We start from the raw sequence: 56181 nt of genomic DNA on the forward strand, positions 1-56181 counted from the left end.
CGCTCGAAGCGGCGGGACGCCTCCGAGGACAGCCTGTGCCGACGGGCCGTACGCGCGACGGAGACGGCGTTGAAGTGGGCCGCCTCCACCACGACGTCCGAGGTGGAGCGCTCGGTGTCGTCGTGGTCGGCGATCTCCGTGTCGGCGCCGCCCATGACACCGGCCAGGCCGATGGGTCCGCGCTCGTCGGTGATGACGAGGTCCTCGGCGTGCAGCGTGCGCTCGACCCCGTCGAGGGTGCGCAGCTTCTCGCCCTCCTCGGCACGGCGGACCCCGATGGCGCCCTGGACCGAGGTGCGGTCGTAGGCGTGCAGGGGCTGGCCCAGCTCCATCATCACGTAGTTGGTGACGTCCACGGCCAGCGAGACCGGGCGCATGCCGACCTTCTGCAGGCGGCGGCGCAGCCAGATCGGGGACCGCGCCTCGGGGCTCAGACCGGTGACGGTGCGGGCGGTGAAGCGGTCGCAGCCCATCGGGTCGGAGACCTTCACCGGGTAGCCGTAGGCGTTCGGCGCCGGCACGTCGATGAGCGCCGGGTCGCGCAGCGGCAGGCCGTAGGCGATGGCGGTCTCGCGGGCCACGCCGCGGATGGACAGGCAGTCGCCGCGGTTGGCGGTGACGGCGATGTCCAGGACCTCGTCGACCAGCTCCAGCAGCTCGATGGCGTCCTTGCCGGTCTCGGTCTCCGGCGGCAGCACGATGATGCCGTGCGTGCCGTCGTCGCCCATGCCCAGCTCGTCGGTGGAGCAGATCATGCCGTGCGAGGTCTTGCCGTACGTCTTGCGGGCGGCGATGGCGAAGTCGCCGGGCAGCACCGCGCCGGGCAGGACCACGACGACCTTGTCGCCGACCGCGAAGTTGCGGGCGCCGCAGACGATCTCCTGCGGCTCACCGGTGCCGTTGGCGGTGCCGACGTCGACCGTGCAGAAGCGGATCGGCTTCTTGAAGCCCTCCAGCTCCTCGATGGTCAGCACCTGGCCGACGACGAGGGGACCCTTCAGGCCGGCGCCGAGCTGCTCGACGGTCTCGACCTCGAGGCCGGAGTCGATGAGCTTGGCCTGTACGTCACGGCCGGTCTCGGACTCCGGCAGGTCGACGTACTCCCGCAGCCAGGAAAGCGGGACACGCATCAGATCTCCATCCCGAACGGCCGGGTGAACCGGACGTCACCCTCGACCATGTCTCGCATGTCTTCGACGTTGTGGCGGAACATCAGCATCCGCTCGATGCCGAATCCGAAGGCGAACCCGCTGTACTTCTCCGGGTCGACGCCGCAGGCGGCCAGCACCTTGGGGTTGACCATGCCGCAGCCGCCCAGCTCGATCCAGCCCTCGCTGGAGCAGGTGCGGCAGGGCCGGTCGGGGTTGCCGACGGAGGCGCCGCGGCAGACGTAGCACTCCATGTCCATCTCGGCGGACGGCTCGGTGAACGGGAAGAAGTTCGGCCGCAGCCGGGTCTTCACGCCCTCGCCGAACAGCGCCTGGACCATGTGGTCCAGGGTGCCCTTGAGGTCGGCCATGGTCAGGCCCTCGTCCACGGCGAGCAGCTCGACCTGGTGGAAGACCGGGGTGTGCGTGGCGTCCAGCTCGTCGGTGCGGTAGACGCGGCCGGGGCAGATCACGTAGACCGGCGGCTCGCGGTCCAGCAGGGAGCGGATCTGCACGGGCGAGGTGTGGGTGCGCAGCACGACGCCGGAGTCGGTGCCGCCCTTCGCACCGCGCACGAAGAAGGTGTCGGCCTCGCCGCGCGCCGGGTGGTCGGGGCCGATGTTGAGGGCGTCGAAGTTGAACCACTCGGCCTCGGCCTCGGGGCCCTCGGCGACCTCGTAGCCCATGGCCACGAAGACGTCCTCGATGCGCTCGGAGAGCGTGGTCAGCGGGTGCCGGGCACCGGCGGCGACGCGGTCGTACGGCAGGGTGACGTCGACGTCCTCCTCGACCAGCACCCGCGCGTCACGCTCGGCCTCCAGCTCCGCCTGCCGGGCCGCCAGCGCCTTGTTGACCGCGCCGCGGGCCATGCCGACCCGCTTGCCGGCCTCGGCCTTGGCGTGCGGGGGCAGGGCGCCGATCTCGCGGTTGGCGAGGGACAGCGGGGAGGCCGGGCCGGTGTGGGCGACCTTGGCCTCGTGGAGCGCGTCGAGGGAGTCCGCGGCACCGAAGGCGGCGAGCGCCTCGTCCCGCATACGCTCGATCTGTTCCGGTTTCAACGTCTCGACCTCGACAGGGTCGTACGACTTATTCGGTGCCGACATCTCTTCCCGTGCTTCCGATTGGGTGGCTGGTGGTCCCGTCACCGCCCGAGGGGGTCCCGGCGGGCCGCGTGCGGACACAAAGGTGCCAGGGGCCGAGTCTAACGGGGACGGGCTGGGCGAATGGCCCGCGGGCGCTTCAGGCCAGGTAGGCCGGGGCGCTCACGGGCAACGTAAATCGGAACTGCGCGCCGCCGCCGGGGGCGCGGCCGACCGTGATGGTGCCGCCGTGGGCCTCGACGATGCCCTTGACGATGTACAGCCCGAGGCCGGTGCCGCCGCGCTTGCTGCCCCGCCAGAAGCGGGTGAAGACGCGGTTCATGGACTCCTCCGGGATGCCGGGCCCCTCGTCGCTCACCGTGACCGACGTGGCTGTCTCCTCGCCCTCGCGCGGGGACGGGGCGGGCGTGACGTCGATTGTGACGGTTCCGGCGCCGTGGCGCACCGCGTTTTCCAGCAGGTTGCTGAGCACCTGGTCGACCTTGTCGGGGTCGGCCCACAGGGCGGGCAGCGGGTGCTCGACGCGGAGCAGGAAGCGGTCGGCGGGCTGGCCGGCGGCGACATGGGCCTGGATGTGACGGCCGACGGCGGCCGCGGTGTCGACCGGCTGGCGGCGCACCTCAAGGCGGCCGCTGTCGATGCGGGAGATGTCGAGGAGTTCGGCGATGAGCCGGGTGACCCGGTCGGCGTCGGCGTCGACGGTCTCCAGCATCAGCCGTTTCTGCTCGTCGGTGAACCGCTCCCACTTGGCCAGCAGGGTCGCGGTGAAGCCCTTGACGGAGGTCAGCGGGGAGCGCAGCTCGTGGGCGACGGTGGCGATCAGCTCGGCGTGGCTGCGCTCGGTACGGCGCCGGGCGTCGGTGTCCCGCAGGGTGACGACCAGGCGGCGCAGCGGGCCGAGGGGCTCGTCGCGTACGTAACGGGCGGCGACCAGGACCTCGCGGCCGCCGGGCAGCAGCAGGTTCCGCTCGGGCTGGCGGACCCGGATGGCGAGACCGCCGTAGGGGTCGGTGAGCTGCCACCAGCGACGGCCTTCGAGGTCCTCCAGCGGCAGCGCCGTCTCCAGCGGCCGGCCGAGGGCGTCGGCGGGGCTGACGGCGGTGATCCGGGCGGCGGCGGCGTTGAACCGTACGACCCGGCCGTGCTCGTCGGCGACGACGAGCCCGTCGGGGAGCTGGTCGGGGTCGATCGGGTCGGCGGGAAACGCGCGCACGTCCCGCCCGTCCGGCGCCGCACTCGTGCCGACCACACTCATCCCCGTACCCCACCTCTCAGCCTGCGCAGGGCCCCCGAGTGCGTCACCCTACTAGTTCGGCGCGGCGGAACGGCAGCCTCCGGGAGCGCGCTGGGCGCGCGCCGACGCGTAGAGGCATACGGCCGCGGCGGTGGCGAGGTTCAGGCTCTCGGCCTTGCCGTGGATGGGGACGCTGACGACGGCGTCGGCGAGGGCGCGGGTCTCCTCGGGCAGGCCCCACGCCTCGTTGCCGAACACCCAGGCGGTGGGGTCGCCCATGGCGCCCTTGTCCAGCTCCTCATCGAGGTCCCGGTCACCGGCGCCGTCGGCGGCGAGGATACGCACCCCCGCGTCCTTCAGCCCCTGTACGGCCTGCTCGACGGGGACGCCCATGGCGACGGGCAGGTGGAACAGGGAGCCGACGGAGGCGCGTACGGCCTTGGGGTTGTACAGGTCCACGGAGGCGTCGGTGAGGATCACCGCGTCGGCACCGGCGGCGTCCGCGCAGCGCAGTACGGTGCCCGCGTTGCCGGGGTCGCGGACGTGCGCGAGGACGGCGACCAGCTTCGGGCGGGCGGCGAGGATGTCCTCGAACGGGGTGTCCAGGAACCGGCAGACGCCGACGACGCCCTGCGGGGTGACGGTGGTGGAGATGTCGGCGATGACGTCCTCGTCGGCGAGGTGCACCCGGGCGCCCGCGGCGCGTGCCTCGGCGATGATCCCGGCGTACCGCTCCGCGGCCTCGACGGTGGCGAACAGCTCCACCAGCGTGGACTCGCCGCCCACCCGGTGCTCTGCGGCCTCCCGCACGGCCTGCGGCCCCTCCGCGAGGAACAGCCGCTCCTTCCCCCGGAAATTCCGCCTCCCCAACCGCCGCGCGGCACTCACCCGCGCGGAACGAGGAGAGATCAACTCGGAGTTACCGGAGCCCATGTTCCTCATCACCTTCAACCGAGATCCCAACGAGAACAAACAGCAGGACCCGCAAGCTCAGTAGCCTGCGGGTCCTACATTCAACCGGCTCAAGGCCAGCGCAGCGTCACGCAGCCTTGGGCGCGTTCACGTCCGCCGGGAGCGCCTTCTGGGCGACCTCGACGAGCGCCGCGAAGGCGGTGCCGTCGTTGACGGCCAGCTCGGCCAGGATCTTGCGGTCGACCTCGATGTTCGCGGCCTTCAGACCCTGGATGAAGCGGTTGTAGGTGATGCCGTTGGCGCGGGCAGCGGCGTTGATCCGCTGGATCCAGAGCTGACGGAAGTCACCCTTGCGCTTCTTGCGGTCGTTGTAGTTGTAGACCAGCGAGTGGGTGACCTGCTCCTTGGCCTTGCGGTACAGGCGCGAGCGCTGACCACGGTAGCCGGAAGCCTGCTCGAGGATCGCCCGGCGCTTCTTGTGGGCGTTGACTGCCCGCTTGACGCGTGCCACTTGTTAACTCCTTGTAGCGGGGCCGGTGAGTGGACTCGGACTCACACGACCCGAAAACGATTGGGTCCCGGTGTCGACGTACGGCGCGCTAGGGGCGCCGCGACGTCACTTGCCGAGAAGCTTCTTGATCTTCGCGGCGTCGCCCGGAGCCATCTCGGCGGTGCCGGTGAGGCGGCGCGTCACGCGGGACGACTTGTGCTCGAGCAGGTGGCGCTTGCCGGCGCGCTCACGGAGCACCTTGCCGGAGCCGGTGACCTTGAAGCGCTTGCTGGCACCGCTGTGCGACTTGTTCTTCGGCATAGCGCCGTTATCTCCTCGTCGGTGGCGCTCCGGTGCCCGGTCGTGAAACCGGGCACGGTGGAGCGTCGCTCTCTTATCGGTTGGTTCCGTCGGGACCTCTCGGTCCCTCGGGATCACGCCTCGGCGGGAGCCTCGGCAGGGGCCTCGACGTCCACGTCCTCGACGCCGTCGGCGTCCGCGGCGTTCTGCGACTTGCCGGGGTTGGCCTTCGCGTCGGCCTTGCGGGCCTCCTGCGCCTGGCGGGCCTCGGCCATCGCCTCGGTCTTCTTCTTGTGCGGACCGAGAACCATGATCATGTTTCGGCCGTCCTGCTTCGGGTTCGACTCGACGAACCCGAGGTCCTGGACGTCCTCCGCGAGGCGCTGCAGCAGTCGGTAGCCCAGCTCGGGGCGGGACTGCTCACGGCCACGGAACATGATCGTGATCTTGACCTTGTCGCCCTGCTTGAGGAACCGGACGACGTGACCCTTCTTGGTGTCGTAGTCGTGCGGGTCGATCTTCGGCCGGAGCTTCATCTCCTTGATGACCGTGTGCGCCTGGTTCTTGCGCGCCTCACGGGCCTTCATGGCCGACTCGTACTTGAACTTCCCGTAGTCCATGAGCTTGCACACGGGCGGACGGGCGTTCGCCGCGACCTCGACCAGGTCCAGGTCGTACTCCTGCGCAAGCTCCAGTGCCTTGGCCAGGGGGACGATGCCCACCTGCTCGCCACTGGGACCGACAAGTCGCACCTCGGGAACGCGAATCCGGTCGTTGATGCGGGGCTCGGCGCTGATGGATCCTCCTCGGTAGCACCACACGGCGGTCTGGCGGACAGCCGCGTAACGTCTGTATCAGTAAGACCTAACCGCGCCGAAGCACAAAAAATGCCCCGGACGATCACATGCGGGGCTCCTCGAACTACCGGAACACCGCCGCGATGGCCGCGGGGCGCGCTCTCGGACGGTGTCCGCCGCCTGGGCGACGAATCCGTCTGACCGGTGACCCGCCGCCCGTGAGGGTGGTCGGGTGGGAGCTCGAAGCCTCCACTTGTGGGCCGGAGTGCTCGCCGCAAGGCGTACTCGTCCGGCCGGTCGTCACACAAGGTTAGCAGCTCCGGCCGGGAAGGGCTAACCAGGGCCGCCGGGCGCCCGGCCGGTGACCGGCGCCTATCGTGTGGGGTATGAGTGAGACCTCCCCTGAGACGCCCGACTTCGACGCCATGACCCGCGACATCGCCGAGGTCCCCGCCGTCGAGGTGATCGTGACGGTCGCCGTCAACCTGATGAGCGCGGCCGCCGTGAAGCTCGGGCTGAGCGAGGAGGGCGAGAAGTACAAGGACCTGGACGAGGCCCGCAAGCTGATCAGCGCCCTCGCCGGCCTGCTGGACGCGAGCACGACCGAGATCAGCTCCTTCCACGCCGCCCCGCTGCGCGACGGCCTGAAGTCGCTCCAGCTCGCCTTCCGCGAGGCGTCCCTCGTCCCGGACGAGCCGGGCCAGGGCCCCGGTGAGAAGTACACCGGGGCGGTCTACGGCTAGTCGTCGGTCACGTAGTCGTCAGTCACGCACGTACAGGGGCTCGCCCGGAGGGGTGGTTCCGGCCGGCAGGAGTGCCAGGTCGAGGCCGCGCACCAGGCGGGCCCTCAGCGTTTCGTCGGCGGCCAGCCGCTCGGCGACCGCGCGGGCAGCCTGTGCGGGCGGCACGGCCGGGTCCAGGACGAGCGCCAGGGTGCCGTCGGCCTCGCCGGGGCCCAGGTGCGCGGAGCGCACGGCGGGCTCGGCGGCGACGGCCGCGCGGACGGCGGCCACCACGGCCGGGTCGGTCAGCGGGTCCACGCTGGTACGGCCCTCGGCCAGCGCGAGCAGCGCGGGTCCGGTCAGCTCGAACGGCACCGGACCGGCGAGGTCCAGTACGACCGTGTCGGCCTTCTCGTGCGCGGCGGCCTGGAGCGCCTGGTGCAGCGGTACGGCGACCGGCCGGGCGGCGGGGTCCCAGCGGGCCAGCGAGGCGGTGGAGGTGAAGGCGGGCAGCGCGGTGCGCCCGGCGGCCTTCAGCGTGGGAACGGCCATGTCGCTGGTCTTCTCCCGCCGCAGCCCGTTCTCGTCCACCTCGGCCTCCCCGAGCACGGCGACGACGGGCACGAGCAGCCGGGCGCCCTTGAGCGCCTCCAGCACGGGTCCGAGCGCCGTACGGTCCTCGGCCCAGGCCGCGAGCGCGGCGGTCAGCCGGGGATCGGCGGAGCCGTCGTCGTCGGAGAACCCGGAGTCGGGAATGTTCTTGTTCACCACGCTCCCGACCCTATCGGGGGCGCCGGCGGGAGGAATCGGCCGGGTTTGCGCGGACCGGCAACGTGTCCGTCATCCGGTTCACAGGAATCCGGGGATTTGCTGATGTATCTCTAACCTCCGGCTAACCACACGCACAGCCCGCCCCCGCAGCATCGCGGCATGGAGTCCTCCACGGGCGGCCCGGACCGCCGTCGCCGCCGTGCCCGCCGCCGTCCGCTGCTGTCCGCCGCGCTGGTGGCCGTCGTGATCGGCGGGGTCACGGCCGGGGGCACGGTCTATGTGAAGGCGCGGGCGCACGACGGCGGCCGGACCGTATCCTCGCGGGTCCAGGCGGTCCAGAAGGAGGCATCGGTGGAACCCGTGACGCGGCCGGCGGTGGACCGTACGGCGCTGCTCGGCACCGCCATGAAGGCGGTGGACGTGCCCTCGGGCGCTGCCGTGTCGGCGGCGGTGCTCGACCTGGACTCCGGGGAGAGCGCGGTGTACGGGCAGGGCGCCTTCGACACCGCGAGCATCGTCAAGGCCGACATCCTCGCCGCGCTGCTGCTCCGGGCACAGGACGAGGGGCGGCACCTGACGGCGACGGAGAAGGCGTACGCCGTGAAGATGATCGAGTCGAGCGACAACGCCTCCGCGACCGCCCTGTGGAACACCGTGGGCGGCGCCGAGGGGCTGGACGCCGCGAACGCGCGCTTCGGCCTCACCGGCACCTCGGCCGGGGCGAACGGCCTGTGGGGCCTGACCCGGACCACTGCGAAGGACCAACTGACGCTGCTCCGCCAGGTGTTCGGGACCGACTCGAAGCTGACGTCCGCCTCGCGCGCGTACTTGCGGGAGTTGATGGAGTCGGTGGACGCCGGGCAGCGCTGGGGGGTGTCGGCGGCTGCCGGGAGTGGGGTGACGGCGCTCAAGAACGGCTGGCTGCCGCGCAGTACGACCGGGTTGTGGGTCGTGAACAGCATCGGGCGGGTCGAGGCGGCCGACGGGTCCGTGTACCTGGTCGCGGTGCTGTCCAGAGGTACGGCGACCCAGGCGGCCGGGATCTCCCTGGTGGAGTCGGCGGCGCGGGCGGCGGTGGGGGCGTTCGCCGACCCGGCGTGATCAGCCGCCGGTGCCCGGCCTGCGGTTGCGCCAGATCACGGCGGCGGCCGCGATCAGCAGCGCGGTGCCGGTCCCGCCCGCCAGCCACGCCGCCCAGCCGGTGCCGGACGAGGCGGAGTCGGGGGTGTCCGGCCCGGGGCCGAAGTACTTCTTGGCGTAGGTGGCGGGGCGGGGGTTCTCCGGCTTGAGGTTCGTGGCGGCCTTGAGGGCGGCGGCCGGGTCGATCATGCCGAAGCCCCGGGAGTCGTCACGGCCCCCCGTGGGGGCGTCCCGCGCGGTGTCCTCCAGCACTTTCTTGATCTGGGCCGGGGTCAGCTTCGGGCGGTCGGCCTTGAGCAGGGCCGCCGCGCCGGAGACGAAGGCGGAGGCGGCCGAGGTGCCCCAGCCCTCGTAGTAGCGGTGGTCGGGGTCGGCGATGACGACGTCCACGCCGGGCGCGCTGACGGCGGCGTACCAGCGGCGGGTGGAGAAGGAGGCGCGGGTGCCGTAGCGGTCGACGGCGGTGACGGCGATGACGCCGGGGTAGGCGGCCGGGTAGGAGACGTGGTCGCCCTTGTCGCCGCCGTTGCCCGCCGAGGCGACCACGACGACGCCCTTGCCGAGGGCGTACTGCACGGCCTCGTCCTCGCCGGCCTCGGGGTGCGCGGAGTCGGAGTCGTCGCCGAGGGAGAGGTTGATGACGTCGGCGCCGTGGTCGGCGGCCCAGCGGATGCCGTCCGCGAGGGCGTTGCCGCGGGTGACGCGGGCCTTGGAGCGGGCGGGGTCCTTGTCCTCCAGGATGACCCGTACGGGGAGGATCTTCGCCTTGGGCGCCACGCCCATGATCCCGGCGCCGTCGCCCGGCCCGTGCCCGTGACCGGCGATGATCCCGGCCATGGCGGTGCCGTGCCGGGCCCAGGCGCGGTCCCCCGGACCGGCGCCGAAGCCGACCATGTCCTTGCCGGGCAGCACGTTGCCCGCGAGGTCGGGGTGGTCGTCCTCCACGCCGGTGTCGAGCACGGCGACGGTGACGCCCTGCCCCTGGGTGGTGCGCCACGCCTCGTCCAGGTGGAGCGCGGACAGCCCCCACTGCTGGGCGCGGATGGAGTCGGCGTGGGCGGCGGTGGCGGGGAGCAGGGCGAGGCCGGCCGCGAGCAGCAGACTGGACGCGGTGCGGGTACGGCGCCTCATGACGGTTTCTCCGTGGCCGGGCTGACGGTCTGGCGGAGCTTGCGCTGGATGCGGTCGGCGAGCCCCTGCGCCTCGTTGCCGAGCCCGGCCTGCGCGGGCGCGGAGGTGGCGCCGGAGCGCACGGCGTCCGGGGCGGGCTCGGGGGTGTCGACGGTGCGGCCGTCGGCCCAGCCGGAGACGGCGAAGGCGACGATCGGGGCGTCGGTGAGGACGCTGACCGTCCAGCTCGCCCGCTGCTTGGCGCCGAACCCGGCGGCGGGGGTGCCCTTGGCCGCGTACGGCAGGGGCAGCAGGTCGGTGCGCCGGTCCAGGCGCTCGGTGCGGAAGCGGGCGGCGAGCCCGGCCATTGCGGCGGGGTCGGCCTTGGTGAACAGCAGTCCCACGGTGGTGACATGGGTCTGGGTGGCGTCGGTGTAGGTGGCGCGCAGCAGGCGGGCGCAGCCGACGGGGGCGAGGGCGCGCGCCAGCAGCGGGTCGAAGGCTCCCGTGCAGCCGGTGTCGGGGGCCACCGCGATCCGGGTCCAGCTCCGGTCGGCCCCGCCGGGTCCGGCGCCGGTGCCCTTGACGGTGGGCGGGAAGAGCTGGTCGACGGGCACGTTGTGCCAGAGCGACCCGGCGGCGGCGAAGCCGCTGTCGGCGGTGCGGTCGCCGTCCTCCCCGGTGAGCCAACTCCCGGCCAGCGCACCGCCGATGAGCCCGAGCCCGAGGACGACGCAGATGGCGGCGACCCCGGTGCGGCTGCGCAGCCGGGCCAGCGGGCCGAGTCCGCGCACGGGTTCCTCGTACGGCTCGGGCTGTCCGAAGGCGCCGACCGGCCAGGGGGCGTTCCAGGAGAGCGCGGGGTCGGGCGCGGGCGCGGGGCTCCAGGCGGGCGGGGGCGGCACCGGTAGGGCGGGCTCGGGCCCGGCCGGTACGGGGCGCAGCCGGGTGGTGGTCTCGGCCGGGGTGGGCGCGGGCGGGGCGTCGGGGAAGCGCGCGGAGGCCGGCGGGGGCGGCGGAGGGGTGGTGATCCGGGCCTCGGGGACCGGCGGCCGGGTCTCACGGGGGCGTTCGAGCGGGCGGCGTGGGACGAACACCGAGGGCTCGTCCTCGACTTGGGGTTCCGGCTCGGTGGGCGCGGGGTCGTCGGCGGGGCGCGGAGGGAACGGGGCGCGGCGCGCTTCCGTGCTCATGCACCCCCCGTTTCCTGGCGACCGGGCCGACTGCTCGTACGCGGGCCGCCCAGGTGGAGGCGGCCGCGGCCCGTCGGACGAGTTCCGTCCGGGCACGCATACCCGTACGGCTGTACCGGCATCCCGGTTCAGCGCTGCGGCCGGGTGTTTTCCGCCGTACGTGCGCGTCACTTTACGGGTTCCGGGCGGCCGGGACGGAACGGGCCGACGCCCTCGGGGCATCTGCCCGGAACATCCCCCTACCCTCGGGTAATCGCGTCTGGCAGGCTGCCGTCATGACTGCGCGTGCCGCCGACCGGGCCCGGTACGACCGGGCCACCGCCGCCTACGAAGCCCCGCTCGCCCTCGTGGACCTGGCCGCCTTCGACGCCAACGCGGCGGACCTCGTGCGCCGGGCGAACGGCAAACCGATCCGGGTCGCCTCCAAGTCGGTCCGCTGCCGGGCCCTGCTGGAACGGGTGCTGGCGCGGGAGGGCTTCGCCGGGATCATGTCCTTCACGCTGGCCGAGTCGCTGTGGCTGGCCCGCTCGGGCTTCGACGACGTACTGCTGGCCTACCCGTCCGCCGACCGCGCCGGGTACGCCGAGCTGGCCGGCGATCCCAAGCTGGCCGCCTCGGTCACGGTGATGGTGGACGACGTGGCCCAGCTCGACCTGATCGACGCCGCCCGCGCGGGTGGGCGTGAAGTGGTGCGGGTCTGCCTGGAGTTGGACACCTCGCTGCGGCTGTTCGGCGGCCGGGTGCGGGTGGGCGCCCGCCGCTCCCCGCTGCACTCTCCCGCCCAACTGGCCGAGCTGGCCCGGTCGGTGGCCCGGCGTCCGGGATTCAAGCTGGTGGGAATCATGGGGTACGAGGGGCACGTGGCCGGGGTCGGGGACGCGGTGGCCGGGCATCCGGTGCGCTCGCGGGCGGTCCGGCTGATGCAGGCGGCGGCCCGGAAGGAGCTGGCGGAGCGGCGCGGGGCGGCCGTACGGGCGGTGCGGGCGGTGGCGCCGGAGCTGGAGTTCGTCAACGGCGGCGGCACGGGCAGTGTGCAGCACACGGCGGCCGAGGACGCGGTGACGGAGATCGCGGCCGGGTCGGGGCTGTACGTGCCCCGGCTGTTCGACAACTACACGTCGTTCACGGGCCGTCCGGCCGCCCTGTTCGCGCTGCCCGTGGTCCGGCGGCCGGGTGTGGGCGCGGTGACGGTGCTGGGCGGCGGCTATCCGGCGTCGGGTGCGGCGGGCCCGGACCGGCTGCCGGTGCCGTATCTGCCGGAGGGGTTGCGCTTCGACCCGCAGGAGGGTGCCGGGGAGGTGCAGACCCCGCTGCTGGGCTCGCCCGCCGACGATCTGCTGATCGGTGACAAGGTGTGGTTCCGGCACGCCAAGGCGGGCGAGCTGTGCGAGCGGTTCGACGTGCTGCACCTGGTGGAGGGGGACACGGTCACGGCGACCGTGCCCACCTACCGGGGCGAGGGGCACACGTTCCTGTAAGGGCCCCCGTAGAAAAGGATCAGTACACCGTGTCCGCCTGGTCCGGCACCACCGAGCCGTCCGGGCGGAGCACCGGCGTGTGGCCGCCGTCCGGGGCGTTGTAGGCGGTGGTGGAGCAGGGGTACGGGTCGGTCCTGCGGGGCAGCGGCTCGATGAACATCGGGTTGATCACCCAGCGGCCGTCCGCGTCGTCGTAGGCCCGGCACATCAGCTCGGCCTTGTTGCGGTTGAGGACCAGGTGGGCGCCGGTGGCGTCGGAGACGAAGGTGACGTCGGTGTCCGCGTCGCCGCCGCCGACGGCGATCCGCTGCTTCCAGGGCTGCTTCTGCCAGGCGGCGGGGCCCTTGATTCCGTAGATGTCCTGGTTGATCCAGCACCGCTTGCCGTCGATGTACGGGATGACGTCGCCCTTGTTCACGCCGATGCCGCCGCAGCCCTCGTTGCGGGTGGTGATGCGGCCGCGGTGGTCGAGGACGGAGCGGATGGCGATGGTGTGCGCGGCGTCGATCCCGACCCCGCGCGACCAGACCTCGGTGACCGGTTCGGAGCCGGCGGAGACGATGTACACCCGGAATCCGGCCCGCTGGAGGGTGCGGATGAGGTCGCGCTGCTGGTCGTAGTAGCGGACATAGGCCGGGACGGTGTGGGTGCCCAGGGTGCGGGTGGCGCCGATGGGCGCGGCCAGCGCCTCGGTGCGGGCGGCGGCCGCGTACGAGGAGAGCTGGGCCGGGGTGCGGCCCGCGAAGAGCTGGGGCACCCAGGCGTACTGCGGGACGGTGCGCCGGTGGTTCCAGGTGCCGGCGAAGGCGGCGGCGCCGCTCATCGTGGTGCCCTTCTCCCGGATCTCCACGATCTCGTCGGTGCACTTGGGCCGGTCGGAGGTGCGCAGGGAGCCGCCCGCGCCGGTGCCGCAGGCGGCGGTGAGCGCGCGGTCCCCGGCGTCGGTCATCCAGGCGCTGGTGTCCTTCCAGCGGGCGGGCCGGGGCAGTGCGTTGTGGCGCAGGGCCCAGGAGAGGGTGGCGTCGGTGACGTCGTTCTTGGTGACCGTGTTGTCCCAGTCGAAGGCGGCGACCGCGCCGCGGTGTCCGGAACAGGTGCCGTAGGCGTCGATGACCTGTTGCAGATGGGCGCGGTTGTTGCCGTACCAACTGGTGCCCAACTTCGGGCACTTGGCGTCTGCGGCCGCCGCGGTGGGGGCGAGGGCGGGGGCGGCCGCGAGGGCGGCGGCCGCGGCGAGGGACCAGGCGAGTAGCTGTCGCATGGGACGGGGACCGTACACCTTTCGTGGGGAGAGGGGTGACGTACGCGCCGACTACAGCGGGGTGACGTAGGCGCCGGAGATGCCGCCGTCGACCAGGAAGTCGGTGGCGTTGACGAAGGAGGCGTCGTCGCTGGCGAGGAAGGCGACGGCGGCGGCGATCTCGTCGGCCCGTGCGAACCGGCCGAGCGGGATGTGCACCAGGCGGCGGGCGGCCCGCTCGGGGTCGGTGGCGAACAGCTCCTGGAGCAGCGGGGTGTCGACCGGGCCGGGGCACAGGGCGTTGACCCGGATGCCCTCGCGGGCGAACTGCACCCCGAGTTCGCGGGACATGGCGAGCACCCCGCCCTTGGAGGCGGTGTAGGAGATCTGGGAGGTGGCCGCGCCCATCCGGGCCACGAAGGACGCGGTGTTGATGATGGAACCCCGGCCCTGGCGCCGCATGTAGGGCAGCGCGGCCTTGCAACAGAGGTACACGGAGGTCAGGTTGACCTCCTGCACCCGCTTCCACGCCTCCAGGCCGGTGTCCAGGATGGAGTCGTCGTCGGGCGGGGAGATACCGGCGTTGTTGAAGGCGATGTCGACGCTGCCGTAGGTGTCGTGGGCGGCCTTGAACAGCGCCTCGACCTGCGCGGGGTCGGTGACGTCGGTCTTCACGAACAGCCCGTCGACCTCCTCGGCGGCGGCCTTGCCGCTGGTCTCGTCGATGTCGGCGCAGACCAAGCGGGCGCCCTCGGCGGCGAGCCTGCGGACGGTGGCCAGCCCGATGCCGCTGCCGGCTCCGGTGACGACGGCGGTACGGCCGACCAGGCGGCGGCAGACGGGAGCTTCGGTCTCGGTCACTTAAGCGGGCCCCTCTGTGCTGAGGAAGACGTTCTTGGTCTCGGTGAAGGCGGTCAGGGCGTCCGGGCCGAGTTCACGGCCGAGTCCGGACTGCTTGAAGCCGCCGAACGGGGTCCAGTAGCGGACGCTGGAGTGGGAGTTGACGGACAGGTTGCCCGCGCGGACGGCCCCGGAGACGCGCAGGGCGCGGCCGAGGTCGCGGGTCCAGATGGAGCCGGAGAGTCCGTAGGGGGTGTCGTTGGCGAGCCGGATCGCGTCCCGCTCGTCGTCGAAGGGCAGCAGGACGGCGACGGGGCCGAAGATCTCCTCGCGGGCGGCCGGGCTGTCGGGGGCCGCGTCGGTGAGCACGGTCGGCGGGAACCAGAAGCCGGGGCCGTCGGGGGCGGTGCCGCGCAGGGCGGGGGCGTCGTCGGGGACGCAGGAGCGGACGCGGTCGCGCTGGGCGCGGGAGATCAGCGGGCCCATCTGCGTCTTCTCGTCGGCCGGGTCGCCGACGACCACGGCGGCTAGGGCGTCCGCGAGGAAGGCGCGGGCCTCGTCGTAGATCTCGCGCTGGACCAGGACGCGGGTGCGGGCGCAGCAGTCCTGGCCGGCGTTGTCGAGGAAGGAGAAGGGGTCGAGGGCGGACTTCAGGTCGGCGTCGGCGAAGACGATGTTGGGGCTCTTGCCGCCGAGTTCGAGGGTCACCGGCTTGAGCAGGCGGGCGCAGCGCTCCGCGACCTCGTGTCCGGTGCGGGTGGAGCCGGTGAACACGATCTTGGCGATGTCCGGGTGGTCCACCAGGGCGCGTCCGGCGGTGTGGCCGTGGCCGGGCAGCACCTGGAAGAGGTGCTCGGGCAGGCCCGCCTCCAGGGCGAGTGCGGCGAGGCGGAGCGCGGTGAGCGGGGTGGTCTCGGCGGGCTTGAGGACGACGGCGTTGCCCGCGGCGAGCGCCGGGAAGGAGCCCCAGGCGGCGATGGGCATCGGGAAGTTCCAGGGGGCGATGACGCCGACCACGCCGAGGGGCTCGTGGAAGGTGACGTTCCAGCCGCCGGGTGCCGGGATCTGGCTGCCGGTCAGCCGTTCGGCGCCGCCCGCCGCGTAGAGCAGCAGGTCGCGGGCGTTGCCGGCCTCCCAGCGGGCGTTGCCGAGGGTGTGGCCGGCCTCGCGGACCTCCAGCAGGGCGAGTTCCTCGGTGTGCGCGTCGACGGTGTCGGCGAAGCGGCGCAGCAGCCGGGCGCGGTCGGCGGGGGCGAGGGCGGCCCAGGCGCGCTGGGCGGGGACGGCGCGGGCGACGGCGGTGTTCACGTCCTCGGCGCTCGCGGCGGGGACGGTGGCGAGGGTCTCCTCGGTGGCGGGGTTGACCACCTGGAGTTCGTGCGGGTCCGTCAAGGAGGTGTCACCTTTCACGGGCGTTCACAGGTGTTCGCGGGTTCACGGGTGTTCACAGCCGGCGGCCTGTTCACAGGCGTTCGAAGGACCGGCGCAGTTCCCAATCGGTGACGGCGGCGTCGAAGGCGGCCAGCTCGACGCGGGCCATGTTGGCGTAGTGGGCGACCACGTCCTCGCCGAACGCGGCCTTGGCGATCGGGCTGGTCTCCCAGAGCTGGGCGGCCTCCCGCAGCGTGGTGGGCACGTGCTCGTACTCGGCGGTGTAGGCGTTGCCCGCGCAGGGCTCGGGCAGTTCGAGCCGCTGCTCCACCCCGTACAGCCCGGCCGCGACGAGTCCGGCGACGGCGAGGTACGGGTTGACGTCACCGCCGGGCAGCCGGTTCTCGAAGCGCAGCGAGGGGCCATGGCCGACGACACGCAGGGCGCAGGTGCGGTTGTCGTGGCCCCAGGCGACGGCGGTGGGGGCGAAGGAGCCGGGCTGGAAGCGCTTGTAGGAGTTGATGTTCGGCGCGTACAGCAGCGAGAAGTCGCGCAGCGCGGCGAGCTGTCCGGCCAGGAAGTACCGCATCACCTCGGACATGCCGGCGCCGTCGGCCATCACGCTGCGGCCGTCCTCGTCGGCGAGCGAGAGATGGATGTGGCAGGAGTTGCCCTCCTTCTCGTTGAACTTCGCCATGAAGGTGAGCGCCATCCCCTCCTGGCTGGCGATCTCCTTGGCGCCCGTCTTGTAGACCGCGTGCTGGTCGCAGGTGCGCAGGGCCTCGGTGTACCGGAAGGCGATCTCGTGCTGGCCGGGGTTGCACTCCCCCTTGGCGGACTCGACGGTGAGGCCCGCGCCCGCCATCTCGTTGCGCAGCCGGCGCAGCAGGGGCTCGACGCGGCCGGTGCCGAGGATGGAGTAGTCGATGTTGTACTGGTTGGCCGGGGTCAGCCCCCGGTACCCGGTGTCCCAGGCGTGCTCGTAGCTGTCCTTGAAGACGATGAACTCCAGCTCGGTACCGGCCTGGGCGGTGTACCCCAGCCCGGCGAGCCGCTCCAGTTGGCGGCGCAGGATCTGGCGCGGGGCCGCGGTGACCGGGGTGCCGTCCTCCCAGGCGAGGTCGGCCATGAGCAGCGCGCTGCCGGGGTGCCAGGGCAGGCGGCGCAGGGTGGCCGGGTCGGGGCGCATGGCGAAGTCGCCGTAGCCCCGGTCCCAGGAGGACATCTCGTAGCCGTCGACGGTGTTCATCTCGGTGTCGACCGCGAGGAGGTAGTTGCAGCCCTCGGTGCCGTGGTCGAGTACCTCGTCGAGGAAGAAGCGGGCGGCGAACCGCTTGCCCTGGAGTCGCCCCTGCATGTCGGGGAAGGCCAGCACGACGGTGTCGATCTCACCGCCGGCGACCAGCGCCCGCAGTTCCTCGATGCTCAGCGGGGGTGTGCGGTCTGCCACGGGAGAGCCTCCTGGGACGTGCTGCGCGCGGTCCGGCGGGGAGCCATAAGGTATGGCGGGGAACCATTGCTTGGGAAGGGGGCGCGACCGGATGGCGGGGAATGCGGGGGCGCGGGAGCCGAGAGAGGGGGCCGACCGGCTGGGCGCGGTGCTGCGGCCGGTGCGGGCGGGCAACGGCTTCGAGGAGGCGCTGGAGCAGATCCTCCAGGTGGTCCGGCTGGGTCTGGTCCCCGACGGTGAACGGCTGCCCGCCGAGCGGGAGTTGGCCGAGAGGCTGGGCATCAGCCGGGTGACGCTGCGCGAGGTGCTGCGGGTGCTGCACGACCAGGGGCTGGTGGAGTCGCGGCGCGGGCGGTACGGCGGCACGTTCGTGCTGCGCCGCGCGGACGGGGTCGGCGAGGACGAGCTGCGGCGCCGCACGGCCGAGGTCGACATCGAGGACGTGCTCCGCTTCCGCGAGGTGCTGGAGGTGGGCGCGGCCGGGCTGTGCGCGGCGCACGGGCTGACCGGGGAGGGCGTCGTACGGCTGCGGCGGGCGCTGGACCACACCCGCGACGCGCCGCTCGCGGACTACCGGCGCCGGGACACCCTGCTGCACCTGACGCTGGCCGGGCTGTGCGGCTCGCCGTCGCTGGCGGCGCAGTACGCGGGGGTACGGGCGGGCGTGAACGGCCTGCTGGACTGTATCCCGTTGCTGGTACGGAACTTGGAGCACTCCCAGCGGCAGCACGCCGCGCTGGTGGAGGCGGTGCTGGAGCGGGACGCGGACGCGGCGCGGGAGATCGCGCGGGAGCACTGCGCGGGCACGGCGGCACTCCTGCGGGGCTTCCTGGCGTGACCCCGGCTCTGCAAAGGTATGCGTGAGCACCTTTGGAGGGCACATGGGCGGACGGCCGCTGATCGGCGTGAGTACGTATCTGGAGGCGGGCGCCCGCTGGGGCGTCTGGGAGCTGGAGGCGGCGCTCCTCCCCGCCGCCTACCCCCGCTTGGTGAGCCGCTCCGGCGGCCTCCCCGCCCTGCTGCCCCCGGACGACCCGGCGCTGGCCCCGGAGGTGGTGGCCCGCCTGGACGGCGTGGTCGTCGCGGGCGGCCCCGACGTCGACCCCGCCCGCTACGGCGCCGAACGCAGCCCCCGCTGCGGTCCGCCCGCCCCGGAGCGCGACGCCTGGGAACTCGCCCTGATCGAGGCCGCGTTGGCCGCCCACGTCCCCCTCCTCGGCATCTGCCGGGGCATGCAGCTCCTCAACGTCGCCCTCGGCGGCACCCTCGTCCAGCACCTGGAGGGCCACACGGAGGCGGTAGGCGTCTTCGGCGCCCACCCCGTCCACCCGGTACCGGGCACCCGCTACGCCGCCATCCAGCCCGACGGCACCAGCGTCCCCACCTACCACCACCAGGCCATCGCCCACCTAGCCCCCACCCTCACCCCCGCCGCCCACGCCTCCGACGGCACGATCGAGGCCGTAGAACTCCCCTCCGCCGAGGGCTGGGTCCTGGGCGTCCAGTGGCACCCGGAGATGGGCACGGACGACCGGGTGATGCGGGCGCTGGTCGCCGCGGCGGGCGGAACCGGGTCCTAGCTCCGCGTCAGCGACAGCAACTCCCGCGCCGGCCCCGTAGGCCGGTGTCCCGTAGGCCATACCGCGCGCAGGTCCCGGCGTAGCGCGACCCCCTCCACCGGGATGCCGATCAGGCGGCGGGTGGTGAGTTCCTCGCCGACGGCGAGTTCGCTGAGGACGGCGGGGCCCGCGCCGCTGATGACGGCGGCCTTCACCGCTGTGGTGGAGGAGAGTTCGATGAGGGGGCGGGCGGGGGCGCCGAGGGCGGCGTCGAGGACCTGGCGGGTGCCGGAGCCGCGTTCGCGGAGGATGAGGGGGGTGGCGGCGAGTTCCGCCGTCGTCAGGGGGCGGGAGCGGCGGGCCCAGGGGTGGGCTGGGGCGGTGACGACGGTGAGCCGGTCGTGGGCGATGACGGCCGAGTCCAGGCCGGAGGGAACCGTCAGTCCCTCCACGAAGCCGAGGTCGGCCTCGCCCGCGAGCAGGAGTTCGGCGACCTTGGCCGAGTTGCCCGCGAGCAGCGACACCGCCGTGTCCGGCCGCCCGGCGCGCAGCGCGAGCAGCCAGCCGGGCAGCAGGTACTCGGCGATGGTCATGCTGGCCGCGACCCGCAGCCGGGAGTCCCTCGTCGCCCGGAGCGCCTGCGCGCCCGCGTCGAACACCTCGGCCGCCGCCACGACCTGCCGGGCCCAGTCGGTGACGAGCGCGCCCGCGTCGGTGAGCCGGGAGCCGCGCGGCGAGCGGTCGACCAGGGCCACCCCGAGCTGCCGTTCCATGGAACGCAGCCGGCTGCTGGCGGCGGGCTGGGTGATGCCCAACTCGCGCGCGGCCGCGCCCAGGCTGCCCAGCCGGGCCACGGCCAGCAGCAGCTCCAGCGCGCCCAGCTCGGGCACCCGGTGCGCCAGCGAACCGCTCCTCGCCTGCTCTTCGCTCATAAGACCACCTTATGCCCCCATAGAAACGAACTCCCTGGTCAGCGCCGACCGAGGCCGGGAAGCTGATCCCATGGTCACCGCAGCCCGCCTCCGCCACCTCGGCCCGAACTGGTACGCCGCCGTCATGGGCACGGCGATCGTCGGCTCGGCGGGCGCCGCCCTCCCCTCCCCCGTCCGCCGGCTCTGCGCCGTCCTGTGGGCCCTCTCCCTGCTCCTGCTGCTCGCCCTCCTCGCGGCCCGCGCCCTGCACTGGACCCACCACCGGGACCAGGCCCGCGCGCACCTCCTCGACCCGGCGACCGCCCCCTTCTACGGCTGTACCGCCATGGCCCTCCTCGCGGTCGGCGGCGGCGCCCTCTCGGCCGGCCGGTACTGGATCGGCACGCAGGCGGCCGTCGCCCTGGACGCCGTCCTCTTCACCGCCGGTACGGCCCTGGGCCTGGCGGCCGCCGTGGCGGTCCCGTACCTGATGGTGACCCGGCACCGGCCCACCCTCGCCGACGCCACCCCCGTCTGGCTGCTGCCGCTGGTCGCGCCGATGGTGTCGGCCGCGCTGGGCCCCGCCCTGGTGCCGTATCTGCCGCCCGGCCAGCCCCGCGAGACCCTGCTGCTGGGCTGCCTGGCGCTGTTCGGGCTGAGCCTGCTGGCCACGCTGCTGATGCTCCCGCTGCTCCTCGCCCGCCTGCTCCTGCACGGCCCGCTGCCGCTGGCGCTGACCCCGGCCCTGTTCCTGGTCCTCGGCCCGCTGGGCCAGTCCACCACCGCCACCGGCGCGCTCGCGGACCTGGCGCCGGGCGTGGTCCCGGCGCCGTACGACCGGGGGCTCGCGGTGTTCGCCGTACTGTACGGGGTGCCGGTCATGGGCTTCGCGCTGCTGTGGCTGGCGTTCGCCGCCGCGCAGGTCGTGCGCGCGCGGCGCCGGGGCATGCGGTTCGCGCTGACCTGGTGGGGGCTCACCTTCCCGGTCGGCACCTGCGTCACCGGCGCGGCCTCCCTGGCCCGGCACACCGGCCTGGCGGTGTACGCGGGGCTCGCGGTCGGCCTGTACGCCCTGCTGCTCATCGCCTGGGCCGCCGCGGCCACCGGTACCGTGCGCGGCCTGCTCAGCGGCGCGCTGCTGCCAGCGCCCGGGCCAGCACCCGGGGCGCTTCGAGCAGCGAGGGTCCGTACCAGGTCAGGTGCCGTCCGCTGACCAGGGCGCAGGGCAGGCCGGGGAACGCCTCGGGGCCGTCGTCGGCGGTGAAGCGGTACGGCTCGTCGGGCAGCACGACCAGCTCGGGGGCCGCCGCGTTCAGCTCGTCCAGCGGGATACGGGGGTAGCGCTCGGCGTGGCCGCCGTACAGGTGCCGTACGCCGAGGCGGGCCAGCACGTCGCCCGCGAAGGTGTCCCGGCCGAGCACCATCCAGGGCCGGCGCCAGACCGGCACCACGGCACTGACCGGCCGCTGCGACTCGGGCAGCGCGGCCCAGGCCGCCTCGGCGCGGTCCAGCCAGCCGGGCCGGCCCGTGGCGCCGCACGCCGACAGCACCCGCGCCAGCTCGGTGAACGCCTGCGGCACGGTGCGTACCTCGGTGACCAGCACCGGGACGCCCGCCGCGCGCAGGGTGTCGAGGTCGGGGGCGCGGTTCTCCTCCTCGTTGGCGATCACGAGGTCGGGTTCCAGGGCGGTGATCCGCGCGGTGTCGGGGTTCTTGGTGCCGCCGATCCGCTCGACGTCGAGGTCCGCCGGGCGTTCGCACCAGTCGGTGGCCCCGACGAGCACACCGGGCAGCGTCACGGCGACCGCCTCGGTCAGAGACGGCACCAGGGAGACGACCCGCACTACCGGGACCGGTCCTGGACCGCCTCGATGTGCTCGGCGACGGCCACCACGATCACCCGGGTGTCCGGCACGGTGGCCCGCCAGCGGTGGCGGACGCCGCCGGTCAGATACAGGGTGTCGCCCCGGCCGAGCCGGTACGCGCGGCCCTCGGCCTCGATCTCCACCGCGCCGTCGGCGACGTACATCAGCTCGTCGTTGCGGTGCTGGAACTCGCGGCCCGCGTCGTGGTCGCCGGTGAACTCGGAGGCGTGCAACTGGTGGTGGCCGCGCACCAGGGCGCGGGTCCGGGCGGCGAAATCGCCGTCGGCGACCGCCTCACCGCGTACGACGTCCACGCTGCACGCGGGGTCGGCGGCGGCGAGGAGTTCCACCGCCGTGGTGCGCAGCGCGTCGGCCAGCTTCTCCAGGGAGGTGCGGCTCGGGCGGGCCCGGTCGTTCTCCACCTGGCTGAGGAAGGGCACCGAGAGGCCGCTGCGCTCGGCCACGACCGCGAGGGTGAGTTCGAGCGTGCGGCGGCGCCGCCGGACGGCCGCGCCGACCCGCACGGGCTGTCGCTCCTTGTGGTCGCCCATGGCTGCGGCTCCCTCCTTCACGCGTGGCGCGGCTGCCCGGACGCCCTGTGCCGGGCGTCCCTGTCCTTAAGTTGTCTGCACCCTACGCACGTTCGGCAAACCGTTTCACGCGCCTCTCACATCCCGCGCCGCCGCCGGGCCGGTACCCCACGGTTCGCGCCAGTGCCGCGGTCCGCCGGACGCCTGGTGCTGCCCCGGCTTTCCGCGGCGTTCACCTGCTTCAAGGCTCGGGCATCCCCAGGTGTTCCCGCGAGGCGGGGTCCATGGCGCTCCGTGGTTGGCCGGATCTCTACGGTGGTGAAACCGGCCGCGGGGGGCGGACGCGTGCGCCGCGTCCGCCCCCTCACCTCATCCGGCGGCTTCCTGCTTGGCCTTGCCGGCCGGTGCCCAGGCGTCGGCCAGCTTGGGGTTCTCCTTGAGCCAGGTGCGCACGGCGTCCTGCTCCTTGCCCTTGCCGGCCTTCTGGATACGCGCCTCCAGGCCGGTGAGCTGCTTCTCGGTCATCGAGAAGTCCCTCAGCCACTTGGCGACCTCGGGGTTGTCGTCGCTGAACCCCTTGCGGGCGAGGGTGTGCACCTTGTCGCCCTTGCCCCAGGCGCCCGCCGGGTCCTTGAGCTTCTTCAGCTTGTAGTCGCTGTAGGCCCAGTGCGGGGACCACAGGGTGACGACCACGGGCTGCTTCTTGGCGTAGGCCCGCTTCAGCTCGGTCAGCATGGCCGGGGTGGAGCCGTCGACGACCTGGTACGTGCCCTTGAGGCCGTACTGGTCGAGCACCTTGTCCTTGAGCAGGCCCATCATGCCCGCGCTGGGCTCGATGCCGATGATCCGGCCGTCGAACTCGGCGGCGTGGTCCTTCAGGTCGGCCAGGGTGTTCACGTCCTTCACATAGGACGGGACGGTCAGCTCCAGGGAGGTGGAGCCGTACCAGTTGCCCAGGTCCTCCATCTTGTCGCCGTACTTCTTCCAGTACTCGGCGTGCGTGGTGGGCAGCCAGGAGTCGGTCTCGAAGTCCAGGCGGCCGGTGGCGAGGCCGGTGTAGAGTGGGCCGGCCGCGTACTGGGTGACGCTGACCTTGAAGCCGCGCCGCTCCAGCAGCTCCTTCCAGAGGAAAGTGGAGGCGATGCCCTCGTCCCACGGGATGTAGCCGAGCTTGATCTCCTTGCCCTGGCCGATGTCCGTACCGGACGCGGTGGACTTGGTGGCGCCGGGTCCGAAGACCCCGAGCCCGCCCGCGACCAGCGCGAGCACGACCACCGCGACGACGGCGACGGCCGGGCGCGGCCGGTACGACCAGGCGGTGGGCCGGGCCTTGGCGGCGGCGCGGCGGCCGAGCGGGGAGAGCTGGGTGCCGAGCGCGCCGGTGACCCGGTCGAGGTAGATGGCGAGGACGACGATGCCGACGCCCGCCTCGAAGCCGTAGCCGATGTCGAGCTGGCCGATGGCCTCGTTGACGGCGCCGCCGAGGCCGCCGGTGCCGACCATGCCCGCGATGACGACCATGGACAGGCCGAGCATGATGACCTGGTTGACGCCCGCCATGATGGTGGGCAGGGCGAGCGGGAGCTGCACCCGCCACAGGGTGTCGCGCGGGGTGGTGCCGAACGCCTCGGCGGCCTCGACCAGTTCGGCGTCGACCTGGCGGATGCCCAGCTCGGTCATGCGGACACCGGGGGCGAGCGCGAAGATCAGCGTGGCGACCACACCGGCCGCGGTGCCGAGCCCGAAGAAGAGCATGGCCGGGATCAGCAGCACCATCGACGGCATGGTCTGGAGCAGGTCCAGCGCCGGGCGCAGGGTGGCGCTCACCGCGCGGGAACGGGCGGCCCAGATGCCCAGCGGGATCGAGATGACCAGCGCGATGATGGTGGCGACCAACACCAGTGAGAGCGTGGACATGGCCCGTTCCCACAGGTCCAGGGAGTCCACCAGGGCGAATCCGGCGAAGGCGAGGACACCGGCGAGCAGTCCGCGCAGCCACCAGGCGAGGACGGCGAGGATGCCGGCGAGCAGCAGGGGCTGCGGGGCGGTGAGGACGGCGTCGATGCCGTCGTACATGCCCTCCAGGACGGCGCGGATGGCGTCGAAGAGCCAGGAGAGATGGCCGACCAGCCAGTCGACCCCGGAGTCGACCCAATCGCCGAGCGGAAGCCTAGGCACGGGCGGTCACCTTCCTCTCGTTACCGCCGTGGTCGCAGACGATCGGGTCTCCCTGCTCGTCGCCGAGGAAGCCGACCAGGCGGCTCTCGGGGACGACGCCGACCACGGTGCGGTCGGCGTCGAGGACGGCGACCGGGTGGCTCAGGCGGGCGCTGAGCGCGCACAGTTCGGTGAAGGGGGTGCCGGGCGCGGCGGTCTCGCAGGCGCAGTCGGCCTCGTCGCCGCGCACGTCGGTGTCCATGACGGCGGACGCGGTGAGCACGCGGGAGCGGTCGACGTCCTGGATGAAGGAGGCGACGTAGTCGTCCGCGGGGCGCAGCAGGATGTCCTCGGCGGTGCCGGTCTGCACGATGCGGCCGTCGCGCATGACGGCGATGCGGTCGCCCAGGCGCATGGCCTCGTTGAGGTCGTGGGTGATGAAGACGATGGTCTTGTGCAGCGTCTTCTGCAGTTCGAGGAGCTGGTCCTGCATGTCGCGGCGGATCAGCGGGTCCAGCGCGCTGAAGGACTCGTCCATCAGCAGCAGGTCGGCGTCGGTGGCGAGCGCGCGGGCGAGGCCGACGCGCTGCTGCATGCCGCCGGAGAGTTCGTCCGGCCAGGAGTCCTCCCAGCCGGCCAGCCCGCACAGGGCGAGCGCCTCGTCGGCGCGGCGTTCGCGCTCGGCGCGGGGCACGCCCTGCACGGCCAGGCCGTACGCGGCGTTGTCACGGACGCTGCGGTGCGGGAAGAGCGCGAAGTGCTGGAACACCATGCTGATCTTGTGGGCCCGGACCTCGCGCAGCTCGCGGTCGCCGAGCGCGGTGAGATCCTGCCCGTCGAAGCGGACCCGGCCCGCGGTGGGGGTGAGCAGGCCGTTGAGCGTGCGCAGCAGGGTGGACTTGCCCGAGCCGGACAGGCCCATGACAACGAAGATCTCCCCCGGCGCGACGGCGAAGGAGGCGTCGATGACGGCGGCGGTGCTGCCCTCCGCGCGCAGCTCGTCGCGGTCGGCGCCCTGTTCGAGCCGTGCCACGGCCTGGTCCGGTCGTCCGCCGAACATCTTGTAGAGATGTTCCGCTTCGATTCTCGCGGTCATGCATGTCCCTCGGCTAGGCGGCAAGAAGCTGGAGACGAGGGATAGTTGTCGCTTGATAAGCAATTGCCTCGTTCCGGCGCGCGGCGCCTGCCCGGTCGCATTTGAGCCAAACACCGAAGTGGCCCAGGTCACATGCGTGGGCCCGGTGTGCGGCCCCGCTGTCGGTGCGGTGCGGCATGATGCGAGCGTGACCGGACGACTGATGCTTCTCGACACCGCCTCGCTGTACTTCCGCGCCTACTTCGGCGTCCCGGACTCGGTCAGGGCGCCGGACGGCACCCCGGTGAACGCGGTGCGCGGACTGCTGGACTTCATCGACCGCCTGGTCAAGGACCACCGCCCGGAGAAGCTGGTGGCCTGTATGGACGCCGACTGGCGCCCCCAGTGGCGGGTCGACCTGATCCCCTCCTACAAGGCGCACCGGGTGGCCGAGGAGCACGAGGGCGCCCCGGACGCCGAGGAGGTGCCGGACACCCTCTCCCCGCAGGTCCCGGTGATCGAGGAGGTGCTGGACGCGCTCGGCATCGCCCGCGTGGGCGTGGCCGGATACGAGGCGGACGACGTGATCGGCACGTTCACCGCCCGCGCGGCCGGCCCGGTCGACATCGTCACCGGCGACCGCGACCTGTACCAACTGGTCGACGACGCCCGTGACATCCGTGTCCTGTATCCGCTCAAGGGCGTCGGCACCCTCCAGCTCACCGACGAGGCGTGGCTGCGCGAGAAGTACGGCGTGGACGGCCGGGGTTACGCCGATCTGGCGCTGCTGCGCGGCGACCCGAGCGACGGCCTGCCGGGCGTGCCCGGTGTCGGGGAGAAGACGGCGGCCAAACTGCTCGCCGAGTTCGGGGACCTGGCCGGGATCATCGCCGCCGTGGACGACCCGAAGGCGAAGCTCACCCCGACCCAGCGCAAGCGCCTGACCGAGGCCGCCCCCTATCTCGCGGTCGCCCCGAAGGTCGTCCGGGTCGCCGGCGACGTCCCCCTGCCGGACGTGGACACGACCCTGCCGCACACCCCGCGCGACCCCGCCGCCCTGGACGCGCTCGCGGCCCGCTGGGGTCTGGGCAGCTCCCTCCAACGGCTGCTGACCACCCTGGAGGCGTGACTACGACCCCCTCCGCGAGGGAAAATTTCGGACGAAGGGACCCCCGGCACCGCAGGGACACCGGCGCGAGGTGCTAGCTTAGGTAAACCTAACCAAGGCAGCAGGAGGCCGTCATGGCAGAGCGTCCGGGGCGAAAGCCGCGCAAGCTCCATTCCGCCCAGGTGGTACGCACCGAGCGGCTGACCCCGCACGTCCAGCGGATCGTGCTCGGCGGCGCCGGACTGGCCGACTTCTCGGCCGACACCTGGACCGACCACTATGTGAAGCTGCTCTTCGCCCCGGTGGACGGCATGACCTACCCGGAGCCGTTCGACCTGGAGCGCATCCAGGCCGAACTCCCCCGCGAGCAGTGGCCGGTGACCCGTACGTACACCGTGCGCGCCTGGGACGCCGAGCACCGGGAGATGACCCTCGACTTCGTCATCCACGGCGACGAGGGCCTCGCCGGGCCTTGGGCCAAGCGCGTCCGACCGGGCGAGACCCTGCGCTTCTTCGGCCCCGGCGGCGCCTACACCCCCGATGTGACGGCCGACTGGCACCTCCTCGTCGGCGACGAGAGCGCGCTGCCCGCCATCGCCCGCGCCCTGGAGACCCTCCCGCCGGGCACGCCCGCGCACGCCTTCGTGGAGGTGGCCGGCCCCGAGGAGGAGCAGAAGATCGACTCCGATGTGGAGGTCGTCTGGCTGCACCGCGGGGACCGCCCGGTCGGCGAGGCCCTGCTGGAGGCCGTACGGGCGCTTCAGTTCCCCGAGGGCCGCCCGCACGCGTTCGTGCACGGCGAGGCGTCCTTCGTGAAGGAGCTGCGCCGGATGCTGCGGGTCGAGGCCCAGCTCCCCCGCGAGGACCTCTCCATCTCCGGCTACTGGCGCCTGGGCCACAACGAGGACGGCTGGCAGGCCAGCAAGCCGGAGTGGAACGCGCGCATCGAGGCCGAGCAGGAGAACGCGGCCGCGTGAACCGGCGGGTCAGTCGCCGCTGAGGCGGGCGTGCAGGTGCATGTCGTGCCAGCCGTCGGGGTGCAGCAGCGCCCGGCGCCGGGTGCCCTCCACGGCGAAGCCGGCCTTGGTGGCGACCCGGCAGGACGCCGCGTTGGCGGTGGCGTGCATCAGCTCCAGCCGGTTGAAGCCGATCTCGTCGAACGACCAGCGCACCAGCGCGTCCGTGGCGTGCCGGGCGACGCCCTGTCCGCGCGCCGACGCCACCGTCCAGTACGCCACCTCGGCCACACCGTCCCGCAGCCGGATCTCCCGCAGCGCGGCCCGGCCGCGCAGCTCACCGGTGTCCGCCCGGACCACGGCCCACTGGGCGTCGCACTCGCGCGCCCACTGTCCGTGCCAGTCCTCGATCCAGCCGGCGGCCTCCTCGGGGGAGTCGCAGGACTTGGCGTGCCACTGGTTCAGCGTCGGGTCCTGGAAGGCGGCGTGGACGGCGGGCGCGTCCTCGGCCCGCCAGGGGCGCAGGCGCAGCCCGGCACCGGCCGGGATCTCCGGCTGCGGCCGGCGGGAGAGGGTTCCTTCGGGCAGCACCGGGCTGGTCAGATACGGCATGCCCGGCATCCTGCCAAGCGCCGGGCGGCGGGCCAACCGGATTGGGCCACCCCCGTAACCTGGGACACCTGATGAGACGCCGTACGCAGCCCCCGCCCGCCCCGCTCCCCCAGCGCCGGGGCGTCGACCCCGTACGGGTGCGGCTGCCCCTGGAGGGGGCGTGGGGCACGGTGCGCGAGCATCTGGTGGCGCGGCTGACGGGCGCCGGTCCGGGCGCGGTGGAGGCGATGTTCCACGCCGGGGCGGTGGTGGGCGCCGACGGGCTGCCGGTGGCGCCGGACGCGCCGTACCGGCCGGGGATGTTCGTGTGGTTCCACCGCGAGCTGCCGCCGGAGGTGCCGGTGCCGTTCCCGGTGGAGGTGGTGTACCGGGACGAGCACATCGTCATCGCCGACAAACCGCACTTCCTGGCCACCACCCCGCGCGGCTCCCATGTCTCCGAGACCCTGCTCGCCCGTCTCCGCCACGACCTCGGCCTGCCCGAACTGGGCGCCGCGCACCGGCTGGACCGGCTGACCGCCGGACTGGTGCTGTTCACCGTGCGGCCCGGCGAACGCGGCGCCTACCAAGGGCTGTTCCGCGACCGCCGGGTGCACAAGGAGTACGAGGCCATCGCCCGGCACGACCCGGCACTGGAGCTGCCCCGGACCGTGCGCAGCCGGATTCTGAAGGAGCGCGGGGTGCTGGCCGCGCGGGAGGTGGCGGGCGAGCCCAACGCGGTGACGCGGGTGGAAATCACCGAGCGCCGCCAGCGGGACGGTCTGGCCCGGTACCGTCTGCTGCCCGCCACCGGCCAGACCCACCAGCTCCGGGTGCACCTGAACTCGCTCGGCGTCCCCATCCTCGGCGACCCCCTCTACCCGGAGGTGGCCCCGGCCCCCGCGCCCGGCGACTTCCGCCGACCCCTCCAACTGCTGGCCCGCAGGCTGGAGTTCACCGACCCGCTGACCGGCGCCCGGCACAGCTTCGTCAGCGGGCGCACCCTCCAGGCGTGGACCTCGCCCGAGGAGTGGGCGGGCGCCTGACCGCCGGGCCTACTCCCCCAGCAGCCACCGCCACATCCGCTGCCAGCGGCTCGGGGGCGGCGCGCTCTCCGACGACGCGGGCACGGACCCGGCCGGCTCGGCGGGCGGAGCGATCGGGGCCGACTCCACCGGTTCCTCCGCCTTGTCCTCCGCCCACGCGCGCGGCTGCGGCACCGGTGCCTCCGCCCGGTGCGGGTGGAGGGAGGACATGCTGGGCGCCCGGTTGACGTCCTGCTTCGCCTTGGGCTCGAACAGCACCGGCAGCGACACCAGATGCCGGGACGCGATGGAGGACCGCCAGCGCAGATCCTCCTCGGCGCACTCCAGCCGGATGTCCGGCAGCCGGGTCAGCAGGGCGTCCACGCCGATGTCGGCGATGGCCCGCCCGATGTCCTGGCCGGGGCATTCGTGCGGGCCGCCGCCGAAGGCGAGATGGGACCGGTTGCCCTTCATGTGCGCGGTCGGGTCGGGCCGTACCCGCGGGTCGACGTTGCCCGGCGCGGGCGCGAACAGCAGCCCGTCGCCGCGCCGGATGCGCTGCCCGCCCAGCTCGGTGTCCTGCTTGGCGTAGTAGCCGAGGACCGTACTGAACGGCGGCTCGTCCCACAGCGACTGCTCGATCGCCTCCGGCACCGTCATCTGCCCGCCGTTGAGCCGGGCGCGGAACCCCGGCTCGGTCAGCACCATGCGCAGCGCGTTGGCCAGCAGGTTGGCGGTGGTCTCGTACGCGGCGAAGAGCAGCAGCCGCAGATGCTCGCGGACCTCGTCGTCGCCGAGCCCCGCCGGGTGGGTGATGAGGTGGCTGGTGACGTCGTCCTCGGGGCGGGCCCGGCGCCGGGTGGTGAGCCCGCTGAGCGCGTCCATGACGTAGGTGTGGCTCTGGATAGCGGTGTCGGTGCCCTTGAGCGCGTCGCGGGCGGCCTGCACCATCCGGTCGTCGAACTCCTCGGGCATGCCGAGGATCTCGCACATCACGGCCATCGGGAGATGCTCGGCGAACTGGGAGACCAGGTCGGCCCGGCCGCGTCCGCAGAAGCGGTTGACGAGTTCCTGGGTGGAGCTGTTGATGGAGCGGCGCAGGCCCCGGTGATCGATGGTGCCCATGGCCGCGGTGACGGCCGCGCGGAGCCTCTGGTGCTCGTCGCCCTCGGCGTGCGCGCAGATCGGCTGCCGGGCGATGTGCGGCATCAGCGGGTGGTCGGGCTTGACCATGCCCTCCAGCAGCGGGGTCCAGCCCCGGCTGTCGCGGGTGTACTGCGAGGGGCTGCGCACCATGTGCAGGTTCTCGGCGTGCCCGAGCACCACCCACATCGGCACGTCGTCGTGGAGGAGGACGGGGGCGACCGGGCCGTGCTTCTCGCGCAGCCGCTCGTAGAGGTCGTCCAGGTCAAGCGCGTCCGGGCCGTACAGCCGGTGCAGGCCACCGGGGCCGGTGCCGTGCGCGGGGCAGCCCGGCGGCGGGCCGGGCGCGGTGTCGGGGGTGCCTGTCGGGTTCTGGGGTTCAGGCGTCACAGTGATCGCTTTCGGGAAACGGCTGGTGGGGTTCGCGCGCCCGCTCAGGTCAGGGCGCCGGACCGGGCGAGGGAGTGCAGGAAGTGCATCAGCGTCAGCAGGGTGTCCCGGCTGGAGGCGCGGCGGCGTACGTCGCACTCGACGATCGGGATCTCCGGGGCCAGGTCGAGCGCGCCGCGCAGCTCCTCGATCGGGTGCCGGGGCGCGTCCGGGAAGGAGTTGACGGCGACGATGAAGGGCACGCCGCGTTCCTCCAGACGGCCCATGACGTCGAAGCTGACGTCCAGGCGGCGGGTGTCGACCAGGACGACCGCGCCGAGCGCGCCCTCGAAGAGGCGGTTCCACAGGAACCAGAACCGTTCCTGGCCGGGGGTGCCGAAGAGGTAGAGGACCAGTTTCTCGGTGATGCTGATGCGGCCGAAGTCCATGGCCACGGTGGTGGCGGTCTTGGTCTCGGAGCCGTAGTTGTCGTCGATGCCGATACCGGCCTGGGTCATGGTCTCCTCGGTGGTCAGCGGCCTGATCTCGCTGACCGAGCCGACCATGGTGGTCTTGCCGACGCCGAAGCCGCCCACGATCACGATCTTCACCGCGGCCTGGGCGGACTGCGGGAGCCGCTCCTCGGTGCGCGGGCCGGGGATCGCGGGGGCGGCGTCAGAGGCGTTGAAGTCCATGCATCACCGCTTCGAGGAGGGTCCGGTCGGGGAGCGCCTGGCGGACGATCGGGGCGCGGGCCTGCACCAGGTCGGCGCCGATCAGCTCGGTGATCAGCGCCGTCATCGCGCTGAACGGCAGGTCGAGGTAGGCCGAGAGCTCGGCCACGGACAGGGGTGCGGAACAGAGCCGGAGCACGGCCGCCTGTTCGGGGGTGCCGGACGGCGGGGGCGCCGAGCGCGCCACGATCAGGGTGACCAGATCGAGCTGCGCCCGGCCGCCCTCGTGCAGACCGGTGACGGCGTACAGCCGCTCGGGGCTCCCGGCCTCCGCCTCCTCGCCCGCGTCCGGGGCCAGGGGCGGCGGGGAGGGCGCCTCCTGCGGCAGGCGCCGTTTGCGGCGCGGGGTCATACGGCCTGCCCGCCGCGCCGGGGCGGAGAGGTGAGGTGGGCGCCGATCCGGACGACGAGGTCGCGCATCATGCCGCCCATCCGGCCGGGCTCGCAGACCACGTCGGCGAGGACGGCGAGGTAGGCGTTGTCACCGGCGGCCATCAGATAGAAGTAGCCGCCGTCGATCTCGATGACGACGAGCTTCATCTCCCCGCTGCTGCCCGGGAGTTCCTGGGCGACCGCCCCGGCCAGGCTCTGCACTCCGGCGCAGGCGGCGGCCACCCGGTCGGCGGCGTCGGGGTCGCCGCCGTAGCGGGCGATGCGCAGGCCGTCCGAGGAGAGCACCACGATCATCTCGATGCCGGGTACGCCGTCGTGCAGTTGCTTGAGCATCCAGTCGAAGTTGGCACGCTGCTGGATCACTTGGGCTCCCCCTCGTCGCCGGCGCCGGTGTCGGCCGAGTCGTCGATCAGATGCAGGTAGGCGGTCGGATTCCGGGTGAAGTCGGTCGGGTGGGCGCCTTCGTTGCCCTTCTTCATGCCCTCCCAGAAGGCGTCGACCCACATGCCCGGTTCGCGGTCGAGAAGCTTCTGCCGCTCGGGGTCGGCCGGGGGCCGGGGCTCCGGTTCCGGCTGGGACCAGATGGTGGGGCGTCCCTCGCGCTCGGCCTGCTCGATGGCGGCCTGTTCGGCGTAGCGCTGGCTGAGCGGTACGGTCACCCGGCTGCGGCGCTGCGGCAGTCCGTTCGCCGTCCACTCGGTGACCTCGGGGACGTCGTCCTCCATCGAGGCCGGGGCGGGGATGCGCGGCGCGGTGGGGCGGCGGCGCTTGGGCGGGCGCTTGGGGCCCTCCAGCGCGCCGAGTTCGGGCATCGGCACGGCGGTGGCACCGATGCCGTGCGCGGCGCCGACACCGGGCTCGGTGGTGAGCATGTCGCGGGGCACGACGAGGATGGCGCGGACGCCGCCGTAGGCGGAGGCGCGCAGCGAGACGTCCATGTCGAAGGCGTTGCAGAGCCGGCCGACCACGGCGAGGCCGAGGCGGGGGCTGTCGCCGAGGTTGTGTGCGTCGTCGTCGGCGCGGGCGTCCAGGATCATCTGCTCGACGCGGGCCCGCCCCTCCTCACTGAGGCTGACCCCGGCATCCTCGATCTCGATGGCGAGGCCGGTCTGCACCTCGAAGGCGGTGACGTGCACCTTGGTCGAGGGCGGCGAGTAGCGGGTGGCGTTGTCGAACAGCTCGGCGGCCGCGTGGATGACCGGCTCGACCGAGGTGCCCTTGATGTTGATGTTGACGATCGAGGCGAGGTTGATCCGGGGGAACTCCAGGATGCGGGACATCGCGCCCCGCAGCACGCTGTAGAGGGAGACGGGCACCGGCCACTGGCGGCCCGGACGGCCGCCGCCGAGCACCGAGATGGAGTCGGCGAGGCGGCCGATCAGCGCGGTGCCGTGGTCGACGCGCAGCAGGTCGTCGAAGACCTCGGCGTTGCGGCCGTGGTCCTCCTCCATCTCCCGCAGTTCCTTGGCCTGTTGGTGGACGATGGCCTGCACGCGCCGGGCGGTGGTGACGAACGCTCGCTGGGTGGCGTCCCGCATGTTGATCTCGTGCTCGGCACCGCGCAGCGCCACGCGGAGCAACTCGCGCTGGGACGGCGGGAGATGACGCAGTTCGGGGTCCTCGTCGATGACGTGGCGCAGCACGTCCCGCAGCCGCTCGCCCCCGCGCAGCCGGGCGAGCGCGAGCGGCAGCACCTCGGAGCCGAGGCGGACGATCTCCGCGTCGTGGGCGGCGATGCGGTGCTCCAGATACGCGGTGTGCCGGGCGTTCTCGGCTTCTACGGCCCGGAGTTGACGCCCGCGCCGCACCACTTCGCTCGCGGTGGCGAGCAGCAGCAGCGTGGCCACCAGCCCGCAGCAGGCGACGGCGATCCGGGCGGAGCCCGGCACCAGGAACACGGCGGCCGCGGTCACCGCGGCCATCACCAGGGCGGGCGGCAACAACACCTGCGCGTACGGACGTTCACGGACACCGGGAGGTTTCTGAACACTCACCATGGATGCCTTCTGGGAAGAACGGTATATAGGGGAACAGGCGCCCGAATCCATCTCAACCGGGTCCGCCGCGGGCGAGCCTAATCCGACCGGGACACCCCCGTGTCATATTCGGCAAGCACCTGAAATCCCCCGAGCAACAGGAGTACCGTCACCCCTATTTACACAACGAGCACCCATTCGAACACGTTGAGTAGCGCCACCCGCACATACGAAAAAGGGCCGACCGAAGCCGACCCCTCTTGGGGGCGCGGGGAACTGCGCGATCAGCCACAGCCCACCCGCACCCGCCCGACAACCCTCACCCCACGGACGAGTAGGCAACCACTCCCCGCAGCAACTGATCAACAGCCTTGCGCGCATTCTTGGCGACCGTCGAGCCCTCCGCAGGAGCAGCCGCAGCAACCTGACCGAGAACATCAATCACCTGCTTCGTCCACCGCACAAAATCCCCCGCAGGCATCTCCGCCTCACGCAAAACCTCGTCGAGCCCCTTCCCCGAGGCCCACTGGTGGGCGATCCACGCGAACCCGAGATCCGGCTCCCGCTGCCCGACACCTTCCGTCTGGCTGATCCGGAAGTCCTCCTCCAGCGCGTCCAGCCGCCCCCAGATCCGCACCATCTCGCCGAGCGCGGCCTGAGCCGGCCCGGAGGGCAGCTTGGGCGTCATCGCGTCGTCACTGACCCGCGACTCGTACACCAACGCCGAGACGCAGGCGGCGAGTTCGGCGGGGCCGAGCCCCTCCCACACGCCCTCGCGCAGGCATTCGCTGGCCAGCAGGTCCAACTCGCCGTAGAGCCGGGCGAGCCGCTTGCCGTTGGCGGTGACCTCGTCGCCGCGCAGGTAGTCCAGTTCGGTCAGCAGGGCGACGATCCGGTCGAAGGTCCGCGCGATGGTGTTGGTGCGGCCCTCGATGCGCCGCTCCAGTTGCGAGGTGTCGCGCTGGAGCCGGTGGTAGCGCTCGGCCCAGCGGGCGTGGTCCTCACGGTCGTCGCAGCCGTGGCAGGGGTGCGCGCGGATGGCGGTACGCAGCCGGGCGATCTCCCGGTCGTCGGCGGCCTGCGAGCGCTTCTTGCGGGCGCGCTCCGGCGGGATGTGCCCGGCCTTGGTGCGCAGCGCGGAGGCGAGGTCCCGACGGGACTGCGGGGAGCGGGCGTTGAACGTCTTCGGGATGCGCATCCGGTCCAGTGCCTCGACGGGCACGGGGAAGTCCATCGACGCCAGCCGCTTGACCTGCCGTTCGGCGGTGAGCACCAGCGGGCGGGGCCCGTCGTGGTGGTCGAAGCCCCGCTGGCCGCCGGTGCGCCCGGCGGGCACGCCGGGGTCGAGCACGAGGGCGAGGCCCGCGTACTTGCCGGTGGGCACGTGGATGATGTCGCCCGGCTTGAGCTTCTCCAGGGCGACGGCGGCCTCGGCGCGCCGCTGGTTGGCGCCCTGCCGGGCCAGCTCGGTCTCCCGGTCCTTGAGTTCGCGGCGCAGTCGCGCGTACTCGTCGAAGTCGCCGAGGTGGCAGGTCATGGAGTCCTTGTAGCCCTCCAGGCCCTCCTCGTTGCGCTGCACCTGCCGGGAGATCCCGACGACCGACTTGTCGGCCTGGAACTGCGCGAACGACGTCTCCAGCAGCTCGCGCGAGCGGTGCCGCCCGAACTGCTCGACCAGGTTGACCGCCATGTTGTACGACGGCTTGAAGCTGGAGCGCAGCGGATAGGTGCGGGTGCCCGCGAGCCCGGCGAGGTGTTCGGGACTCATCCCGCGCTGCCACAGCACCACGGCGTGGCCCTCGACGTCGATGCCCCGGCGGCCGGCCCGGCCGGTGAGCTGGGTGTACTCGCCGGGGGTGATGTCGGCGTGCTGTTCGCCGTTCCACTTGACGAGCTTCTCCAGCACCACCGAGCGGGCGGGCATGTTGATGCCGAGCGCCAGCGTCTCGGTGGCGAACACGGCCTTGACCAGCCCGCGGACGAACAGCTCCTCCACGACCTCCTTGAAGGTCGGCAGCATGCCGGCGTGGTGGGCGGCGATGCCGCGCTCCAGGCCCTCCAGCCATTCGTAGTAGCCGAGGACGTGCAGGTCCTCGGGCGGGATGTTCGCGGTGCGCTCCTCGACCAGGGCGCGGACCTGGTCCCGCTCCTCCTCGTCGTTGAGCCTGAGGCCCGCGTACAGGCACTGCTGGACGGCGGCCTCGCAGGCGGCGCGGCTGAAGATGAAGGTGATGGCGGGCAGCAGGCCCTCGGAGTCCAGACGCTCGATGACCTCGGGGCGGCCCGGTGTCCAGGCGCGCTGGCGCTGCCTGCGCTCCCGCTCCCGGTCGGCCTCGCGCATGGCGCGGCCGCGCCTGCGGTCCTGGTAGGAGGGCCGGGTGGCCTCCATCCGGGCGAGCCGGACGAGGTCGGGGTTGACGGCCTTCTTGGCTCCCTCGCCCTCCTCGAACAGGTCGTACATCCGCCGCCCGGCGAGCACGTGCTGGAACAGCGGTACGGGGCGGTGCTCGGAGACGATCACCTCGGTGTCGCCGCGCACGGTGTCCAGCCAGTCGCCGAACTCCTCGGCGTTGGACACGGTGGCCGACAGCGACACCAGGGTCACCGACTCGGGCAGGTGGATGATCACCTCTTCCCAGACGGCTCCCCGGAAGCGGTCGGAGAGGTAGTGCACCTCGTCCATGACCACATAGCCGAGGCCCAGGAGGGTCTGGGAGCCGGCGTACAGCATGTTCCGCAGCACCTCGGTCGTCATGACGACGATCGGGGCGTCGGAGTTCACGCTGTTGTCACCGGTGAGGAGGCCGACCTTGTCGGCTCCGTAGCGGCGGCACAGGTCGGCGTACTTCTGGTTCGACAGCGCCTTGATGGGCGTCGTGTAGAAGCATTTCTTGCCCTGTTCCAGGGCGAGGTGGACGGCGAACTCGCCCACGATCGTCTTGCCCGAGCCGGTGGGGGCGGCCACCAGCACGCCCTTTCCGCCCTCGAGTGCCTGACACGCTTCCACCTGGAAGTCGTCGAGGCCGAAGTCGTACATCTCGCGGAAGCCCGCGAGCGCGGTGGCCTGCTCGGCGGCCCGCACTCGGGACGCCGCGTACCGCTCGGCCGGTGAGAGGTCCTCTGTCATCGTGCTTTCGAGCGTACCGGCCCGCACCGACAACAGGACGATCATTATCGCTTCCCACGCCCACCGAAACGGAATGCCTGCCTCCGGGCCCGGCGGTACGGACGGACGAGGGGCCGGACGGAAGATCCGTCCGGCCCCTCGCTCACGGGTACTGGTCCGCTCAGGTGACGTCGTCGTAGCCCTCGTAGCGGCCCGGCGGCAGGGCCTCGGCCTGGCGGGCCTGCTCGGGGACGGCGGCGGTCAGCCGCTCGGGGCCGGCGATCGGCTCCGGCCGGTGGTCCAGCGGCGAGGCTTCGTCGTCGTCCAGCTCGGCGGCCTCGTCGGCGCGCTGCCGGCGGCGGTCGTTGAGCAGCGCGATGCCGACGGCGATGAAGTACAGCACCACGATGGGCCCGGCCAGCGCGATCATGCCGAAGGGGTCCGTGGTGGGGGTGGCGACGGCGCCGAAGACGAAGACGCCCATGACCACACCGCGCCACCAGCCGGCCATCCGGCGCCCGGTCACCACACCGGCGAAGTTCAGCATGACCAGCAGCAGCGGCAGCTCGAAGGCGCCGCCGAAGATGAGGATCATCCGGACGATGAAGTCCAGGACCTTGTCCATCGGCAGGATGTTCGCCGAGCCGTCGGGGGTGATGCCCAGCAGCACCCGCATGCTGATCGGCAGGATCGTGTAGGCGAGCCAGGCGCCCGCCATGAACAGCGGCACCGCCGCCGCCACGAACCAGTAGGTGTACTTGCGCTCGTGCCGGTGCAGGCCCGGTGCGATGAACGCCCAGAGCTGGAAGAGCCAGACCGGGCTGGAGATGACCACGCCCGCCATGAAGCAGACCTTCACCGTGGTGGTGAAGGGCGACAGCAGGTCGGTGTAGGCGATGACCGCGCAGGAGCCTCCGGTGGACTCACCCAGGCCCTCGGTGCAGCGCGGGACCGGATGCGAGAGGAAGGACATCAGGTCCTGGCTGTAGAAGGCGACCACCACGGAGACGACCGTGATCGCCAACATGCCCTTGGCGAGCCGGTTGCGCAGCTCGCGCAGGTGCTCCACGAGGGGCATCCGCCCCTCGGGGTCCTTCTCTTTCTTGCGGGCAGACTTGAGCAACCCACGTCCTCATCTCGTGCGGCAGGCCGGTGTCGCGGCCGCGGGTCAGCGCTGGGTGGTGTCCGTGGGCTCGTTGACCGGGCGGGCGCTGTTCACGTCGCCGGGGGCGGCCTGGATGGTGCGCTGCGCGGGGGGCTGCTCGCCGGAGGCCGGAGGCGTGGAGGTGTTGCCCTCCTCCTTCATCGCCTTCGCCTCGCTCTTGAGGATGCGTGCGGACTTGCCCAGCGAGCGGGCCATGTCCGGAAGCTTCTTCGCGCCGAAGAGCAGGAAGACGACGACGAGAATGAGAATGATCTCGGTAGGACCGAGCCTTCCGATCATGAGTGTGTACCTTCTCACCGAGGCGGGGGTGGGGGTGCTGTCCGACCGCTCGGACAAGCGTCCGGATGGTCGTGCCGGCAGCGATCGTAACGCTCAGGGGTAAACGAGAGGCAATCCCCGTGCGTACTCCCGGTCCGCGGTACGCGCCTCGTTCTCCGCACCGCGACCAGCAGCGTACCCGTACGCCCGTCCCGCATGACAGGGCGAAGTGACGCAAACCGCTTGTGGCGTTTCCGTCGCCCTGGTACTCGCGCAGGTCAGAGCGTGTCGGCGGCGCGGGCGGTGCTCACCGCGGCCCGCTCCAGGTCCTCGGCGGCACGGCTGATGCGGCGCCCGGAGTCGGCGACCTGGAGGCCGAGTTGGCGCGCGGCCACGAAGACGCGGACGGCGAGCACCCCCAGTACGGCGAGACCCAGAAATCCCATGGCAACCGCGAACATCGGCCAGAACATGAGGACGAGCCTAGACCGTCCGGGAGCGGTCTTCAGACGGTGGAGTGCAGCCGCAGGGTCCGCACCCCGGCCCCGCTGAGCAGTTGCACGATCCGGTCCCCGGCGGGCTTGCGCACCGCCGTGCCGCACTCGGGGCAGGTGAAGGAGTAGAACGTGGTCCGGCTGGAGCCGCCGATGGCCAGCCGCAGCGCGTTCGCGGCGAGTTCGAACCGGCCCCGGCAGTCGGGGCAGGCCGCCTTGAACACCACGGGGACGACGCGCCGCATCCCGGCGAAGGCGGCGGCCGCCGTCACCTCGCGCGTCGTCCCGGGCGCCCGGGTCTCGTTCACGGCGTGTGCCCCTCGTACGCGGCCAGCGCCTCGCGGGCGGCCCGGCGGGCGCGGTCGGCCAGGTCGGACGGCGACACGATCCGGCCGTCCGGGCCGAGCCGCAGGGCGAGCCGGCGCAAGGAAGCCGGGTCGGGGGTGCGCAGGGTGATGCGCAGGCCGCCGTCGGGCAGCTCCTCGGCCGTGTCGTGCGGGTAGTACTCGGCGACCCAGCGCCCGCCGGGGCCGACCTCGACCACGACCTCGGGGTCCTCGGCGGCGGGCTGCACCAGCCCCTCGGACAGGTCGCGCGGTTCTATCTCGGGCGGCGCGGCCGGCTCGTCGAGAATCCGGATCTCCGCCACCCGGTCCAGCCGGAAGGTACGGCGCGCCTCCGAGCGGCGGCACCACGCCTCGACGTAGGTGTGGCCCATGGTGACCAGGCGGATCGGATCGATCTCCCGCTCGGTCAGCTCGTCGCGAGCCGGGGAGTAGTAGCGCACCCACAGCCGGCGCCGCTCGGAGATGGCCCGGTCGACGTCGGCGAAGACCCCGCCCTCGGACTCGAAGGTCACCGACAGCCGGGAGCTGGCCCCGGCCGCCTCACCGGCGGCGGTCTCCACTTTGGCGGTGGCCCGGACGAGGGCCTGCCGGTCGCTCTCGCGCAGGCCGGGCAGGGTGGCCACCGCGCGGGCGGCCACCAGCAGCGCGGTCGCCTCGTCGGCGGCGAGCCGCAGCGGTTCGGCCGCGTCCTCGCCGAGCGCGGCCGGGTTGTGCCACCAGATGCGCTCGCCGTCGGTGTCGATGTCCAGCAGGTCCCCGCCCCGGAAACTGGTGCCGCACATGGGCAGCACGTCCAGGTCGGAGACGAGTTCGTCCTCGGTGATGCCGAAGGCGCGGGCCACGTCCGCGATCCGGGCGCCGGGGCGCTCGCGCAGATACGTGACCAGCGACAGCATCCGCCGGGTCTGGTCGATGGCGTTCACGGGCCGCGCCGGTTTGCCTGCCATGGTGTTCTCGCTCCGCTCTCAGCCCTTGGCCACGGCACGCAGCCGGTCCACCACGTCCGCCCGCAGCTCGGCCGGTTCCAGCACCACCACGTCCGGCCCGAACTCCACCAGCCAGGCATCCAGCCCGTGCCCGTACGGAATCTCCAACTCGTCCCAGTCGTCGCCCAGTTCACGCACCTTGGTGGCCTTGGCCCGCAGCGGGTAGCCGGCGCCCGTGCGCAGCCGGATCAGCGCGGAGCGGTCGGCGGTCTCCCCCGCCCAGCCCCGTACCGTCTCCCGCACGGTCACCACGTCCGGCACCGGCGCGGTGAAGCCCGTACCGCGGGCGCGGACCTTGCCGGTGATCCGGGACAGCCGGAAGACCCGCTCCGCGCCGCGCTCGCGGTCGAAGCCGGCCAGGTACCAGTGGCCGCGCCAGCACTCCAGCGCCCACGGCTCGACATGCCGGGTCTCGGGGTGCGCGGCGGACGCCTTGCGGTAGTCGAAGACCACCGGGCGGCGGTCCCGGCAGGCCAGCATCAGCGGCTCGAACGCGGCCTCGTGCACCGGGATGCGGGGCTCCAGCGCGCCGTGCGAGCCGTAGGGGTCGACGTCCTCGGGCAGCCCGGCCGCGCGCAGCTTCTGCAGGGCGCCGCTGGCCGCGCCGGCCAGCCGGGCCTGCTGCCACACCTTGGCGGCAAGTCCCAGGGCGGCGGCCTCCTCGGCGTCCAGGGTGATCGCGGGCAGCCGGTTGCTGTCGCGGCGGGCGAGATAGCCGACCTCGCCCTCCAGGTTCTCCACGGTCTCGATGACCAGGCCCAGCTCGCGCAGATCGTCCTTGTCCCGCTCGAACATGCGGTTGAAGGAGTCGTCCGACCCCGCTTCCAGGTACGCCTCGACAGACCCGCGCAGCTCGCGCTTGCTGAGCGGCCGCCGTGCGCCGAGCAGGCACAGCGCGAGGTTCATCAACCGCTCGGCCTTGGCAATGGCCATCGACGCCCTACGCCTTCCCTCATGTGCTTCCGACCGTCGACCGTACCGCTCCGGGGTGGCGCGGCAAAAGCCGAAGCAAAGAAGAAGGGCCCGCGCACCAGGCACGGGCCCTTCTTCGATCAGAAACGATCAGGCTTGACCGTCGGGTCAGCGCTTGCCGACGCCCACCAGGTCGCAGACGAAGATCAGCGTCTCGCCCGGCGCGATCCGGCCGCCGGCGCCCCGGTCGCCGTACGCGAGGTGCGCGGGGATCACGAGCTGGCGGCGGCCGCCGACCTTCATGCCCTGCACACCCTTGTCCCAGCCCTGGATGACCTGGCCGACACCGAGCTGGAAGTCCAGCGGCGTACCGCGGTTCCAGGACGCGTCGAACTCCTCACCCGTGGAGAACGCGACGCCCACGTAGTGCACCTTGACGACGTCGCCGGCCTTGGCGACCTCGCCGTCGCCCTCCCAGATGTCCTTGATCTCAAGGTCCTTCGGCGGCTCGCCGCCCGGAAAGTCGACCTCGGGCTTGTCGATGCTCACGTCAAAAGCTCCTGCGTGTGTACGAAACGAAACATGGACAGTCTGTCATCCCCGCAGCTCGGGCGCCCGGCACGCTACATCGCGGCGAGGATGTCCACCGTGAAGACCAGCGTGGCGCCCTTCTTGATACCGCTCCCGCTCGGCGGGTTGTCCCCGTAGCCCAGGTCCGGCGGCACCACGATCAGCACCCGGCTGCCGACCTTCTTCCCCGTGATCCCCTGCGCCAGACCCTTGACGACCTGCTCCATCTGCTCCACCGAGAACTGGCTGAGCCGCCCCGAGCCGTACGTCTTCTGGAACGTCCGGCCGCCCTGCCACTCCAGCCCCTGGAACTGGCACAGGACCGCCTGCTTCTTGGTGACCTCGTCCCCGTCGCCCTCGAGGATGTAGTTCGACACCAGCTTCTTCGGCGGGTCCGACTTCGGCAGCGTCACCTTCGGCAGATTGCCGTCCGTGTTCGTGGCCACCTTGGGCAGGGCCGGGTCCGTCTGCGGGACCTCCTCGCCCTTCGCCGAGCTCTTGGTGTTGTAGGAGTCCAGCAGATCGATCACGAACACCAGCGTGTCCGTGCCCTTGATCCCCGCCTGCTCATTGCCCGACGGCCCGTACCCCCAGGTCGGCGGCACCGCGATCTCCACCCGGCTGCCGATCTTCTTCCCGGTCAGCGCGTACCGCCAGCCGTCGATGATGCTGCCCTGCGCCAACTGCAGCACCAGCGGACTGCGGTCGTAGGAATTGTCGAAGACCTTCCCCGAGCTCCAGATCTGGCCCAGGTAGTCCGCCTTGATGAAGTCGTTCTCCGCCACCGTGCGGCCGTTGCCCGCGATCACCGTCCTGACCGCCAGGTCCTTCGACGGGTCCCCGGTCCCCTTGACGACCGTCGGCTTCTCCCCGAACTTCGTCCCCGCCGTGATCGCCGGCAGCGGCCCGTCCACGATCTTCGGCGGCGGAGGCGACGACGCCGACGGCGAGGGCGACGCACTCGCCTTGCTCGACTTCGAATCACCGTCGCCGCACCCGGCGAGCGTGACCAGTCCAGCGGGAACGGCGGCCATGAGGAGTGAGCGTCGGCGCACGGGAGATGCCTCGTAATCGGTCGATCTTGCGGATTGGTGCGCGCAACTCTACGGCGTGACAAGGGCGCCGTACGGGAAACGTACGGCGCCCGTGTGGCGCTCGAAGGCAACTACATTCCGGCGATCAGTTTCTCCACCCGGTCGTCCACCGAACGGAACGGGTCCTTGCACAACACCGTGCGCTGCGCCTGGTCGTTGAGCTTCAGATGCACCCAGTCGACCGTGAAGTCCCGGCGCTGTTCCTGCGCCCGCCGGATGAAGTCACCGCGCAGCCGCGCCCGAGTCGTCTGCGGCGGCACCGACTTGCCCTCGAAGATCTTCAGGTCATTGCAGATCCGCGCCGCCTGACCCTTCTTCTCCAGCAGGTAGTACAGCCCACGACGCCGGTGGATGTCGTGATACGCGAGGTCTATCTGCGCGACCCGCGGATGCGACATCGTCATGTTGTGCTTCTCGCGGTACCGCTCGATGAGCTTGTACTTCATCACCCAGTCGATCTCGGTACCGATCCGGTCCAGGTCCTCCGTCTCGATCGCGTCCAGCGTCCGGCCCCACAGCTCCAGCACCTGCGCGACCGTGCCCGTACGGATGCCCCGGCGGTCGCAGAAGTCCACCGCCTTGTCGAAGTACTCGCGCTGCACCTCCAGCGCCGACGCCTCCCGGCCACTGGCCAGACGCACCTTGCGCCGGCCGGTGATGTCATGGCTGACCTCGCGGATCGCCCGGATCGGGTTCTCCAGCGTCAGATCCCGCATCACCGTGCCCGCCTCGATCATGCGCAGCACCAGATCGGTGGCGCCGACCTTCAGCAGCATCGTCGTCTCGGACATGTTCGAGTCGCCCACGATGACATGCAGCCGCCGGTAACGCTCGGCGTCCGCGTGCGGCTCGTCACGGGTGTTGATGATCGGCCTCGAACGTGTCGTCGCCGACGACACGCCCTCCCAGATGTGCTCCGCCCGCTGGCTCACGCAGTACACCGCACCACGCGGCGTCTGGAGCACCTTGCCCGCCCCGCACAAAAGCTGCCGGGTCACCAGGAACGGGATGAGGATGTCCGCGAGCCGGGAGAACTCCCCGTGCCGCGCCACCAGATAGTTCTCGTGGCAACCATAGGAGTTGCCCGCCGAGTCGGTGTTGTTCTTGAAGAGGTAGACGTCGCCCGCGATTCCCTCCTCGTGCAGGCGTCGTTCCGCGTCCACCAGGAGTCCCTCGAGAATGCGCTCGCCGGCCTTGTCGTGGGTGACCAACTCGGTCACATTGTCACACTCGGGTGTCGCGTATTCCGGATGTGAGCCCACGTCGAGATACAGCCGGGCGCCGTTCCGCAGAAAGACATTGCTGCTGCGGCCCCATGACACGACACGGCGGAAGAGGTACCGCGCCACCTCGTCAGGAGACAGACGCCGCTGTCCCCTGAACGTGCACGTGACGCCGTACTCGTTCTCCAGCCCGAAAATGCGGCGGTCCATGACTGAACATTACGCCCGATCCCCTGAACTGAAACGGGGTTCGGCAGCACGATCTGGATCATTTTCCGATGAAGCCGCAACCACACCGCCCCCGGCCGGAGCCGTCAGCACCCCTCCCGTGGCCAGCAGCACCAGCAACGAGACACCCCCCGCCACCCCCGGCAGAGCGAACCCCCACGACGCACCACCCGACTGGACCACCGGCCCCGCGAGCCCCGTCCCCACCGACGCGCCCACCATGAACGTCGTCACCAGCCACGAGAACGCCTCCGTCACCGTCCCCGCCGGAGCGTGCCGGTCCACGATGATGAACGCGCACGCGATGCACGGCGCCAGGAACACCCCCGACACCACCGCCAGCAACACCATCGCCACCGGCCCCGGCATCCACAGCAACGGCAGATAACACACCGCCAGCAACGCCACCAGCACCCTCAGCCGCCGCTCCGGCACCCCGGACCACTGACGCGCCCCGTACACCACGCCGCCCGCCAGCGCGCCCAGGCCCAGCCCCGCCATCATCCAGCCGTACACCGCGTCCCCGCCGTGCCCGTCCGCGTACGAGACCGACGCCACCGTGATCGACCCCATCGCGATCCCCACGAACAGGAACGCCCCCAGCAGCGCCAGCAGCCCCCGCGAACGCAGCGCACCCAGCCAGTGCGCCTCCCGCGGCTCCGAGCGCCACGCCCGCGACGGCGCCGACAGCACCACCGACAGCGCCCCCAGCACCCCCAGCCCGTTCAGCACCAGCAGCGCGGCCCGCTCCGACCAGACCGACACGCACAGCGTCACCAGCAGGGGTCCGACCGTGAACATCACCTCCTGCGCCACCGCGTCCAGCGCGTACGCCGTGTGCACCTGGTCCCCCCGCCGCAGCACCGACGGCCACAGCGCCCGCAGCCCGCCCTCCAGCGGCGGCGTGCACAGACCCGACAGCGCCACCAGCGCGTACGCCAGGCCCAGCGGACCGATCCCGCAGAACGCGAACCCCGCCATCGCCAGCGCCGACGCCACCGCCGCCGGCAACTGCACCCGCGGCTGCCCGTACAGGTCCACCAGCCGCCCCAGCAGCGGCTGGCCCACCGCGTTCGCCACCCCGTACACCGCCGCCAGCGCGCCCGCCAGGCTGTACGTACCGCCCTCCGCGCGCACGAACAGCACCATGGCGATCGGCGCCACCGCGTTGGGCAGCCGGCCCACCAGCGTCCCCGTCAGCAGGCGCAGCGCATGCCGCGCCCGCAGGATCTCCAGATAACCCGTCGCCATGTCCCGCCCCTTCAGCGGCCGCTCCGGCACCCCCGACCGCCGTCGCGCGATGTCCCCGAAGTGTTACGTATAACTACCGCTTTCATACGTACCATGTGCGCTGTCCGACCGTCCACACAGCACCCCCACCACCCAGAGGAGCACGCCCGCGGTGGCACGCAGCAGCACGCGCCCGACCAGCCGTGACGTCGCCCGCGCGGCCGGAGTCAGCCAGGCCGCCGTCTCACTCGTCCTCGGCGACAAATGGCGCGGCCGCGTCTCCGAGACCACCGCCCAGCGCGTCCGCCAGGCCGCCACCGACCTCGGCTACCGCCCCAACCTCGCCGCCCGCAACCTCCGCCTCGGCCACACCCGCACCGTCCTCCTCGTCGTCCCCGCCCTCACCACCGAATTCTTCGCCGGCGTCTACACCGGAGCCGCCCGCGTCGCCGCCCAGCACGGCTTCGGCGTCGTCCTCTACCCCTCCCCCGAAGGCGTCGGCCCCGCCCGCGACCCCTTCGCCAGCGCCCAGGCCGCCCTCGACGGCGTCATCGCCTCCTCCATGGCCGCCGACGCCCTCACCGCCATCAGCGGCGACCAGCTCCCCCTCGTCATGCTCGACAGCGACCCCGCCGGCAGCCTCGGGGCCGCCACCGTCAACCTCGACATCACCGACGGCGTCCGCCAGGTCACCGACCACCTCCTCGGCCTCGGCCACCGCCACCTCCTCCACCTCGCCGCCGACATCCCCTCCTGGACCTTCGAGATCCGCGCCCGCGAACTCGCCCACCGCCTCGCCGCCACACCCGGCACCCGGCTCACCACCGCCCACGCGCCCATCACCATCGGCGCCGCCCGCGCCGCCACCGAGGCCGCCCTCACCACCCCCGGCCCCCGGCCCACCGCCATCGTCTGCGACGACGACAAACTCGCCGCCGGCGCCTACAAGGCCGCCCGCCGCCTCGGTCTGCGCATCCCCGACGACCTCTCCGTCACCGGCCTCGACGACCTCGCCCTCGCCACCGCCCTCGACCCCGAGCTGACCACCGTCCGCCTCGACGCGGAACTCTTCGGGGAACGGGGCATGCAGGCCCTCCTCGCCGTCCTGGACGGCCGGGAGCCCCCACACGGTGACATTCCCGTCCAGCTCATCCCGCGCGCCTCCACGGCCCCGCCACGGCCCTCCTAGCGCACCCACGCAACGGTGCCCCCGACCGGAAACCGGCCGAGGGCACCTGAACAACATCGCGCGGGGCGCGCGCCTCACTCCTTCTCGGAGCCGGACGAGCCGGCCGCGTCCTCTGGATCGTCCGCGCTCTCCGCCTCGGTCGCCGCGCCGTTCGCCGCCAGCAGCCGCGACAACTGGCCGCCCACGATCCGCTTGAACTTCCGCTTCTGCGGCCGCGTCCGGTCCAGCACCGCCACCTCGAGACGCTCCGCCGGAATCTCCCGCTCACCGCCGTTGGTGTCCCGCGACAACGCCTGCACCGCCAGCTTCAGCGCCTCCGCCAGGCTCATCCCGTCCCGGTGCCGCTGATCCAGGAACGTGCTGATCTGCTCCGCGTTGCCGCCGACCGCCACCGAACCGTGCTCGTCCACGATGGAACCGTCGTGCGGCAGCCGGTAGATCTGGTCGCCCTCCGGCGTCTCACCGACCTCCGCCACCACCAGCTCCACCTCGTACGGCTTCTCGGCCGCCGAGGAGAAGATCGTGCCCAGCGTCTGCGCGTACACGTTCGCCAGACCGCGCGCGGTCACGTCGTCCCGGTCGTAGGTGTAACCACGCAGGTCCGCGTAGCGCACACCACCGATGCGCAGATTCTCGTACTCGTTGTACTTGCCGGCGGCCGCGAAGCCGATCCGGTCGTAGATCTCGCTGAACTTGTGCAGCGCACGGGACGGGTTCTCACCGACGAACACGATCCCGTCGGCGTACTGCATGACCACCAGGCTGCGACCGCGCGCGATGCCCTTGCGGGCGTACTCGGCGCGGTCCGCCATGGCCTGCTGGGGTGAGACATAGAACGGCGTCGACACCGGTTATCCGTCCCTTTCTGTCATGGTCACTGGGATCACCTCACTGCGAAGACCGAGAGCGCCCGCTCAGAGCAGGGCGGCCCGCGGACCGTCCGGCTCCTCCAGCCGCCGCTGGAGCACCGCGCGCGACAGCTCCGACGCCTCCTGCTCGGTCAGCCTGCGGAAACCGTCGTCGGTGATCACCGTGATGATCGGATAGATCCGGCGCGCGACGTCGGGACCACCGGTCGCCGAGTCGTCGTCGGCCGCGTCGTACAGCGCCTGCACCACCAGGGTGGTGGCCTCGTCCTCGGTCAGGTCGTCACGGAACAGCTTCTTCATCGCACCGCGCGCGAACACCGAGCCCGAGCCGGTCGCCGCGAAGTTGTGCTCCTCGCTGCGGCCGCCCGTGACGTCGTACGAGAAGATGCGGCCCCGCTCGCGGTCCAGGTCGTACCCCGCGAACAGGGGGACCACGGCCAGGCCCTGCATGGCCATGCCGAGGTTGGAGCGGATCATCGTCGACAGGCGGTTCGCCTTGCCCTCCAGGGAGAGCTGGGCGCCTTCGACCTTCTCGAAGTGCTCCAGCTCCAACTGGAAGAGCTTGACCATCTCCACGGCCAGGCCCGCGGTGCCGGCGATGCCGACCGCGGAGTGCTCGTCCGCCGGGAAGACCTTCTCGATGTCCCGCTGGGCGATGACGTTGCCCATGGTGGCCCTGCGGTCACCGGCGAGGACGACGCCTCCGGGGAACGTCACGGCCACGATCGTCGTCCCGTGCGGGGCCTCGAGCACGCCCTGCACCGGCGGCAGCGTCCGCTTGCCCGGCAGCAGCTCCGGCTGGTGGTCCGACAGGAAGTCCATGAAGGAGGACGACCCAGGCGTCAGGAAGGCAGTCGGTAGACGCCCGGTGCCACGAGTATTGGCTTCCACGAGTTTCCTTCCAGATAGGCGGCGGCCCGGCGTACGGCCTCGGGGTCGTCCCCCAGCTTGCCGATGGCCGAATTGCAGTTGAAGCACAGTACGCCACGGACCCTACCCGTCTTGTGGCAGTGATCCACATGTGCGGCCGGGGCATTCAGACAGATCACACAGAGCCCACGCTGAGAAGCGACCATGGCATCCCGTTCGGCCTCGGTGATGCCGTAACTCCGCTTGAGGTGGTTGGCTCGCCCCTCGGCCGCGCGGCATGCCTTGCAACGTGTGGAGAGTCCGTCCGAAGCAGTCGCGTTGCGGTGCCACTCGGTCCACGGCTTGATCTCACCGCATCGCAGGCAGAGCTTGTGTCCCTCGGGTACGTCCACCCTGGGGCGAACTTTCCGCCCCAGGGATTCCTGCCGCTTGCGGTGATAATCCGAGGCGCACTCCCGGCAGTGCTGCTGCAGGCCGTCCGTATTCGACCGCCTGCGGTGAAACGCTGCATGCGGCTTGCTCTCACCACACCGCGCGCAGCGTTTCATGTTCTCTTCGTTCGCCACTTCGAGCGCCCCCGTCGCCTTCGATTCGAAGGTTACTCGCCGCCTTTTTGCACGAAGGAGCGCACGAAGTCCTCGGCGTTTTCCTCCAATACGTCGTCGATTTCGTCCAGTACCGAGTCCACGTCGTCGGTCAGTTTTTCCTGTCGTTCCTTGAGGTCTTCGGAGCCCTGTGCTTCCTGGGTCTGCTCCTCGACCTCTTCGGTGGAGCGTGTGGCCTTCTGCTGGCCGCCGCCGGTGTCCTTGGTCGCCATAACCCTCACCCCGCTCAGTTCGCCGTTCACTGATGATCAGACCCTACAAGCCGGGTCCGACATCGGCCCCGTAGTTCCAGGAACGTACGGGGGCCATCTCGATGATTCCCTGACGCCGGGATTTCCACCCTGCGAAGGGAGCCGAATCAAAGCCCCGGACCGGGGTTTCAATTGCCGGACAGCACCCTGACCAGCTCATCAGCGGTCCGGCACCGGTCCAGCAGCTCCTTGACGTGATTTCGCGTTCCGCGAAGAGGTTCCAGGGTTGGCACCCGCTGGAGCGAATCGCGGCCGGGAAGGTCGAAGATGACCGAGTCCCAGGAGGCCGCGGCCACGTCGTCCGCGTACTGCTCCAGGCACCGCCCCCGGAAGTAGGCACGGGTGTCCTCGGGCGGCTTCGTACGCGCCCGCTCGACCTCCGCGTCGTCCAGCAGCCGCTTCATGCGCCCCTTGTCGACCAGCCGGTTGTAGAGGCCCTTCTCGGGGCGTACGTCGGCGTACTGGAGGTCGACCAGGTGCAGCCGGGGCGCGTCCCAGTCGAGGTCGTCGCGGCGGCGGTAGCCCTCCATGAGCTGCCGCTTGGCGACCCAGTCGAGTTCCGCGGCCAGGCTCATGGGGTCGTTCTCCAGCCGGGTGAGGGTGTCCTCCCAGCGGACGAGGACGTCCTTGGTCTGGTCGTCGGCGTCGGCGCCGTACCGCTCCTCGACGTACTTGCGGGCCAGCTCGAAGTACTCCATCTGCAACTGCACGGCGGTCAGCGTGCGTCCGCTGCGCAGCGTGACGAGGTGCTGGAGGGAGGGGTCGTGGGAGACCTGGTGGAGGGTGCGGACGGGCTGGTCGACCGCGAGGTCCACCGCGATGAAGTTGTCCTCGATCATGGAGAGGACCAGTGCGGTGGTGCCCAGCTTGAGGTAGGTGGAGATCTCCGAGAGGTTGGCGTCGCCGATGATCACATGGAGGCGGCGGTACTTCTCGGCATCCGCGTGGGGTTCGTCGCGGGTGTTGATGATGGGCCGCTTGAGGGTGGTCTCAAGACCGACCTCGACCTCGAAGTAGTCGGCGCGCTGGCTGAGCTGGAAGCCGTGTTCGTGGCCGTCCTGCCCGATGCCGACGCGGCCGGCGCCCGCGAAGACCTGGCGGGAGACGAAGAAGGGTGTCAGGTGGCGCACGATGTCCGAGAAGGCGGTCTCCCGCTTCATCAGGTAGTTCTCGTGCGTGCCGTAGGAGGCGCCCTTGTTGTCGGTGTTGTTCTTGTAGAGGTGGATCGGCTGGGCGCCGGGCAGCGCGGCGGCGCGTTCGGCGGCCTCGGCCATGATGCGTTCGCCCGCCTTGTCCCAGAGGACGGCGTCGCGCGGGTTGGTGACCTCGGGGGCGCTGTATTCGGGGTGGGCGTGGTCGACGTAGAGCCGGGCTCCGTTGGTGAGGATGACGTTGGCGAGGCCGATGTCCTCGTCGGTGAGCTGGCTGGAGTCGGCGGCCTCCCGGGCGAGGTCGAAGCCTCGCGCGTCGCGCAGCGGGTTCTCCTCCTCGAAGTCCCAGCGGGCCCGGCGGGCCCGGTGCATCGCGGCCGCGTAGGCGTTGACGATCTGGGACGAGGTGAGCATGGCATTGGCATTGGGGTGGCCGGGGACGGAGATGCCGTACTCCGTCTCGATGCCCATTACTCGCCGTACGGTCATGCGGCCCTCCTTGCCCGGCGGCACCCTCTGTCTTGGGTGCCGCTCGCGTACCGCTGGCGCTCCGGTGCGTGTGCGGTGCCCGTCCCCGCACTGCGCGACTCGGCGGTAGGAAAGAGCCTAGAACGCCTTTGCACTGGTGGGGAGATCATTTGCGTCATTGACTGCTCCGGTCGTGGCCTGAAAAGCGAGCGGCTGCGGATGCCCGTGGCGGGCATCCGCAGCCGCTGGAGCCCTTTACAGGTACTGACCGGTGTTCGCCACCGTGTCGATGGACCGTCCGGTGTCCGCGCCCTGCTTTCCGGTGATGAGGGTGCGGATGTAGACGATCCGTTCGCCCTTCTTTCCGGAGATGCGGGCCCAGTCGTCGGGGTTGGTGGTGTTGGGCAGGTCCTCGTTCTCCTTGAACTCGTCCACGCATGCCTGGAGGAGGTGGGAGACGCGGAGGCCCTTCTGGCTCTTGTCGAGGAAGTCCTTGATCGCCATTTTCTTGGCGCGGCCGACGATGTTCTCGATCATGGCGCCGGAGTTGAAGTCCTTGAAGTAGAGGACTTCCTTGTCTCCGTTGGCGTAGGTGACTTCCAGGAAGCGGTTTTCCTCGGATTCGGCGTACATCTGCTCGACCGCCGTCTGGATCATGCTCTGGACGGTGATCTCCTTGTCGCCGCCGTGCTCGCCGAGGTCGTCGGAGTGCAGCGGGAGGCGCTCGGTGAGGTACTTGCCGAAGATGTCCTTGGCGGCTTCGGCGTCCGGGCGCTCGATCTTGATCTTCACGTCGAGCCGGCCGGGCCGGAGGATGGCGGGGTCGATCATGTCCTCGCGGTTGGAGGCGCCGATGACGACCACGTTCTGGAGGCCCTCGACACCGTCGATCTCCGCGAGGAGCTGGGGGACGATGGTGTTCTCGACGTCGGAGCTGACGCCGGAGCCTCGGGTGCGGAAGAGGGATTCCATCTCGTCGAAGAAGACGATGACGGGGGTGCCCTCGCTGGCCTTCTCGCGGGCACGCTGGAAGACGAGGCGGATCTGCCGCTCGGTCTCGCCGACGTACTTGTTGAGCAGCTCGGGGCCCTTGATGTTGAGGAAGAAGCTCTTGCCCGCGGCCTGTCCGGTCACTTCGGCGACCTTCTTGGCGAGCGAGTTGGCGACGGCCTTGGCGATCAGGGTCTTACCGCATCCGGGGGGGCCGTAGAGGAGGACGCCCTTGGGCGGCCGCAGCTCGTGCTCCTTGAAGAGGTCGGGGTAGAGGTAAGGGAGTTCGACGGCGTCGCGGATGGCCTCGATCTGGCCGCCGAGTCCGCCGATCTGTTCGTAGCCGATGTCGGGGACTTCTTCGAGGACGAGTTCCTCGACCTCGCTCTTGGGCACGACCTCGTAGACGTAGCCGGAGCGGGGTTCGAGGAGGAGTGCGTCGCCGGGGCGGATGGTGATGCCCCGCAGCGGTTCGGCGAGCCGGACCACGCGTTCCTCGTCGGTGTGTCCCAGTACCAGGGCGCGTTCGCCGTCCTCGAGGATCTCCTTGAGGGTGACGATGTCGCCGACGCTCTCGTACTCCATGGCCTCGACCACGTTGAGCGCCTCGTTGAGCATGACTTCCTGGCCGCGCCTGAGGTTGTCGAGTTCGACGCTCGGGCTGACGTTGACGCGGAGTTTGCGGCCGCCGGTGAAGATGTCGGCGGTGCCGTCCTCGTTGGCCTGAAGGAATGCTCCGAAGCCGGCCGGCGGCTGGGCGAGCCGGTCGACTTCCTCCTTGAGGGCCACGATCTGGTCGCGGGCCTCGCGGAGGGTGTTGGCCAGGCGCTCGTTCTGTGCGGAGACGCCGGCCAGATTGGTCTGAAGCTCGACGATCCGCTCCTCGAGAATCCTCGTGTGCCGCGGAGAGTCGGCGAGCTTGCGGCGCAGGACGGCGATCTCCTGCTCAAGATAGGCGATCTGCCCGGCGGGGTCGTCGGACCCTCGTCCCGAGCGGATGCCGCGGTTGATGTCGTCGTCGTGGGCTGCCACGGTCCTCACCTCCTCCAAGGGGAGCTGGACGCTTCCAGACCCTACCTGGGTGGGTGTCGATTGAAACCCCTAGATCACAAAGACTGTCAAGGTGTGTCGTCGGTCACCCGGTGCGCTCCCTCTCGCACGGAGGGGATACCCACTGAACGTGAGGGGGAAGCCGCTTGTTCCGGGTGATCCGCCGGCCGGTCGGGCGCAGACGGTGGGAAAGCGGGCGGCGGGGGTAGGGTCGGGGTGTTCGACAGCCGCCGGGCGCACGGGTCCGGTGATTCCAGGTCAGGAGAGATGAGCGTGCAGCAGGAGGCCCCGGACGGCGAGGCGCTGGAGGTCTGGATCGACCAGGACCTGTGTACCGGTGACGGGATCTGCGCCCAGTACGCGCCGGAGGTGTTCGAGCTGGACATCGACGGGCTGGCCTATGTGAAGGACGGCGACGACGAGTTGCTGCAGGCGGTGGGGGCGACGACGCCGGTGCCGCTGCCGTTGCTCACGGATGTGGTGGATTCGGCGAAGGAGTGTCCGGGGGCGTGCATCCATGTGCGCCGGGTTTCGGACAAGGTCGAGGTGTTCGGGCCCGAGGCGGACTGAGGTCCGACGGACCCTCATGAAGGACGCGCGCGTGCGGTGGCATGCGCGCGTCTTGTGCGTTTACGGGGTCAGACGCCTCGGGTGTCGGCCGGGGTGGAGCGCAGGAAGGCGTGGCCGTTCCAGCGCCAGGCGGCGGCCTTCTTCACATCGGGGCAGCAGCTCGGTACGTCGTCGGTGGAGTAGCCGAGCAGGGTGGCCGTCACGGTGCGGTCGCGGATGGCGAGGTCGGTGGCGGTGAGACGGTCGGCGGGCTGGACGAGGGTGGCGACGACGCGGGGTTTGCCGTCGGTGGCGTTGCGGGTGAGGACGTAGACGGCGTCGGGCGGGGTGCCCATGGCGGCGTCGCAGTGGACGACGGCGACCGTCTCGGGTTTGCCGTCGCCGTCGAGGTCGCCGTCGGTCCGGTGGGCGACGACGGCTTTGACGGGGCCGCAGTCGAGGGGGAAGGCGACGCCGGTGGTGCCGGGCGGGGTGGTGGCGGTGGGCGCGGGGGCGGGCCTGGCCTCGGTGGCGGTGGTCGGCTGGGCCGCGGTGGCCGGGCCGGGCTGTACGAGGGAGGACAGTGCGATCACGCCGGCGACCGCGGTGGCCGTGGCGACCCAGTGGATGGGCCGGGTGTCCGTGCGGGCGAGCTCCGGGACGGCGGATTGCTGCACTAGGAGGGTCTCCTGTGGGGCTGTACCGGTGAAGGGGTGGCCAGCATGGTGTCACACGTCACGGTGGGTGGGAACGGCGGGGGCGGGTGCGGATTCCGCGGGGTGCGGGGGCCCGGTTGCGAAGGGGAAACGCGAGGGCGCCGGGCCCCTGGTTCCCGTGGCGGGAGGTGGGGGCGCGGCGCCCTGGTGTGGTGCGGGGTGGGTGCGGGTCAGCGGCCCGCGCCGCCGTCGGCGTTGGGTCCTGCGTAGTCCTCGCCGTAGGCGCCCTTGGCGGGGCGGCGGCGGCGCATGGGCGGCTCGACGCCGTCGGCGAGGCGGCGGGCGGTGAGCAGGAAGCCGGTGTGGCCGATCATGCGGTGGTCCGGGCGGACGGCCAGGCCCTCGATGTGCCAGTTGCGGATCATCGTCTCCCAGGCGGTCGGCTCGTTGAAGCAGCCGATCTCGCGGATGGACTCGACGGTCCGGGCGAGCTGGGTGGTGGTGGCGACGTAGGCGCAGAGGATGCCGCCGGGGACGAGGGCCTTGGAGACGGCCTCCAGGCATTCCCAGGGGGCGAGCATGTCGAGGATGACGCGGTCGACGTCGGTGTCGGACAGGTTGTCCTGGAGGTCGCCGACGGTGAGCTGCCAGGCGGGGTGTTCGCCGCCGAAGTAGCGCTCGACGTTCTGCTTGGCGATCTCGGCGAAGTCCTCGCGGCGCTCGTAGGAGTGCAGCATGCCCTGGTCGCCGATGGCGCGCAGCAGGAAGCTGCTGAGCGAGCCGGAGCCCACGCCCGCCTCGACGACGCGGGCGCCGGGGAAGATGTCGGCGAAGGCCAGGATCTGCCCCGCGTCCTTGGGGTAGACCACGGCGGCGCCGCGGGGCATGGACAGGACGTAGTCGGGGAGCAGGGGGCGCAGCGCGAGGTAGGCGACGTTGCCGGTGGTGCGGACAACGCTGCCCTCGGGAGCGCCGATCAGTTCGTCGTGCGGGAAGGAGCCCTTGTGGGTGTGGAAGTTCTTCCCGGCTTCGAGCGTGAACGTGTAGTGACGGCCCTTGGGGTCGGTCAGCTGAACCTGGTCCCCGACCTTGAAGGGCCCGCGCCTGCGGGCGGCACCGGTCGGTTCGGACATGTGACCAGCTTACCGGCTCGCCGCCGGGGGCTTGACCGTCGGCAGAGGTCCGGGGAGGTGGGGGTGGGTTGACCGGTGCGGGCCGTTCGGGGCCGGTCGCGCGGTTCCCCGCGCCCCTTGAGGCCCGTGCGCCTTCGCGGAGTTGTCACGTCGGCCTTGCCATGGCCTTCACAAAAGCGCGCTCCACGTCCGCCGCCGACAGGACGCCGTAGATCTCACCGGTGTTCTCGACGACCAGGTACTCGGTCGCGGGGGTGGCGCGGAGGGTGTCGAGGAGTTCCTCGCCGGTGAGTTCGGCGGAGACGCGCATGCCGTCGGTGAGGTCCTGGGCGAGTTCGCTGACGGGGACCCAGGGGCGGCGGTGTTCGGGGACGCCCACGATGGCGGCCTCGCGGACGAGGGAGAGGGGGGTGCCGTCGGCGTCGACGACGACGAGGGCGCGGGCGCCGGCGGCGTTGGCGCGGCGCAGGCCCTCGGAGAGGGGGGTGTCGCTCTGGACGGGGACGGCGCGGCGGGTGAGGGTGCGGGCGCGGAGGTCGGGGAGGTGTTCGCGCAGCCGGGCCATGCGGAGGCTGTTGCCGGCGCCGGTCCAGATGATGGCGGCGAGGATCGCGGCGAGCAGGGCGTCGGTGACGGTGTCCATGCCGCTGACGTCGCGGTCGCCGCCGAGGGTGCCGGACTGGTTGAGCAGGGGCAGTCCGATGAGGACGGAGACGGCGAGGGCGCGGCCGACCCAGGCGGCGGCGACGGTGCCGGTCATGGGGCGGCCGGTGATCTTCCAGACGACGGCGCGGAGCATGCGGCCGCCGTCGAGGGGGAGGCCGGGCAGCAGGTTGAAGATCGCGACGATCAGGTTGGAGATCATCAGTCCGGCGAGCAGGACGCCGGGGACGGTGCCGGGCTCGACGGGTTTGAGGGCGAGGTAGAAGACTCCGGCGAGGACGAGGGAGAGCAGGGGTCCGACGAAGGCGAGGACGAATTCGCGGCCGGGTGTCTCGGCTTCCTTCTCGATCTCGGAGACGCCGCCGAAGAACTGGAGCTGGATGCGGCGGACGGGGAGTTTGAAGCGGAGGGCGGCGAGGACGTGCGCGAGTTCGTG

At 71.7% G+C, this 56181-nt stretch carries 56 protein-coding genes (2 of these 56 cut by a window edge); 11 read left to right on the plus strand and 45 right to left on the minus strand.

Translation table 11 applies throughout. The annotated features are described in order from the left end of the window. The 7 genes from pheT to infC all read right to left on the minus strand — a co-directional run. Positions 1-1130, minus strand: the start of a protein-coding gene (pheT, locus tag E5083_RS26175; protein WP_135788143.1) for a phenylalanine--tRNA ligase subunit beta. 1384 nt of this gene lie to the left of the window's left edge; 1130 of the gene's 2514 nt are visible here — the first part of the coding sequence; it begins with the start codon at positions 1128-1130; its stop codon lies off the left edge, out of view. Continuing rightward, entirely contained in the window at positions 1130-2251 is a 1122-nt protein-coding gene (gene pheS / locus E5083_RS26180; RefSeq protein ID WP_135788144.1) for a phenylalanine--tRNA ligase subunit alpha, read from the minus strand. Before pheS ends, pheT begins: the two co-directional genes overlap by 1 nt. Positions 2252-2387: 136 nt before the next feature. Next, positions 2388-3503, minus strand: a complete 1116-nt coding sequence (locus E5083_RS26185) for a sensor histidine kinase (protein ID WP_135788145.1) — start codon at positions 3501-3503, stop codon at positions 2388-2390. A gap of 51 nt (positions 3504-3554) precedes the next feature. Beyond that, on the minus strand, positions 3555-4415 hold the full coding sequence (locus tag E5083_RS26190) for a TrmH family RNA methyltransferase (RefSeq protein WP_135788146.1): 861 nt from the start codon (positions 4413-4415) through the stop codon (positions 3555-3557). Between the two features lie 106 nt (positions 4416-4521). Further along, positions 4522-4905: a 50S ribosomal protein L20 gene (gene rplT, locus E5083_RS26195; protein WP_030812835.1), complete on the minus strand. Its 384-nt coding sequence runs from the start codon at positions 4903-4905 to the stop codon at positions 4522-4524. A gap of 105 nt (positions 4906-5010) precedes the next feature. Beyond that, the gene (gene rpmI / locus E5083_RS26200; RefSeq protein ID WP_018549118.1) at positions 5011-5205 is read right to left on the minus strand and encodes a 50S ribosomal protein L35; all 195 of its coding nucleotides are present in this window, start codon (positions 5203-5205) and stop codon (positions 5011-5013) included. A gap of 113 nt (positions 5206-5318) precedes the next feature. Beyond that, the gene (gene infC, locus E5083_RS26205; RefSeq protein WP_167513640.1) at positions 5319-6005 is read right to left on the minus strand and encodes a translation initiation factor IF-3; all 687 of its coding nucleotides are present in this window, start codon (positions 6003-6005) and stop codon (positions 5319-5321) included. Positions 6006-6367: 362 nt separating this feature from the next. Here infC and E5083_RS26210 point away from each other — a divergent pair, with 362 nt between their 5' ends. Next, positions 6368-6724, plus strand: coding sequence for a DUF1844 domain-containing protein (locus E5083_RS26210; protein ID WP_030812829.1), 357 nt, complete (start codon positions 6368-6370; stop codon positions 6722-6724). 18 nt (positions 6725-6742) lie between these two features. Here E5083_RS26210 and E5083_RS26215 read toward each other — a convergent pair whose 3' ends face one another. Further along, complete coding sequence (locus tag E5083_RS26215; RefSeq protein ID WP_135788147.1) at positions 6743-7474, minus strand: SseB family protein; 732 nt, start codon at positions 7472-7474, stop codon at positions 6743-6745. Between the two features lie 159 nt (positions 7475-7633). On the opposite strand from E5083_RS26215, the gene E5083_RS26220 reads away from it, so the two are divergent. Then, a complete protein-coding gene (locus E5083_RS26220) occupies positions 7634-8575 on the plus strand; it encodes a serine hydrolase (protein ID WP_135788148.1) in 942 nt (313 codons plus the stop codon). Here E5083_RS26220 and mycP read toward each other — a convergent pair whose 3' ends face one another. After that, positions 8576-9745: a type VII secretion-associated serine protease mycosin gene (mycP, locus tag E5083_RS26225; protein WP_135788149.1), complete on the minus strand. Its 1170-nt coding sequence runs from the start codon at positions 9743-9745 to the stop codon at positions 8576-8578. It lies immediately after the preceding gene. Continuing rightward, positions 9742-10917: a hypothetical protein gene (locus E5083_RS26230; RefSeq protein WP_279632520.1), complete on the minus strand. Its 1176-nt coding sequence runs from the start codon at positions 10915-10917 to the stop codon at positions 9742-9744. The genes mycP and E5083_RS26230 overlap by 4 nt, the downstream gene beginning before the upstream one ends. A 275-nt stretch (positions 10918-11192) precedes the next feature. On the opposite strand from E5083_RS26230, the gene E5083_RS26235 reads away from it, so the two are divergent. After that, positions 11193-12395, plus strand: a complete 1203-nt coding sequence (locus tag E5083_RS26235; protein ID WP_135788150.1) for an amino acid deaminase/aldolase — start codon at positions 11193-11195, stop codon at positions 12393-12395. A gap of 19 nt (positions 12396-12414) precedes the next feature. Here the strand turns inward: E5083_RS26235 and E5083_RS26240 are convergent, their stop codons facing one another. The 4 genes from E5083_RS26240 to E5083_RS26255 all read right to left on the minus strand — a co-directional run bounded on the left by E5083_RS26240 (position 12415) and on the right by E5083_RS26255 (position 17296). Beyond that, positions 12415-13656 (minus strand): HAD family hydrolase, encoded by a 1242-nt coding sequence (locus tag E5083_RS26240; RefSeq protein ID WP_135788151.1) that lies wholly within the window; start codon positions 13654-13656, stop codon positions 12415-12417. 51 nt (positions 13657-13707) lie between these two features. Beyond that, positions 13708-14496, minus strand: coding sequence for a 3-oxoacyl-ACP reductase (locus tag E5083_RS26245; protein ID WP_135788152.1), 789 nt, complete (start codon positions 14494-14496; stop codon positions 13708-13710). Beyond that, on the minus strand, positions 14497-15867 hold the full coding sequence (locus tag E5083_RS26250; RefSeq protein ID WP_135788153.1) for an aldehyde dehydrogenase family protein: 1371 nt from the start codon (positions 15865-15867) through the stop codon (positions 14497-14499). 70 nt (positions 15868-15937) lie between these two features. Then, the gene (locus E5083_RS26255; RefSeq protein WP_135788154.1) at positions 15938-17296 is read right to left on the minus strand and encodes a glutamine synthetase family protein; all 1359 of its coding nucleotides are present in this window, start codon (positions 17294-17296) and stop codon (positions 15938-15940) included. A gap of 91 nt (positions 17297-17387) precedes the next feature. Between E5083_RS26255 and E5083_RS26260 the strand changes: the two genes are divergently transcribed. Together E5083_RS26260 and E5083_RS26265 are read left to right on the plus strand one after the other, a co-directional pair. After that, positions 17388-18134, plus strand: coding sequence for a FadR/GntR family transcriptional regulator (locus E5083_RS26260; RefSeq protein WP_135788155.1), 747 nt, complete (start codon positions 17388-17390; stop codon positions 18132-18134). Between the two features lie 43 nt (positions 18135-18177). Beyond that, positions 18178-18876 (plus strand): gamma-glutamyl-gamma-aminobutyrate hydrolase family protein, encoded by a 699-nt coding sequence (locus E5083_RS26265; protein ID WP_135788306.1) that lies wholly within the window; start codon positions 18178-18180, stop codon positions 18874-18876. Here the strand turns inward: E5083_RS26265 and E5083_RS26270 are convergent. Next, positions 18873-19787: a LysR family transcriptional regulator gene (locus E5083_RS26270; protein ID WP_135788156.1), complete on the minus strand. Its 915-nt coding sequence runs from the start codon at positions 19785-19787 to the stop codon at positions 18873-18875. The two genes, E5083_RS26265 and E5083_RS26270, sit on opposite strands and share 4 nt — an antisense overlap. A gap of 70 nt (positions 19788-19857) precedes the next feature. Here E5083_RS26270 and E5083_RS26275 point away from each other — a divergent pair, with 70 nt between their 5' ends. After that, entirely contained in the window at positions 19858-20979 is a 1122-nt protein-coding gene (locus E5083_RS26275; RefSeq protein ID WP_135788157.1) for an SLAC1 family transporter, read from the plus strand. Here E5083_RS26275 and E5083_RS26280 read toward each other — a convergent pair. From E5083_RS26280 to E5083_RS26295, 4 genes are all read right to left on the minus strand, one after another. After that, positions 20891-21610, minus strand: a complete 720-nt coding sequence (locus E5083_RS26280) for a helical backbone metal receptor (RefSeq protein ID WP_135788158.1) — start codon at positions 21608-21610, stop codon at positions 20891-20893. The genes E5083_RS26275 and E5083_RS26280 overlap by 89 nt on opposite strands. Beyond that, a complete protein-coding gene (locus E5083_RS26285; RefSeq protein WP_135788159.1) occupies positions 21610-22182 on the minus strand; it encodes a helix-turn-helix domain-containing protein in 573 nt (190 codons plus the stop codon). Before E5083_RS26285 ends, E5083_RS26280 begins: the two co-directional genes overlap by 1 nt. Before the next feature lie 348 nt (positions 22183-22530). After that, positions 22531-24339, minus strand: coding sequence for an ABC transporter permease/substrate binding protein (locus E5083_RS26290; RefSeq protein ID WP_135788160.1), 1809 nt, complete (start codon positions 24337-24339; stop codon positions 22531-22533). Beyond that, positions 24332-25414, minus strand: coding sequence for a quaternary amine ABC transporter ATP-binding protein (locus E5083_RS26295; protein ID WP_135788161.1), 1083 nt, complete (start codon positions 25412-25414; stop codon positions 24332-24334). The genes E5083_RS26290 and E5083_RS26295 overlap by 8 nt, the downstream gene beginning before the upstream one ends. Before the next feature lie 187 nt (positions 25415-25601). On the opposite strand from E5083_RS26295, the gene E5083_RS26300 reads away from it, so the two are divergent. Next, positions 25602-26522 (plus strand): 5'-3' exonuclease, encoded by a 921-nt coding sequence (locus E5083_RS26300; RefSeq protein WP_135788162.1) that lies wholly within the window; start codon positions 25602-25604, stop codon positions 26520-26522. A 113-nt stretch (positions 26523-26635) separates the two neighbouring features. Next, complete coding sequence (locus tag E5083_RS26305) at positions 26636-27478, plus strand: siderophore-interacting protein (RefSeq protein WP_135788163.1); 843 nt, start codon at positions 26636-26638, stop codon at positions 27476-27478. 9 nt (positions 27479-27487) lie between these two features. On the opposite strand, the gene E5083_RS26310 is transcribed toward E5083_RS26305, so the two are convergent. Next, positions 27488-28069: a GNAT family N-acetyltransferase gene (locus E5083_RS26310; RefSeq protein ID WP_135788164.1), complete on the minus strand. Its 582-nt coding sequence runs from the start codon at positions 28067-28069 to the stop codon at positions 27488-27490. 71 nt (positions 28070-28140) lie between these two features. Here E5083_RS26310 and E5083_RS26315 point away from each other — a divergent pair, with 71 nt between their 5' ends. Continuing rightward, positions 28141-29094 (plus strand): pseudouridine synthase, encoded by a 954-nt coding sequence (locus tag E5083_RS26315; protein ID WP_135788165.1) that lies wholly within the window; start codon positions 28141-28143, stop codon positions 29092-29094. A gap of 9 nt (positions 29095-29103) precedes the next feature. Here the strand turns inward: E5083_RS26315 and E5083_RS26320 are convergent, their stop codons facing one another. The 16 genes from E5083_RS26320 to E5083_RS26395 all read right to left on the minus strand — a co-directional run bounded on the left by E5083_RS26320 (position 29104) and on the right by E5083_RS26395 (position 45322). Continuing rightward, on the minus strand, positions 29104-30606 hold the full coding sequence (locus E5083_RS26320; protein ID WP_135788166.1) for a cytochrome P450: 1503 nt from the start codon (positions 30604-30606) through the stop codon (positions 29104-29106). Between the two features lie 44 nt (positions 30607-30650). Next, positions 30651-31280 (minus strand): GTP-binding protein, encoded by a 630-nt coding sequence (locus E5083_RS26325; protein ID WP_135788167.1) that lies wholly within the window; start codon positions 31278-31280, stop codon positions 30651-30653. Further along, on the minus strand, positions 31261-31671 hold the full coding sequence (locus E5083_RS26330; RefSeq protein ID WP_135788168.1) for a DUF742 domain-containing protein: 411 nt from the start codon (positions 31669-31671) through the stop codon (positions 31261-31263). Before E5083_RS26330 ends, E5083_RS26325 begins: the two co-directional genes overlap by 20 nt. Beyond that, positions 31668-32075: a roadblock/LC7 domain-containing protein gene (locus tag E5083_RS26335; protein WP_030812755.1), complete on the minus strand. Its 408-nt coding sequence runs from the start codon at positions 32073-32075 to the stop codon at positions 31668-31670. Before E5083_RS26335 ends, E5083_RS26330 begins: the two co-directional genes overlap by 4 nt. Then, positions 32072-33709 carry an ATP-binding protein gene (locus E5083_RS26340; RefSeq protein WP_244317659.1) on the minus strand — a complete coding sequence of 546 codons (1638 nt, stop codon included), beginning with the start codon at positions 33707-33709 and terminating at the stop codon, positions 32072-32074. The genes E5083_RS26335 and E5083_RS26340 overlap by 4 nt, the downstream gene beginning before the upstream one ends. A gap of 298 nt (positions 33710-34007) precedes the next feature. Next, positions 34008-36860, minus strand: a complete 2853-nt coding sequence (locus tag E5083_RS26345; protein WP_135788169.1) for a DEAD/DEAH box helicase — start codon at positions 36858-36860, stop codon at positions 34008-34010. Between the two features lie 115 nt (positions 36861-36975). Then, the gene (gene tatC, locus E5083_RS26350; protein ID WP_135788308.1) at positions 36976-37872 is read right to left on the minus strand and encodes a twin-arginine translocase subunit TatC; all 897 of its coding nucleotides are present in this window, start codon (positions 37870-37872) and stop codon (positions 36976-36978) included. Positions 37873-37962: 90 nt separating this feature from the next. Then, entirely contained in the window at positions 37963-38238 is a 276-nt protein-coding gene (tatA, locus tag E5083_RS26355; protein WP_135788170.1) for a Sec-independent protein translocase subunit TatA, read from the minus strand. 257 nt (positions 38239-38495) lie between these two features. Beyond that, on the minus strand, positions 38496-38690 hold the full coding sequence (locus E5083_RS26360) for a hypothetical protein (protein ID WP_086693401.1): 195 nt from the start codon (positions 38688-38690) through the stop codon (positions 38496-38498). Between the two features lie 32 nt (positions 38691-38722). Continuing rightward, positions 38723-38956: a hypothetical protein gene (locus E5083_RS26365; RefSeq protein ID WP_244317667.1), complete on the minus strand. Its 234-nt coding sequence runs from the start codon at positions 38954-38956 to the stop codon at positions 38723-38725. Between the two features lie 59 nt (positions 38957-39015). Further along, entirely contained in the window at positions 39016-40005 is a 990-nt protein-coding gene (locus E5083_RS26370; RefSeq protein ID WP_135788171.1) for a helix-turn-helix transcriptional regulator, read from the minus strand. An 18-nt stretch (positions 40006-40023) separates the two neighbouring features. Further along, the gene (locus tag E5083_RS26375) at positions 40024-40977 is read right to left on the minus strand and encodes a helix-turn-helix transcriptional regulator (protein WP_135788172.1); all 954 of its coding nucleotides are present in this window, start codon (positions 40975-40977) and stop codon (positions 40024-40026) included. Positions 40978-41124: 147 nt separating this feature from the next. Continuing rightward, positions 41125-41505 (minus strand): FKBP-type peptidyl-prolyl cis-trans isomerase, encoded by a 381-nt coding sequence (locus tag E5083_RS26380; protein WP_135788173.1) that lies wholly within the window; start codon positions 41503-41505, stop codon positions 41125-41127. A 74-nt stretch (positions 41506-41579) separates the two neighbouring features. Next, positions 41580-42581, minus strand: a complete 1002-nt coding sequence (locus E5083_RS26385) for an FKBP-type peptidyl-prolyl cis-trans isomerase (RefSeq protein ID WP_135788174.1) — start codon at positions 42579-42581, stop codon at positions 41580-41582. A 110-nt stretch (positions 42582-42691) separates the two neighbouring features. Further along, positions 42692-44053 carry a Pup--protein ligase gene (pafA, locus tag E5083_RS26390; protein WP_030812727.1) on the minus strand — a complete coding sequence of 454 codons (1362 nt, stop codon included), beginning with the start codon at positions 44051-44053 and terminating at the stop codon, positions 42692-42694. 9 nt (positions 44054-44062) lie between these two features. Further along, a complete protein-coding gene (locus E5083_RS26395) occupies positions 44063-45322 on the minus strand; it encodes an MFS transporter (protein ID WP_135788175.1) in 1260 nt (419 codons plus the stop codon). Between the two features lie 151 nt (positions 45323-45473). On the opposite strand from E5083_RS26395, the gene E5083_RS26400 reads away from it, so the two are divergent. After that, a complete protein-coding gene (locus E5083_RS26400) occupies positions 45474-46490 on the plus strand; it encodes a LacI family DNA-binding transcriptional regulator (RefSeq protein WP_135788176.1) in 1017 nt (338 codons plus the stop codon). Between the two features lie 74 nt (positions 46491-46564). Here E5083_RS26400 and prcA read toward each other — a convergent pair whose 3' ends face one another. The 6 genes from prcA to arc all read right to left on the minus strand — a co-directional run bounded on the left by prcA (position 46565) and on the right by arc (position 52726). After that, positions 46565-47338 (minus strand): proteasome subunit alpha, encoded by a 774-nt coding sequence (gene prcA / locus E5083_RS26405; protein ID WP_135788177.1) that lies wholly within the window; start codon positions 47336-47338, stop codon positions 46565-46567. 66 nt (positions 47339-47404) lie between these two features. Next, positions 47405-48250 carry a proteasome subunit beta gene (gene prcB, locus E5083_RS26410; RefSeq protein WP_135788178.1) on the minus strand — a complete coding sequence of 282 codons (846 nt, stop codon included), beginning with the start codon at positions 48248-48250 and terminating at the stop codon, positions 47405-47407. Beyond that, positions 48202-48777 (minus strand): endonuclease VII domain-containing protein, encoded by a 576-nt coding sequence (locus tag E5083_RS26415; RefSeq protein WP_135788309.1) that lies wholly within the window; start codon positions 48775-48777, stop codon positions 48202-48204. The genes prcB and E5083_RS26415 overlap by 49 nt, the downstream gene beginning before the upstream one ends. 50 nt (positions 48778-48827) lie before the next feature. Beyond that, positions 48828-49046, minus strand: a complete 219-nt coding sequence (locus E5083_RS26420; RefSeq protein WP_030812711.1) for a ubiquitin-like protein Pup — start codon at positions 49044-49046, stop codon at positions 48828-48830. A 167-nt stretch (positions 49047-49213) separates the two neighbouring features. Then, positions 49214-50725 (minus strand): depupylase/deamidase Dop, encoded by a 1512-nt coding sequence (gene dop, locus E5083_RS26425; protein ID WP_341866578.1) that lies wholly within the window; start codon positions 50723-50725, stop codon positions 49214-49216. 234 nt (positions 50726-50959) lie between these two features. Then, positions 50960-52726 carry a proteasome ATPase gene (arc, locus tag E5083_RS26430; RefSeq protein WP_086694435.1) on the minus strand — a complete coding sequence of 589 codons (1767 nt, stop codon included), beginning with the start codon at positions 52724-52726 and terminating at the stop codon, positions 50960-50962. 285 nt (positions 52727-53011) lie between these two features. Here arc and E5083_RS26440 point away from each other — a divergent pair, with 285 nt between their 5' ends. Then, positions 53012-53314, plus strand: coding sequence for a ferredoxin (locus tag E5083_RS26440; protein ID WP_135788180.1), 303 nt, complete (start codon positions 53012-53014; stop codon positions 53312-53314). Between the two features lie 68 nt (positions 53315-53382). On the opposite strand, the gene E5083_RS26445 is transcribed toward E5083_RS26440, so the two are convergent. From E5083_RS26445 to E5083_RS26455, 3 genes are all read right to left on the minus strand, one after another. Further along, complete coding sequence (locus E5083_RS26445) at positions 53383-53970, minus strand: hypothetical protein (RefSeq protein WP_135788181.1); 588 nt, start codon at positions 53968-53970, stop codon at positions 53383-53385. Between the two features lie 209 nt (positions 53971-54179). After that, a complete protein-coding gene (locus tag E5083_RS26450; protein WP_030812697.1) occupies positions 54180-55082 on the minus strand; it encodes a tRNA (adenine-N1)-methyltransferase in 903 nt (300 codons plus the stop codon). Positions 55083-55227: 145 nt separating this feature from the next. Continuing rightward, positions 55228-56181 carry the 3' portion of a site-2 protease family protein gene (locus E5083_RS26455; protein WP_135788182.1) on the minus strand. The gene runs 423 nt beyond the window's last position, so 954 of the gene's 1377 nt are visible here — the last part of the coding sequence; its start codon lies off the right edge, out of view; its stop codon occupies positions 55228-55230.

The organism is Streptomyces bauhiniae (assembly GCF_004784475.1).
GTDB lineage: Bacteria > Actinomycetota > Actinomycetes > Streptomycetales > Streptomycetaceae > Streptomyces > Streptomyces seoulensis.

Bases quoted from the DNA above. Each gene is read 5' to 3' on its own strand.
- E5083_RS26190 (WP_135788146.1), bottom strand. From the start codon at position 4,415: ATGGGCTCCGGTAACTCCGAGTTGATCTCTCCTCGTTCCGCGCGGGTG.
- E5083_RS26345 (WP_135788169.1), bottom strand. From the start codon at position 36,860: ATGATCGTCCTGTTGTCGGTGCGGGCCGGTACGCTCGAAAGCACGATG.
- E5083_RS26420 (WP_030812711.1), bottom strand. From the start codon at position 49,046: ATGGCGACCAAGGACACCGGCGGCGGCCAGCAGAAGGCCACACGCTCC.
- E5083_RS26185 (WP_135788145.1), bottom strand. From the start codon at position 3,503: ATGAGTGTGGTCGGCACGAGTGCGGCGCCGGACGGGCGGGACGTGCGC.
- E5083_RS26370 (WP_135788171.1), bottom strand. From the start codon at position 40,005: ATGGCAGGCAAACCGGCGCGGCCCGTGAACGCCATCGACCAGACCCGG.
- dop (WP_341866578.1), bottom strand. From the start codon at position 50,725: ATGACCGTACGGCGAGTAATGGGCATCGAGACGGAGTACGGCATCTCC.
- E5083_RS26360 (WP_086693401.1), bottom strand. From the start codon at position 38,690: ATGTTCTGGCCGATGTTCGCGGTTGCCATGGGATTTCTGGGTCTCGCC.
- E5083_RS26375 (WP_135788172.1), bottom strand. From the start codon at position 40,977: ATGGCCATTGCCAAGGCCGAGCGGTTGATGAACCTCGCGCTGTGCCTG.
- E5083_RS26305 (WP_135788163.1), top strand. From the start codon at position 26,636: ATGGCAGAGCGTCCGGGGCGAAAGCCGCGCAAGCTCCATTCCGCCCAG.
- E5083_RS26330 (WP_135788168.1), bottom strand. From the start codon at position 31,671: ATGACCCCGCGCCGCAAACGGCGCCTGCCGCAGGAGGCGCCCTCCCCG.
- E5083_RS26230 (WP_279632520.1), bottom strand. From the start codon at position 10,917: ATGAGCACGGAAGCGCGCCGCGCCCCGTTCCCTCCGCGCCCCGCCGAC.
- E5083_RS26295 (WP_135788161.1), bottom strand. From the start codon at position 25,414: ATGACCGCGAGAATCGAAGCGGAACATCTCTACAAGATGTTCGGCGGA.
- E5083_RS26440 (WP_135788180.1), top strand. From the start codon at position 53,012: ATGAGCGTGCAGCAGGAGGCCCCGGACGGCGAGGCGCTGGAGGTCTGG.
- E5083_RS26265 (WP_135788306.1), top strand. From the start codon at position 18,178: ATGGGCGGACGGCCGCTGATCGGCGTGAGTACGTATCTGGAGGCGGGC.
- E5083_RS26235 (WP_135788150.1), top strand. From the start codon at position 11,193: ATGACTGCGCGTGCCGCCGACCGGGCCCGGTACGACCGGGCCACCGCC.
- pheS (WP_135788144.1), bottom strand. From the start codon at position 2,251: ATGTCGGCACCGAATAAGTCGTACGACCCTGTCGAGGTCGAGACGTTG.
- E5083_RS26450 (WP_030812697.1), bottom strand. From the start codon at position 55,082: ATGTCCGAACCGACCGGTGCCGCCCGCAGGCGCGGGCCCTTCAAGGTC.
- E5083_RS26210 (WP_030812829.1), top strand. From the start codon at position 6,368: ATGAGTGAGACCTCCCCTGAGACGCCCGACTTCGACGCCATGACCCGC.
- E5083_RS26220 (WP_135788148.1), top strand. From the start codon at position 7,634: ATGGAGTCCTCCACGGGCGGCCCGGACCGCCGTCGCCGCCGTGCCCGC.
- E5083_RS26260 (WP_135788155.1), top strand. From the start codon at position 17,388: ATGGCGGGGAATGCGGGGGCGCGGGAGCCGAGAGAGGGGGCCGACCGG.
- E5083_RS26310 (WP_135788164.1), bottom strand. From the start codon at position 28,069: ATGCCGTATCTGACCAGCCCGGTGCTGCCCGAAGGAACCCTCTCCCGC.
- E5083_RS26395 (WP_135788175.1), bottom strand. From the start codon at position 45,322: ATGGCGACGGGTTATCTGGAGATCCTGCGGGCGCGGCATGCGCTGCGC.
- E5083_RS26340 (WP_244317659.1), bottom strand. From the start codon at position 33,709: ATGGTGAGTGTTCAGAAACCTCCCGGTGTCCGTGAACGTCCGTACGCG.
- rpmI (WP_018549118.1), bottom strand. From the start codon at position 5,205: ATGCCGAAGAACAAGTCGCACAGCGGTGCCAGCAAGCGCTTCAAGGTC.
- E5083_RS26240 (WP_135788151.1), bottom strand. From the start codon at position 13,656: ATGCGACAGCTACTCGCCTGGTCCCTCGCCGCGGCCGCCGCCCTCGCG.
- E5083_RS26325 (WP_135788167.1), bottom strand. From the start codon at position 31,280: ATGGACTTCAACGCCTCTGACGCCGCCCCCGCGATCCCCGGCCCGCGC.
- E5083_RS26285 (WP_135788159.1), bottom strand. From the start codon at position 22,182: ATGGGCGACCACAAGGAGCGACAGCCCGTGCGGGTCGGCGCGGCCGTC.
- E5083_RS26415 (WP_135788309.1), bottom strand. From the start codon at position 48,777: ATGAAACGCTGCGCGCGGTGTGGTGAGAGCAAGCCGCATGCAGCGTTT.
- E5083_RS26365 (WP_244317667.1), bottom strand. From the start codon at position 38,956: ATGCGGCGCGTCGTCCCCGTGGTGTTCAAGGCGGCCTGCCCCGACTGC.
- pafA (WP_030812727.1), bottom strand. From the start codon at position 44,053: ATGGACCGCCGCATTTTCGGGCTGGAGAACGAGTACGGCGTCACGTGC.
- tatA (WP_135788170.1), bottom strand. From the start codon at position 38,238: ATGATCGGAAGGCTCGGTCCTACCGAGATCATTCTCATTCTCGTCGTC.
- E5083_RS26275 (WP_135788157.1), top strand. From the start codon at position 19,858: ATGGTCACCGCAGCCCGCCTCCGCCACCTCGGCCCGAACTGGTACGCC.
- E5083_RS26270 (WP_135788156.1), bottom strand. From the start codon at position 19,787: ATGAGCGAAGAGCAGGCGAGGAGCGGTTCGCTGGCGCACCGGGTGCCC.
- tatC (WP_135788308.1), bottom strand. From the start codon at position 37,872: ATGCCCCTCGTGGAGCACCTGCGCGAGCTGCGCAACCGGCTCGCCAAG.
- E5083_RS26315 (WP_135788165.1), top strand. From the start codon at position 28,141: ATGAGACGCCGTACGCAGCCCCCGCCCGCCCCGCTCCCCCAGCGCCGG.
- mycP (WP_135788149.1), bottom strand. From the start codon at position 9,745: ATGAGGCGCCGTACCCGCACCGCGTCCAGTCTGCTGCTCGCGGCCGGC.